The organism is Paenibacillus sp. BIC5C1, from assembly GCF_032399705.1.
GTDB classification, from domain to species: domain Bacteria; phylum Bacillota; class Bacilli; order Paenibacillales; family Paenibacillaceae; genus Paenibacillus; species Paenibacillus taichungensis_A.
In genome coordinates, this window is sequence record NZ_CP135922.1 from 2,479,878 (window position 1) to 2,537,548 (window position 57,671).

Genomic DNA, 57,671 nt, shown 5'->3' on the forward strand with positions numbered 1-57,671 from the left:
CAAATGATGCAATTGCGTAGCTCGCTTCAAGCTCAAGGCATTCAAGTTGAACGACTTGAAGTTACTCAGAACAGCTCACTTGGTTCACAAATGTACCAGGATGGGGGACGCCAGCCAGGAAGCAATTCTCAGCAGCAACGTCGCTCACGTGAACGTGAAGAACAATCTGATGATGCTGTAAGCACAGCAACACTCCAGGAAGAATTGCGCAACTGGCGCAGTGAACATGAGGAAGGTAACGACCTGCGCAGAGACACGTTTACAGCAGAAGCTTAAACAGAAATGAGGTGAAAATATGGCTAATGAAGCGATTTCTACCAATAATACCTGGCCTAACTATTCGGCAGCGAATAAAGCCACAACAAGCGCTGCAACAAAAGAGCTGGGCAAGGATCAGTTTCTTAAAATATTGATCACTCAGTTGCAAAATCAGGATCCGATGCAGCCAATGGAAGATAAGGAATTTATCGCTCAGATGGCTCAGTTCAGTTCGGTAGAACAACTGGTGAATATCTCTTCTCAGCTAAAGACTTTAAATCAGTCTCTTGGGACAGTTTCGGGCATGATTGGCCGCGAGATCAGTTGGCTTTCTTCTAATAAAGAGGATAACGGAACCCTCCGTCAGGGTATTGTGGATTCCATCATCGTACGAGATGGTGTTCAATACGCAAAAGTAGGCAATGACGAAATCAAGCTGGATGAAATTATTCAAGTAACTAATCCAACACAGGCTGAGGAAAATGAAACTCCAGTTAAGGACGCTGCAGATTCAGCTGTAACGAATGAAAACCAGCAACCAGAAGCATCAGCACAGCCTGAAGACAACGGAAACACGTTATGAGTGACCGCATAACAGTAGGCCAACTGTACACAGGTCCAATTACCCCCAATTTGCATAATCGCTCCAAAGCGGGAGAAGCATCCACTGTACCTGAGCGCCCTTTTGCACAGGTATTGGAAGATAACCTGCTGAAATTGAGTAATCATGCTGCAAAAAGGTTGGAACAGCGCGGTATTGAACTCAAGACGGAGCAGATGCAGCAGATTGGAACTGCTCTGGATAAGGCTGCTGCCAAAGGAGCCAAGGAATCCTTGATTTTGATGAAAGATATGGCTTTTATCGTTAATGTCAAAAATCGTACTGTCGTTACAGCCATGGATAGTGAAAGCATGAAGGATAATGTATTCACCCAGATTGATAGTGCTGTAATCATTTCTTGACCGGCTGGCCCTTCTCGGGAGCCGGAATGCCGCTGACCGACTGACGCGGTAACCAAACTAAGGCTGGGAGGATTTTTAAAAAATGTTGAAATCAATGTACTCAGGCGTTTCCGGGATGCGGGGTTTTCAAACGAAACTTGATGTAATCGGTAATAATATTGCGAACGTGAATACGGTTGGTTTTAAAGGTAGCCGTGTCATGTTCAAAGATATTATGAGCCAAACAACGGCGGGGGTAACAGCACCTGGAGATGAAAATGGTGGTGTAAATGCAAAGCAGATTGGTTTGGGTGTATCGGTAGGATCAATTGATACCCTGCATCTTGCAGGTAGCCCAATGACAACTAATAATCCAACCGACCTGCGTCTCAATGGTGATGGCTTCTTCCTGGTGACCCTTGGTGGTGAACAAGAAGTTCCTTTTTTAACCCGGGCAGGAGATTTCCATGTGGATGCTAACCGTAACCTTGTAACTTCCGATGGTCTGTTCGTTGTTGATAGTGGCGGAGAACCTATCACATTGGACGAAGCAGTCGTTTCTTTCACTATTGGTCAAGATGGAATTATCAACCAGACGATGGATGATGGAACAACTGAAGCCGGAGCACAACTCGGCATAGGGAAAGTGACAAATCCGGAAGGTTTGGAAAAAATCGGCGGAAACTTGTATCGCATTACTGCAAATGCCAATGCTGATGGGGAATTTGAAATTGTCACTGCCAATAGTACTGAATTTGGTACAGGATCCGTTATTGCAGGACAACTTGAAATGTCCAACGTGGATCTTACAGGTGAATTCACAGAGATGATCGTTGCTCAGCGTGGATTCCAGGCGAACTCACGTATTATTACAACGTCCGATGAAGTGCTTCAGGAAGTTGTTAACCTGAAACGTTAATAACTGATTAGTGATTTTAAATGCGGGGGGAGCTTGCTCCTCCACTCTGATCAAGGGGGCTTAGCATGATTTCGGTTACGCGGTTAAATGGTTCTCCCATGTGGTTAAATGCGCTGATGGTTGAAATTGTGGAAGAGACACCAGACACGTATATTACTCTGGTAACCGGAAAGAGACTTATTGTGCTTGAGAAAGCCGATGAGGTTATTTCCAAAATTAAAGATTACAACCGTGAAATCGGGGTTCAGGCAGCCACTATTAAAGTGCAGCAAACGGAGGAGTCCTGATGAAAAAGATGTTGCCTTGGCTTGCAACAAGCTTGCTAGCTATAACACTCATTGTGGTGGTTGTGTTTGTATTTATGCAAGGACAGAACGGGAATAAGATTGATACACATACGGCAGCCGCTGCAGAAAAGAAGATGACAGCGGATGAGATTGTTGCAGTTTCCTCAGAGCTTGGAGAAATTAAAACTAATTTGGCTGATATAGACCATATTGTAGTTGTAAGTTTTTCTTTCAAATTATCCGACAAAAAGGCTAAAGAAGATTTTGAGAAAATCAAGGAAATCACGGTGAAACCTATTATCATCCAGACTTTTGCGGATACCAAGTCTAATGAACTGGCTACAGCGAAAGGTCGCATTCAATTTAACAAAAAATTGACTGAGCTTATTAATGAAGCTTTACCAGAAGGTAAGCTGGCCACCACTAGTTTTTCTTCTTTTGTGATGGCGCCAATGTAATGAACAGGACACGCTGTAAATCTGTAAGGGGGTGAGAACATGGTGGATGTATTATCACAAAATGAGATTGACGCCCTATTAGCTGCCCTTTCCTCTGGTGAAATGGATGCCGAGGAATTGAAAAAGGAAGAAACTCAAAAGAAAATTAGATCGTACGATTTTAAGCGGGCGGTTCGTTTTTCCAAAGATCATATTCGAAGCTTGACCCGTATTCACGAAAATTTTGCACGCTTTCTCACCACTTATTTTTCAGCCCAACTGCGGACGTTCGTTCAGATCAATGTCGTTCAAGTTGAACAGTTGCCTTATGACGAGTTTATCCGTTCTATTCCGAAGATGACGATATTGAACATATTTGAGGCGGAGCCATTACAGGGACGGATGGTAATGGAGGTTCATCCCAACGTGGGTTATGCAATGCTGGATCGTCTGCTTGGCGGAACAGGAAATGCACCGACAAAGATCGCATCGATGACGGAAATTGAGACAACGATTATGGAGCGGATTTTCAGCCGTGCGTTTGAAAGTTTGCAGGAAGCATGGAAGACTGTGTTGGATATTTCTCCAAGGATGGAAGCGCTGGAGACCAATCCGCAATTTATGCAGATTGTTTCCCCCAATGAGACTATCGCTTTGATCTCACTGAGTACCAAAATCGGTGACACCACAGGCATGATCAATTTGTGTATTCCGCATGTCGTTCTTGAACCTATTATGTCCCGGTTGTCGACCCATCAGTGGTTTGTTTCGGAGAAAAAAACCAGAGCTCCGGAAGAATATGATGCTCTCAAAGAGCGTGTGAACAAAGCCAAATTGCCCGTCGTTGCGGAGTTGGGAGAATCCAGGATTTCGATTGCTGAATTTTTGGGTCTGTCTGTTGGCGATGTCATTACGTTGAACAAACCTGTTGATGAGGGACTGTCCATTAAAGTTGGAGATAGGCTGAAGTATATGGGTAGCCCGGGAACGATCAAGGATCGTGTGGCTGTGCAAATAGACAAGATTGTCACCGAAGGAGTTGAAGAATTTGACGAGTAAGGATTATTTATCCCAAGAAGAAATCGATGCTTTGCTCAGACAATCGGAATCGATGAACAGTTCGGAACCGGCTGAGAAAACAGTTGATGATTTTTTGACCGAGCTGGAACAGGATGCCTTGGGGGAGATTGGTAACATTACATTTGGTAGTGCGGCGACAGCTTTGTCTACGCTATTGGGCCTAAAAGTAGATATTACAACACCTAAGGTGTCCATCATCAGTCGGACACAGTTTGATGAAGCCTTTCCTAAGCCTCACGTTGCAGTTCATGTGAATTATGTGGATGGATTTGAAGGGATCAACTCGCTAGTTATCAAAAAACGGGATGCTCAAGTCATTGCCGATTTGATGCTTGGTGGCGAAGGGAATCCGATTGATGAAGAACTGAATGAAATCCATATCAGTGCAGTACAGGAAGCGATGAATCAGATGATGGGTTCCTCTGCTACTTCCATGTCCACAATCTTTAACCGTTTCGTGAATATTTCTCCTCCGGGAATTGATATTCTCAATATGGAAAGTGGTGAGGGAGTCAGCAATCTTCCAGAAGATGAGACATTGATTCAAGTATCGTTCCGTCTGTTGATTGGCGATCTGATTGATTCCAATCTCATGCAGCTGCTTCCAGTACATTTTGCCAAAGAAATGGTAGAGATGTTGATTGGAGGAGCTCAAGAGTCTACTGCTAGTGCACCAGTTGCGTCTACACCAGAGCCAGTACAGGCAGCAGTACCGGTTGTCCCTGAGCAACCTCCGGTTCAGCAACAGATACCGCCACAGGCGCAGCAACCGCCTGTTCAAGATTATAATGGGTATGGACAGGCTCCGATGGGGATACCGCAAGGAATGCCGCCACAGCAGCCATATGGCATGCCTCCGCAGCAACCTTATGGTGTACCGCAGCATTACGGCGGTGTGCCGAATAGGAATGTAAACGTACAACCGGTTCAATTCGCCAATTTGCAAAATGGGGCTTTCGGCCAGGTAGACGAAAACAATTTGAATTTATTGATGGACATTCCCCTTAAAGTCACCGTAGAATTAGGAAGGACCCAGAAGCAAATTAAGGATATTTTAGAACTGTCACAAGGTTCAATTGTCGAGCTGGACAAACTGGCCGGTGAACCTGTCGACATTTTGGTAAATAACAAGTTGATTGCCAAAGGTGAGGTTGTCGTAATCGACGAAAACTTTGGTGTTCGTGTTATAGATATCGTAAGCCAATGGGACCGAATTCAGAAATTACAATAAGCACAATTTAGGGAGGACTTGAATCAAGATGGCAAACCGAATTTTAGTCGTGGACGACGCTGCATTTATGAGAATGATGATCCGGGACATTTTGTCCAAAAACGGATACGAGGTCGTTGGCGAAGCACAGGATGGATCACAAGCAATTGAGAAGTTTAAGGAGCTTCGTCCTGATCTGATCACAATGGATATTACCATGCCTGAGATGGATGGTATTGCAGCTTTGAAAGAAATTAAAAAAATTGATGCGAACGCAAAAGTGATTATGTGCTCTGCTATGGGTCAACAAGCGATGGTTATTGATGCAATCCAAGCTGGAGCTAAAGATTTCATTGTGAAGCCGTTCCAATCTGACCGGGTTATCGAAGCAATCAGCAAAACGCTGGGCGTTTAAGAGACATGATGATGGCTCAGGATAAGATTCCAGATGATGTTGGCACGGGAGTCAATTATTATTTTCAGCTTGTATGGGTGATTGTTGTCCTGGCCGTCATTCTGGTTCTTATAGTCTATCTGATTCGTTTTCTAAACAAACGGAATCAGCGATGGTTCCGGAACGGCACAATTCGTATTTTGGGTGGAGTCGGGCTGGGACCAAACAAGTCGCTGCAAATTATAGAAATTGGCGGTAGCGTTTATCTACTCGGTGTGGGTGATGACATACAGCTGGTGGATAAGGTTTCGGATCTTGAAGAGGCACAGCGAATCATTGATTCATTTGAACGGGATGCTTCAGCACAACAGGGAAGCCTTTCGCCTCTCATTGCAAAGCTGGCAGCCCGATTACGCAAAGATGAACCGCCGCAGGAAATGGAACTCGAGGATACAACCTCTTTTCACGAACTGTTTGAATCTAAACTTCGGCAGATGCCTAACCGTAAAGAGAAGATGGAGAAGGTTCTGGAAGAAGACAATACTACAGATCGGTCGAGGGATTCATGAAGAAAAAGATTTGGTTAGCGTGTTTTTTCATAGGACTCATCAGTCTGGCATCCGTCACTGTTGCCTTTGCCGAACCGATTCCGAATATTGATATTCAAATTGGAAACGGGGATGGGGGCACTCCAAGCACGAGTTCACTGTCCATTATCCTGCTGATCACGGTACTTAGTATAGCACCAGCTTTGCTAGTACTAATGACTAGCTTTACCCGGATTGTTATCGTTCTCGGTTTTGTGCGGACATCCTTGGGTACGCAGCAAATGCCACCCAATCAGGTGCTGGTCGGTTTGGCACTTTTTCTAACACTGTTTATCATGTCACCGACATTGTCATCCATCAATCAGGTAGCGCTTCAGCCCTATCTCAAGGGTGACATAACACAAACCGAAGCGTTGGAAAAAGCTGCGGATCCCATGAAGAAGTTTATGTTCTCCCACACTAGGGAGAAAGACCTGCTGCTGTTTATGAAGTACAATCAAACCGAAAAGCCAAGCACATACCAGGATATACCGATTACTGTGATGGTACCGGCATATGCAATCAGTGAGTTGAAGACAGCATTCCAGATGGGATTCATGATATTTATTCCATTCTTGGTTATAGACATTGTAGTTGCGAGTACACTCATGGCTATGGGGATGATGATGCTTCCACCTGTCATGATCTCATTACCTTTCAAAATATTGCTATTTGTACTTGTCGATGGCTGGTATCTGGTCGTGAAGTCACTGTTGCTGAGTTTTAACACTTGAGCCGGCATATTAAAGGAGGACGGTCATGACTTCGGAGTTTATTATCGGTCTGGCCGGGAAAGCAGTTTATACTTCACTGCTGGCTAGCGCACCTATGCTTATTCTAGCTCTGGTTGTAGGACTCATTATCAGTGTGTTTCAGGCAACCACTCAAATTCAGGAGCAAACCCTTGCCTTTGTGCCTAAAATCATTGCTGTACTTCTGGCAGTACTTTTGTTTGGTCCTTGGATATTGAATATACTGGTCGATTTCACGTATAACATTCTCGACAATTTATACAGATACATAGGGTAGGCTGTTGCAGATGGAGACATTGTTGCAAAGTTTTCCTGTCGCTCTGCTTATGTTTTGTCGAATAGCATCATTTTTTGTAACTGCGCCGGTCTTCTCGGCTCGGAATGTGCCGAATTCTCTTAAAATTGGTTTGTCGGCATTTGTAACCTTTACTGTGTATATGGTATACGGCATAGATCAGGTTGTTCCTACAGATCTGAGTTATATCCTGTTGGTTATCCGAGAGATACTGATTGGCTTGCTCTTAGGCTTTGTTGCATACCTGTTAATGACGGCTGTACAGACAGCAGGAACCTTTATCGATCTTCAGATCGGTTTTGGTATGGCCAACGTATACGATCCAATGACAGGGGCATCTGCTCCGCTTACAGGTAACTTCAAATATGCTTTTGCGGTATTGCTCTTTCTGACAATGAACGGACATCATTATCTGCTTGATGCCATTGTTTACAGTTATCGCTGGATTCCGTTATCGAATGTATTCTTTCTACGATTGGCAGATGGAAGTATTGCTGAATTTTTGGTGCGTGCATTAGGTCAATCATTTATGTTGGCTTTTCAGATGTCTGCGCCGATTGTAGTTGCTCTGTTTTTGACAGATGTAGGATTGGGATTCTTGGCGAAGACGGCTCCTCAATTCAACGTATTTGCTGTCGGAATGCCACTTAAGGTACTCGTAGGACTTGCTATTTTGCTTTTGCTGGTTCCCAGTTTTGCCTTTGTGTTTAGTCAATTGTTCGAAGTAATGTTCAGATCCATGGAAAACTTGCTTGGGACCATTGGACAGAGGCCGGGCTGAGTGAAACGGAGGACAAGATTCGAATGAAATATCAACTCGACCTCCAGATGTTTGCGGGGGAAAAAACAGAGAAGGCTACCCCGAAAAAAAGACAGGATACGCGAAAAAAAGGACAGGTTGTCAAAAGTATGGAGCTGTCCGGCGCATCCATTCTCTTATTCACGTTTTTGATTATGATGATGTTCAGTAACTTTTATAAAGAACGAATAGTTCGCCTGTTTACGGACATCTTCATAAATCGACTGAATATGGAGATCACTGGGGAGAATGTTGTCGCTCTGATGATGAGATATGGTATCGAGGTAATGCTGTTGCTTGCTCCTGCTTTGCTAGGTGCGGTGCTTGTTGCGTTAATCGTTAATTACATGCAGGTTGGTTTTCTTCTTGTAGGGGAAGGTTTGAAGCCAAAACTTGAGAAGTTGGATCCGATAAAAGGGTTCAAAAATATTTTTTCTCTACGTTCTTTGGTGGAATTCGCTAAATCGATTCTGAAAATGTCAATTATCGGTTTTCTTGTTTACAGTACAATCACAAGTTACCAATCAGACATTGCTTCACTGTCACATTTTTCACTGGATGCGATTCTTCATTTTGCTGCTTCGATTACCTTAAGCTTAGGAATTAAAATTGCCGTAGCGCTTCTGGTACTTGCAGTATTCGATTACATGTATCAGAAGTACGATTATGAGAAGAACATACGTATGTCCAAGCAAGATATCAAGGACGAATACAAAAAAATGGAAGGTGACCCACTGATCAAGGGGAAAATCAGGGAGCGTCAGCGTCGTATGGCTGTTCAGCGCATGATGCAGGAAGTTCCCAAAGCGGATGTAATTATCACCAACCCGACTCACTTTGCCGTTGCGCTTAAGTATGAAGGCTCGGAGATGGAAGCGCCGCAGATAATAGCCAAAGGTCAGGATTACGTCGCCTTGCGTATTAAGGAAATTGCCAAGGAGCACGGTGTCATTACTATGGAAAACAAGCCGCTGGCACGGGCATTGTTCCAGAGAGCCGAGATTGGTGACGCCATACCGGCTGATTTGTTTCAAGCGGTAGCCGAAGTGCTGGCTTATGTATATAAATTAAAGGGCAGAACGAAATAACAAGGGATCGGAGGCCGTACATTCATTGAAAACAAAAGATATAGCTGTCCTTGCGGGTATCATCGGCATCGTGTTGATGATGATTCTCCCGATCCCAACCTGGTTGTTGGACATGTTGCTTGTCATCAATATCTCAATTGCACTGATGATACTGCTTGTTGCAATGAACAGCAAAGAGGCACTGCAATTTTCTATCTTTCCTGCATTGTTGCTAATCACGACGTTGTTTCGATTAGCACTCAATATATCGACAACGAAACTGATTCTGGGAGAAGGAGACGCAGGTTCGGTAGTTGCTACCTTTGGTAGCTGGATAGCTGGTGGACAGATTGCAATTGGATTCATTGTGTTTCTGATTCTCGTCGTTGTTCAATTTATCGTTATTACGAAGGGATCGGAGCGTGTAGCTGAAGTCGCAGCACGATTTACCCTCGATGCGATGCCTGGTAAACAGATGAGTATCGACGCAGATTTGAATGCTGGTCTGATCAACGAGCAGCAAGCACGTGAACGTCGTTCCAAAATTGAACGCGAAGCTGACTTCTATGGGGCCATGGATGGAGCGAGTAAATTTGTAAAAGGAGACGCTATAGCGAGTATCATTATTCTCCTGATTAATCTCATTGGTGGATTTATCATCGGAATGACGGTTCATGGTCTCGATTTTGCAGAATCGCTGTCTACCTATTCTGTGTTAACAATCGGGGATGGACTGGTAAGCCAGATTCCTGCACTCCTGATATCTACAGCAGCAGGTCTTATCGTAACAAGAGCATCATCGGAAGGGAATTTGGCCGATGACATTACGGGACAATTGTTTACATACCCGACGCTCCTTTATATTGTAGCTTTTGTAATAGCAATGCTCGGTTTTTTCACACCAATTCATGTTATTACAACGTTGCCGCTTGCAGGTTTGCTGGCTTTTGCCGGATGGAGGATGCAGAATAATCTGAATCAGAAGCAAGAGGCAGAGGAGCAAATGGAAGAGGAGCAGCAGATTGAAGAAGTTAGAAGTCCGGAGAGTGTAATCAACCTTCTTCAGGTTGACCCAATTGAGTTTGAATTTGGTTACGGTTTGATTCCTCTGGCTGACAATCAGCAGGGTGGAGACTTATTGGATCGGATTATTATGATTCGTAGGCAATGTGCTCTTGAACTGGGGTTAGTTGTTCCGGTTATTAGGATTCGGGATAATATCCAATTAAGACCGAATGAATATGTCATCAAAATTAAGGGTAATGTTGTTGGCGGCGGAGAACTGTTGTTGAATCATTATCTGGCCATGAGTCCGGGTTATGAAGAAGAATCTGTTACAGGAATCGAAACGACAGAACCAGCTTTTGGTCTTCCAGCGTTATGGATTGATGAAGTAACCAAAGACAGAGCTGAACTTGCAGGATATACGGTTGTAGATCCTCCTTCAGTTGTAGCTACACATCTGACTGAATTGATTAAGAAACATGCGCATGAGTTACTTGGCAGACAAGAAACGAAAGCACTCGTGGATAATCTCAGAGAGAATTATGCTGCGCTGGTGGATGAACTTATCCCATCCGTACTGTCCATCGGAGATGTACAGAAAGTGCTCGCCAAGTTGTTGCGTGAGAAAGTTTCCATTCGTGATATGGTTACAATTTTCGAGACACTGGCGGACTACGGAACGTACACCAAAGACCCGGATGTACTTACAGAATATGTTAGACAATCTCTTTCTCGTCAGATTACCCAGCAATTCTCCCAAAAAGGAGAGACGCTTAGAGTTATCACGGTTGGACCTGGTCTGGAGAAGAAGATTGCCGAGAGTGTGCAGCAATCCGATCAAGGCAGTTATCTTGCATTGGATCCGGCTTCAACACAAAGTGTATATCAAAAGTTGACTGAACAAGTCAATCGATTGATCCAGTCAGGCCAGCAGCCAGTTGTATTAACTTCTCCAACCATTCGTATGTATCTGCGCCAGGTGATTGAACGTACGATGCAGGATATACCAGTGCTTTCCTATAGTGAGTTGGAGCCGAATGTTGAAATCCAAAGTGTCGGGGTGGTGAACTTATGAGAGTAAAACAATACGTCGTTGAAACCATGCCCGAAGCTATGCTTCAAATTCGCAAAGACCTGGGAAGTGATGCCGTCATTCTGTCCACCAAGGAAATAAAGGTGGGAGGGGTGCTGGGGATGTTCCGTAAGAAAAGGATCGAAGTTGTAGCAGCTGTAGATAAGGAAGAAAAAAAACAGGCTACAAATCAAGTGCAAAATCAATTTCCACCCGTACCTCGCGCATTTGTACCTGAAGCATATCGACAAACGGCTCGTTCGTTTGTCGTTGCTTCTGACGAATCAGCCGCGAGTATTGCTGAAAAAAATGTGCAAGAGAAAACGACGGATGCCACAGCTGTGTCTGAATCGAGCAAACTCGGTTCAGACATGAGCAACGGCAGATCTTCTTTGAGTATCGAGCATAAACCGCGACCGCAAGGGGCGGATTTTTCGGGTTTAACATCCGCCAGTGGGCAGCAGGAGCAGGCGAACAATCCGCAGCAGGGCCAACTAATGTCTGAATTACAGGAGCTCAAACTGATGATGACCAAGTTGTCAAAGCAAGGAGCTTCGGCAGATCCGTTACCAGAGGAGTTTCATGCTCTTCGAGAAAGGTTGATGGAGCAAGACATTTGGCCAGAAGTATGGGAATCTTGGTTTGAGACTGTTCAGACGAAGCTCTCCGAAAAAACTTTAAATGAAGTAGAAGCAGTACAAGCGGTTCAATTGGAAATATCACATTTTTTGGAGAAGCGTATCGACGTGGGCATTTTGCCAACCACACGCATTGTATATGTAGCTGGGCCAACTGGTGTTGGTAAAACAACGACCATTGCCAAGCTGGCGGCTGAACAGATGTTCAACAAACAGCGAAAAGTAGGGTTCATTACTTCCGATACCTATCGTATCTCAGCGGTAGAACAACTTAGAACATACGCATCTATTTTAAATGTCCCGCTTGAGGTCGTACAATCCCCGGGTGATACACAACGCGCGATCTCCCGTCTTGAGGGATGTGATCTGATCTTCATGGATACAGCCGGAAGAAACTACAGAAATGAGCTGCTTGTTTCAGAACTGCAAAGCTTACTGGCGCCTGTGGAAAATAGTGAAACTTTTTTGGTGTTGAGCATGACTTCCAAAAGTGCTGATATGGTTCAAATAACGGAGCATTTCAGCAAATATGGGCTGGATAAGGTCATTTTTACGAAGATGGATGAGACCGGTAGCTGCGGACCGATGTTTAACCTGCTGCATCGTTTTCCACTTAAACTCGCTTATGTGGCGAACGGACAAAATGTGCCTGATGATCTACTCAAACCTGATGCGGATTCTCTGACCAAACAATTGTTAGGAGAGCTTGTACGATGAAGGACCAGGCAGCCTCACTCAGAAGTATGGTCTCCATGCCTAACGGAGTGGAGGGAAGAGATCGTGATTCACGCTCCTCCAAAATCATAACCGTTGCCAGTGGAAAAGGAGGGGTTGGTAAATCCAACTTCACACTTAATTTTGCACTGAGCTTACAGGCAATGGGGCAAAAGGTATTGGTGTTTGATGCAGATATAGGGATGGCTAATATCGATGTCCTAATGGGGACTTCATCTCCCTATAATTTGTACCATCTATTATACCGACAGAAATCCATACAGGAAATCATACAGCTTGGTGCAAGCGGGTTGCCTTATATCGCCGGAGGTTCGGGGATGAAAGAATTGTTCTCATTGTCAGATCGAGATCTGGAGTTTTTTGCTGGACAAGTTGAAGAGATTGCACAGGAGATGGACTATGTCATTTTTGATACCGGGGCAGGACTTTCCAGAGAAAACATGAAATTTATCGGTGCAGCCGATGAATGCCTGATCATCACCACACCTGAACCGACTTCAATAACCGATGCTTACGCATTAGTTAAAGTGATGCATGGCCAGGAAAATGCCACACCCTTTCGGATGATCGTTAACCGGGTTGAAGACCAGCAAGAGGCGGAACGGGTGGCGGATAAAATAGCTGGAGTGGCAAAGAGATTTTTACAGATCGATATCCCGTTGCTTGGATATATTTCTGAAGATGCCCAGGTTGTAAAGGCTGTTAAAAGGCAAGTGCCGTACAGTTTAGCATATCCAAATGCAAAAGCTTCCAGGGATATATTGAAACTCGCACATCACTATTTGGCTGCACCTGCTGGTCCGGGATCCGAAACCTTGACAGGAATCAGAGGATTTATGAAAAAGTGGCTAAAGAGAACAACATGATTTCTGAATAAAGGAAACAGGGGTGGAAACAACATGGCGGTGTATCAAGTATTGGTTGTCGATGATTCCGCTTTTATGCGTAAAATTGTTTCAGACTTAATTGAAGCAGATTCGGAGTTTAAGGTTACGGCAACAGCATCAAATGGTAAGGAAGCTATTCAAAAAGCAAAAGATTTGAAGCCCGATGTTATCACAATGGACGTTGAGATGCCTGAAATGAATGGGTTGGATGCATTAAAATCGATCATGAAGCAATCTTTCGTCCCGGTGATTATGCTTTCGGGTATCAATGAACAAGGCATGAAAGAGACCATCATGGCGCTCGAAGCCGGTGCGTTTGACTTCATTCGTAAGCCATCCATTGTGCATGATCAGGATATTGCCCAAGTAGGTAAAGCACTGGTTGAGCGGATGCGAGCAGCTATGGATGAAATCAAGCGAAAAGCCGATCGTGAAGCATCCATGAAGAAACAGGATGAAGCACAGAGCAAACTGCTGCAACAGTCACAGCGAGTTCAAGTTGATCCTTCTTTACCAGATCGTAAAGGTCTTTTGAAGAAAACGATAGAACCTGCCCAGCCAGGAACACGACTTGGCAGTGGACAAACTGAATCCTTACGAGCAAAACCGAAGCATCCCACTATTCCACTGACGAAGCAGAATACAGGACGCCTGGACAAAAAGCTGGAGCCTTTGCGAGATTCAAATCGAGCTTCGAATGCCAGCAATGACAAATTAGCAAAGCCAAATAAGCCAACGCAATCTCCCAAGGAAAACCGTTTGTCCAATGTATCTCGATTGGCAGAACAGGAAACTGCTGCAGCTTCAGCTGAACCATCCAAAGATAGTGCGAAGGTAATTCCTTCTCATAAGGGAGCAGGACCGGAAGGATCATTTAACAAACTTGTGGCTATTGGTTGTTCAACTGGTGGACCGAGAGCCCTCAAGACTTTGCTGGAGCAACTGCCAGGTGATTTACCTGCTCCAGTTATTATTGTACAGCATATGCCCCCTAACTTTACTCGATCCCTTGCCCAGCGATTGAATACGTTCAGTGAACTGCATGTGGTTGAAGCTAAGGAAGGCATGGTTCTACGAAAAGGGACGGCCTATATTGCTCCTGGCGGCTTTCATGTCAAAGTCAACAAAACTGCTGATGGAAGGTTCACCGTAAAGCTGACAGAGGAAGAACCAGTCAATGGACACCGTCCTTCAGTAGATACGATGTTTGAGTCGCTGCTGCCGTACACGTCATTGCAACGACATTTGGTTTTGCTGACAGGGATGGGCAGTGATGGTGCTCGTATGATGAAAAAATTGTATGAGGCGGGTGTCACATCAACCTTTGCAGAGAATGAAGAAACTTGTGTTGTTTATGGTATGCCGCGTTCTGCTGTAGAGCTGAAATGCGTGCGTCATCTTCTACCATTGCAGGAGATTGCGCCTAAACTTGTTCAAGCTGTGAAATAAACGGAGTTAACTCATGGAGGAGGTGCCTCACAATGGACATGAATCAATATTTATCTATGTTTATTGATGAGTCTAATGATCATCTGCAGTCCCTTAACGAAAATATGCTTCAACTCGAAGGCAGTCCGGAGGATCTGGGAATTGTTCAAGTCATATTCCGCTCTGCTCATACGTTGAAGGGTATGGCTGCTACAATGGGTTTTGAGGATTTGGCATCATTGACGCACAAAATGGAAAATGTGCTGGATCTGGTGCGTAACGAAAAGTTGAAAATGCAGGATTTCATTTTTGATACCCTGTTCAAGAGTTTGGATGCTTTGGAGAATATGGTTCAGGATATTACCGGTGGTGGAGAGGGGAAAGCAGATGTCTCCTCAATCGTAGCTTCTCTCCAAGCAATTGAGAGTGGTGAATGGACAGGAGGTACTGCTCCAGTAACCGAAGTAAATCAATCATCAAGTACAGTAACACCAAGTGCGGTTGAACTGGACGAATTCCAGTACTCTGTATTGGATCAGTCCATAGCTGAAGGTCACCGTGTGCTCTATATTGAAGTTCTTGTCAGCGAGCAGAGCCAGCTGAAGGGCGTACGTGCATATATGGTCTTCGATATGTTAGAACGCTCGGGTGAAATTGTTAAATCGTTCCCAACCGTTCAGGATATTGAGCAAGAGAAGTTTGAGCGCAGTTTTTCGTTGTATTACATAACGACCAAAGAGGCGCAGGAACTTGAAAAAGGCATTATGAGCATCTCTGAAATTGAGAGTGCCAAGGTCATTCAGCTGGATCAAGAGACTCTTCAGCAAATGACCAATCAGGCAGCGGCAACAGCTGAAGTGGAAGCTGCACCTGTTCCTGCTCCAGTAGATGCACCCCCGGAACCGAGTTCTTCATCGAAAGAAGAACCAAAGAAGCCGGTAGTTACCAAAACAGCTGCACCTAAACAAGCTGCTGCACCTTCACGTACCATCCGTGTGGATATAGAACGTCTGGATGTACTGATGAACTTGTTCAGTGAGTTATTGATTGACCGTTCACGCCTGGAGCAGTTGGCCAGTGAGACGGGTAATAATGACTTATCGGATACGGTAGCTCATCTGAGCAGAGTCAGTACAGATTTGCAAAATATTGTACTGAAATTGCGGATGGTTCCTGTAGACACGGTATTCAACCGTTTCCCGCGTATGATTCGTGACCTTGCCAAAACACTCGACAAAAAAATCGATCTGGTCATTACGGGTGCCGAAACGGAACTTGATCGGACGGTAATCGATGAGATCGGCGATCCGCTGGTGCATTTGCTGCGTAACGCAGTTGACCATGGTGTTGAATCGATCGCAGAGCGTGTAGCAGCAGGTAAACCCGAATTGGGAACAGTTAACCTTCGGGCCTTCCACAGCGGGAATCATGTATTTATTGAGATTGAAGATGATGGTAAAGGCATTTACCGGGATAATCTTTTGAGAACAGCAGTCAAGCGTGGAGTTGTTACCGAAGAACAAGGTGCCAAGATGAGCGATGATGAAGTGAACCAGCTGTTGTTTGCACCAGGCTTCAGTACCGCTGATAAAATTTCGGATATTTCCGGCCGTGGAGTAGGTTTGGATGTTGTAAAATCCAAAATCACTTCTCTTGGTGGTAATGTAACCATTCATTCGACACCGGGTAAAGGGACCAACTTCTCTGTTCAGTTACCATTGACCCTGTCCATTATCGCTGCGATGCTTGTTCGACTGGGATCCGAGAAATATGCCGTTCCTTTGTCTTCCATTGTGGAGACAGCCATTGTACAGCGTGAACAGGTTCGCAACATTCATGGTAATAAAATGATCACATTCCGTGAGTCTCTAATTCCGTACCTGTCGTTGAGCGAAGTTTTTGGAGTGCCTGATTTCAATGATGCGGACGAACAAGAAACTGAAATCGTGGTCATTCGCAAAGGAGAGCGTCTTGCAGCCGTAGCCGTTGAAGAATTTATTGGACAGAGTGAGATTGTTCTTAAATCGATGGGTACTTATCTTCCTGCCATTGAAGGGATCTCTGGTGCAACGATTCTGGGAGATGGACAAGTAGCTCTGATTCTTGACCCTAATGCATTTATTAAATAAGCACACAAGATAAGTCTTACATTTAATAGGGAGGTTTTTTCCATGGAAGAAGAGTTGAAAGTCATTGTCTTTAAATTAGGATCCGAAGAGTATGGTATTGAGGTAGACAAGGTTCAGACGATAGAGCGCATGATGCCTATTACCCGTGTTCCGAAAACTTTCTCTTTTGTAAAAGGAGTTATTAACTTACGCGGTGTCGTTATTCCCGTCATTGATCTACGTGGTCGCTTTTCTTTGCGAGAAACAGAATATACTGATCAAACACGTATTGTCATTGTAGGTGTAGACGACATGCAAGTTGGCTTTATCGTTGACTCTGCCAATGATGTTATTGACATCAAGCGTGATGCTATTGATAGTCCGCCTGAAGTGGTTGGTGGAGTTAAAGCAAGATACCTGCGTGGTGTAGCCAAGTTGGAGGATGCTCGATTGTTGATTATGCTTAATCTTAACGAAGTATTAAATAAAAGCGAGGTTGTACAGCTGGAAAGTATTGAGGGCTAACACCGTGGAACTGTTCAACCGATTTGAGGGTTTCCAAATGGATGTGCTCAAAGAGGTCGGTAACATTGGAGCAGGCAACGCCGCAACGGCGTTGTCTCAGCTTCTTAATAGACCGATTGACATGGGTGTACCTACAGTACAGATGCTTCCTTTTGAAGAAGTTGCTGAAAAAGTGGGCGGAGATGAACGTATTGTTGTTACCGTATTTCTTCGTGTTGAAGGTGAAGCACCAGGGAATCTGTTCTTTATGATGGCACCTGAGGCTGCTAAAATGCTGCTGAACCGGCTTGCTGGTTTTGATCTGAAGGAAGGTCTTGCATTCACAGAAATGGAACAATCGGCTCTATCCGAAATCGGGAATATTTTGGCGGGGTCATACCTTTCTTCTTTGGCAGATTTCACGAAATTATCTATGTATCCGACCGTTCCTGGACTTGCTATTGATATGGCAGGAGCCATTTTGAGTTATGGTTTGTTGCAATTTGGTGAAATGGGCGACGATGCATTATTGATTGACACTTCTTTCTTTGAAGGCGAAGATCAGGTAGAGGGTCAATTTTTCCTGATTCCAGATCCGCCATCATTTGCTAAGATATTTGAATCTCTAGGGGTGCCACTGAATCATGATTGAGGACAAAAGCGTCGTTAAAGTCGGTATGGCGGATTTGAACATTGCTCATCTTCCCGGCGTAATCCGTACGACTGGCTTGGGCTCTTGTGTTGGATTAACAATGTATGATCCGCATTTGAAGCTTGCCGGAATGGCGCATGTCATGCTCCCCACTTCAGAGATTGCTCGTGAAGGAACTTTGAACAAAGCCAAATATGCGGATACGGCATTGCCGGAATTGTTACAAAGAATGATACAACTCGGTGCATCTCGTTCACGTATTGTGTCCAAAATGGCTGGTGGGTCTCAGATGTTTGCCTTTGCGGGGGCAGGGGATACGATGCGTATCGGACCGAGGAATGCGGATTCTTGTCGGGAATGGTTAGAAAAGCTTGGGATTCCACTTCTTGCCGAAGATACCGGTGGGAATTACGGACGAACGATTGAAATGGACTGTGAAACTGGACTTTTGACTATTCGAAGTGTCCAAATGGGTGTAAAGGAACTATAAGACATGATAGGAAACTACCGTATTAATCTTGGAGCAGGCATAGTCGGATTTATTCTGACTTTTTTTGTAGCATACAGCAGCAATGTGTTGATGACCAGCTTAATACGCGGGTTGATCGGCTTTGTAGCCTGGTTTGTCCTTGCTTATGGTTTACGCTGGGGACTGGGATTGCTGCTGAACCCTTCAGTAGAGGGGAATGGGTATGGTTATGATTCACCGGGCGCTCAAGAACTAAGAGGTTCACAGGTGGACATTAAACTCGAAGACGATGGACAAGAGCTGAACGACTTGCTCAAACATGGACAGAACGCCTCCTCTGGGGAAAACCTTCCACCATCTGAGACGCAAGCTCCAACGGGATTTGCCCCTTTGGATCCGCCTAAACTTGTCCGGACCAAAGATCCGGAGGAGTTGGCGCAGGCCGTTCGTCACCTGACAGACAAATAAGGAGGGTGAAAGCAATTGAACGAGCGTAAAGCTTCACATTTGAACCACGCTGACTTGTGGGAAAAGTGGAAAGAACAAGGCGATCTTGAAGCCAAGAAAAGTTTGATCGAAAAGTATCTTCATATTGTAAACTATGTATCCGGGCGTTTGGCTGTTGGTCTGCCCAAAAATGTCCCGAAAGATGATCTGGAGAGCAATGGAGTTATGGGATTGATTGATGCGTTGGAGAAATTTGACTATGAACGTGGTCTTCAATTTGAGACGTACGCATCCTGGCGAGTGCGCGGTGCAATTCTTGATGGTTTGCGTCAAGGAGATTGGGTTCCTCGTTCCGTGCGGGAGAAAGCAAAGCGGATTGAAGATGCTTACCAGCAGCTAGAGCAGACATACTTGCGTTCTGTTAGTGACGAAGAAATGAGCCAGTATCTCGACGTGTCTACGAAAGACTTTCAACATATGCTTCAAGAAGTTGCAGTTATGTCGCTTTGCTCTCTGGAAGACCCAATACGGGAAGAAGAGTCCGAGACTCGACTTTCATTAATGGTCGATGAAAAAGCAAAAAACCCGGATTACAAAGTAAATGAATTCTACTTAAAAGAAGCTTTAGTGCAAGGGCTTGAAAAATTGACGGTCAAAGAGAGAACGGTTGTTTCACTTTTATACTATGAAGATCTCTCTCTTAGTGAGATTGCTGAAGTAATGTCTCTTTCTCCGTCACGTATCTCACAACTGCACTCAAAGGCCATTTTACGGTTACGTGGAACACTGGATAAACAGAAAGACTTGCTTATGCGTAAAGATTAATATAGTAATATATGAATAGAGAGCATTAACATTGGATATTGGGGAGTGGAAAGCCTAAAAGGGGGAAGAAATGCATTGACACAGCAGACTGTTTTGGAACAGTGTTTGAGCATTGTTTTATCAGATGATAAAAGTACGGCCTACCTTGAATTTTCCAAACAGGAAGAAGGTTTTGCCTGTACACCGGATGAGCTCGAAAAATTTATAGCGAGTCAGGGTATTAAGTATGGTGTGCTGAGCGAAGCGTTGCTTGTTTTTGCGAGTCATCCTGAGATGTACGTGAAGGATCGATACAAGATTGCCGAAGGTATTAAACCAGTACCTGGAACGAATGGCTTTATTAAAGTGCTGGTGGGCATGGACGATTCCAATGAACGGCGACCTTTGGAAGCAGAGAATGGAACAGTCGATTACAAAGAAGTGACTCGCTTAAACAATGTTCGAACAGGTCAAATCATTGCCGAACGAATTCCTCCTGTGGATGGGATGATGGGAAGGGCTGTAACAGGTGAAGAAATACCGTTTCGTCCAGGGAAAGAAGCACGCTTCAAAGTGGGGAAAAATGTTGTGGTTAACCCTGATGGATCCGCAATGTATGCCGCTCTGGATGGATTGGTTACCAAAACAGAGGGCAATAAATTAAATGTGTTTCCGGTGTACGAGATCAATGGCGATGTGGATTATAACATCGGTAACATCGATTTTGTGGGTACAGTTGTCATCCGCGGCAATGTGCTTACCGGATTTAAAGTAAGAGCGGCGGGGGATATACGTGTCGTCGGAGGTGTCGAAGGAGCGGAGTTGGAAGCAGGTGGCTCTGTCGAAATTACTGGCGGTATTATTGGCTATAACAAAGGGCTTATACAAGCAGGACATAACGTGAAATGTACCTTTATTCAAGAAGGCAATGTCGATGCGGCTGAAAATGTCATGGTATCCCAAAGCATTATGCATTCCACGATTCGTGCAGGTCATGCGGTAATCTGTGAAGGTACCAAAGGACTTATCGTTGGCGGGTCGATCCAGGCTGGAGAAAAGGTGTCAGCACGCGTCGTCGGCAACAGTATGTCTACTGTGACTTCCATTGAAGTAGGGGTATTGCCTAAGCTCCGTAATGAGTTGAGTGACTTGCGTAAGGAAGTCAAAGAGCAGATGGATGCTTTGGATAAAACGAAAAAAGCTTTGACTTTATTGGATCAGTTAGCTGCTGCAGGCCAACTGACCCCGGATAGAATGTCCATGCGAATCAAACTAAGTGCTACTCAAAAATCTGCCCTTCGTCTTAGCGAGGAGACGAAAACACGTATCTTTGAAATTGAGAAGGTTCTTGAAGATACAAGTCGGGCTCGCGTCGATATTCATAAGATGATTTATGGAGGCTCTAGAATAGTTATCGGCAGATACACCAAATTTATTAAAGATCCGGTAAGTCGAATATCTTTTTATTATCATGATGGGGATATAACGATGGTTCCATTCGTTTAAGTACAGCATTCAAGCACATGAAGAAATCCATTCGATACCGTGAGGTGAGCGTATGAGTTTCAAAGCGGTTGAATTGCAGATTGCCGTACCTAGAACAAGTGAGGCGGGGCGTTATCAGAATGAAGCCCAGCAGAGACCGATCATTGACCAGAACCTGCTAGCGGAACAAACGGCCAAAGAAGCAAATGAAGCAAGGCAACGAAGCGAGGCGCTGGATGAAACAGCGCACACAGATGTACGCGATGGTCAATCTAGAAACAAAGAGCAGCAGAGCGGCTCCAACGAATCTGAAGTTACTTCAGCGCTGGAAACTGTCAAACCTGCTGAGCATCCCTACAAAGGAAAACATATTGACCTGTCGTTGTAATGGATGACATGTGACTCACATGTAGTCTTAAACACCGATGGCTGCATTAAAAGGAGAGAACCCAATTTGTCACCATGGATCATTATTGTCATATTAGGAGCCTGCGCAATTGCATATGCGCTTGTCATGCCCAAGAAAAACAAAGTGCAGGAGCCTGGGCATCACCTGGTGCAAGAGATGGAATCTACGCTTGAACATTATATGACTGAGATAGAGAACGATAATGATGCTCTCATTCAGCGTGTTGCTGAAATGAAGGGTGAGGCGACGGCGGCAGATCAGCGTATGCAATCACAGCTTCAGGAATTACAGCGGAGGCTGGATCAACTGGAAGAAAGTAAAATGACAGAAACAGACATATCCTCCAATATAATTCCGGTACATAGCACAAGCGGATTGCAAGCACAGGCGCTTGTAGACAGTGTGCGAGCAGATTCGGCCCAACAGGTGTCAGAAGCAGAACAGCAGGCCGCTGTACAAGAACCTAAGCCTGTACGTGAATCCATTAAGGACCGATATGCAGAGCTGTTTAATCTATATGCTGAAGGAAAGTCAGTGGATGCCATTGCCAAGCAGACAGGCATACAACGTGGAGAAGTACAGTTGATTTTACAGCTGGCAGAACGGGAGGAGAGCTAACAGATGGACAAGCGCTCCTTATGGATTGGACTTGGAAGTGGCATGATTGTTGGTGCAGTATTGCTGCAGCTTGCAACGGTTGGACAAAATGCACTGTCTGAGAGTAATCTCGACCCTGAGTTGGCTACAGCCAATCTGACAATGGAACAGCTTGAAGCAGCTGCAAAGAGCATGGACATGAAGCTTGTAGCTTCTGATGATGAGCTGTTTACAGAAGCTGAGTGGGTAGCGAAGAAGAAACAAGAAAGCAGTGAACTACAGGGGAAAACTGCAACGGCACCTGAAGTTGCAGAATCAGCTGTGAAACCGGAGCAACCTGATGATCCAAAGCAACCTGCCACTAATGAAAGCGACAAACAGGACGAAGTCGATCAGCCAAAGAAGACCGAACCGCCAACTCCTAACAGTCCCGAAGCTGCGGCTACCGTAACGTTCAAAGTGCGTTCAGGCAACAGTCTAGCCATCGTGGCCGGGAATCTGGAGAAAGCCGGGATTGTCGATAGTGCAGAAGCTTTCATAAAGGCGGGCAGAGCAGAGCGAATTAATACCAAAATACAAGTCGGTACCTATGACTTGGAAAAAGGCGAAAGCTTCAAATCCATTATTGCCAAGATTACAAAAGAACCGTCAAACTGAGTGCGCTCAGGCAGGACGGTTTTTATGTATAAATAATGACAAGTTCTGTATCGCTATGAAGGTTCGGAAATTTGCTTTGAAAGACTGTTGCATCAGGCAATCAGTTATGCTATATTAAATAACGGTGTTAAAACACACGCATGTGCTAATTTTGTTGAGGGTGCTTTCCTGATGGAGAGTCTTGGCGAAAAATGATGCCGGCGGAGGACACAATAAAACCATATTAGGAGGTGTGTGAAGATGGCAGTAATCTCCATGAAGCAGCTTCTCGAAGCTGGGGTACACTTCGGTCACCAAACTCGTCGTTGGAACCCAAAAATGGATCGTTATATCTTCACTGAAAGAAACGGAATTTATATCATTGACTTGCAAAAGACAGTGAAAAAAGTCGAAGAGGCTTACAACTTCGTTAAAGGAATCGCAGGAGAGAATGGTACAATTCTTTTTGTGGGTACTAAGAAACAAGCTCAAGATTCCGTTAAAGAAGAAGCTGAACGCGCTGGTCAATTCTACATTAACCAACGTTGGCTCGGCGGTACCCTGACTAACTTCTCAACTATTCAAAAACGTATTGATCGTTTGAAACAGTTGGAAGCTTGGGAAGAAGACGGTACTTTCGCTGTATTGCCTAAAAAAGAAGTAATCTTGCTTCGCAAAGAGAAAGATCGCCTGGAGAAATTCCTCGGCGGTATTAAAAATATGAAAGGCCTGCCAAGCGCCCTGTTCATCATCGATCCACGCAAAGAGCGTATCGCTGTTGCGGAAGCTCGCAAATTGGGTATCCCAATTGTAGGTATCGTTGATACTAACTGCGATCCGGATGAGATCGATTATGTTATCCCGGGTAACGACGACGCAATCCGCGCCGTTAAGCTGTTGACAGGTAAAATGGCTGATGCCGTTATCGAAGCTAACCAAGGCGAAGAAACTTCCGCTTAATAGATTCGAACATATCTAATGAATTAAATGAAAAGGGTGGTTGGTAGGTGGATAACCTCTCACTGCCCTTTTTTTAGAGTGTACGTACAATTACTTATTTTTGGAGGGAATTAATAATGGCAGTTAATGCGAGTGCAGTAAAAGAACTCCGTGAAAAAACGGGCGCAGGTATGCTCGATTGCAAAAAAGCACTGGAAGAAGCAAACGGTGACATCACGAAAGCAGCTGAATTGCTTCGTGAAAAAGGTCTGTCAGCAGCAGCAAGCAAAGCTGGCCGTGCAGCAACTGAAGGCGTTGTAGAATCTTATATCCACGCTGGTGGTCGTATTGGTGTACTGGTAGAAGTGAACTGCGAAACTGACTTCGTAGGTAAAACAGATCAATTCAAAGATTTCGTTAAGGACATCGCTATGCAAATCGCAGCAGCGAGCCCGAAATTTGTTACTCGTGAAGAAGTTCCTACAGAAGAGCTGGAAAAAGAGAAAGAAATCTTGAAAGCTCAAGCTCTGAACGAAGGCAAACCAGAAAAAATCGTTGAAAAAATGGTTGAAGGCCGCATCGGTAAATATTACGAAGAATTCTGCCTGTTGGAGCAAACCTTTGTTAAAGATCCTGACAAAACAATCTCCCAACTGTTGAATGAAAAAATCAGCCAAATCGGTGAAAACATCTCCATCCGTCGTTTCGTTCGTTACGAATTGGGTGAAGGTCTTGAGAAAAAAGTAGACAACTTCGTAGAAGAAGTTATGTCCCAAGTAAACAAATAAGACGGTTTTCTAACCGGCAAGCAGGAATGATTTTCGAAGATATAAGAATGATGAAACTTCGAAGCGCTACTCCCTTATATCCCAGGAAAACAATGCCTTACCGGTTGAACGTTTTTCCTAAAAGAGCGGAACACAACTGTGTTCCTTTCTTTTTAAGCAGGAGGCCATGCGCGAGAAGTTTTGTTGGTTGAACACCGAGGGTGTTCAATTCAAAGTGGAGGGTGAATAATTGGAACAGCCAGTATTTAAACGTGTTGTCTTAAAGGTCAGCGGAGAGTCTCTTTCCGGTCAAAATGGCTACGGTATTGATGCAGAGACGATCTCGTCGATTGCCCAGCAAGTAAAAGAAGTAGTTGAACTAGGTGTACAGGTTGCTATCGTGTGCGGCGGCGGAAACATCTGGCGCGGAATTGCCGGTAGCGAGAACGGCATCGACAGAGCAACTGCCGATTATATGGGGATGCTGGCGACGGTTATGAACTCGCTCGCCCTGCAAGATGCACTGGAACAGATTGAAGTGCCTACTCGCGTACAGACATCGATTGCCATGCAACAAATTGCGGAGCCTTATATTCGTCGTAGAGCTATTCGTCATCTGGAGAAAGGCCGGGTCGTTATTTTTGCAGCAGGTACAGGTAACCCGTTCTTCTCCACCGATACAACAGCAGCACTGCGTGCAGCAGAGATCGAAGCAGAAGTCATCTTGATGGCCAAAAATAAAGTTGATGGTGTATACTCAGCAGATCCGTTTAAAGACAGCACAGCTGTCAAGTTTGATCAGTTGACTTACATGGATATACTTAACAAAGATCTTGGTGTAATGGATTCAACGGCGTCCTCGCTGTGTAAGGACAACAACATTCCGTTGATCGTATTTGCCATTACGGAACAAGGTAACATCAAACGTGTTGTTCTTGGTGAACGCATCGGGACAATCGTTAAAGGGAGTGTAGATTAATGCCACAAGCGGTTAAAAAACATGCCGAAGAACGTATGGATAAAGCGATTCAAGCGTTACGACGTGATCTTGCCACTTTGCGTGCAGGTCGTGCAACTCCGGCTCTTCTAGACCGGATTCAAGTAGAGTATTACGGTGCAATGACTCCGCTCAACCAATTGGCTAATATCAGTACACCGGATTCCCGCACACTGATGATCCAGCCGTGGGATAAATCCTCCATGGGGGATATTGAGCGTGCAATTATGAAATCCGATCTTGGCCTTACGCCAGCGAACGACGGAACGATGATTCGTCTGTCCATTCCGGCTCTTACGGAAGAACGCAGACAAGAACTTGTGAAGTTGACGAAAAAGTTCGGTGAAGAAGGCAAAGTAGCCATTCGTAATATTCGCCGTGATGCGAATGATGATATTAAAAAAATGGAGAAGTCAGACATTTCCGAGGATGAGTCCCGGAGACATCAAGACGACATCCAAAAATCGACCGACAAGTTTATTGCTGAAGTCGATAAGGTACTCGCTGCCAAAGAAAAAGAAATCATGGAAGTGTAAGACAAGCGCAGCCCCTCCAATACGGTGGGGTTTTGTCTCTTTTTCCAAGCTTCAGGTGAAGAAACTTCAGGGATTTTGGAGGAACAGGAATGATCAAACGGGTTCGGTCGTGGTGGAATGGGGCTGACAAGCAGGAAACGCTGACTATATCCGAGGATAATATCCCGCAGCACGTCGCCATCATTATGGACGGCAATGGACGATGGGCGAAACGTTTGGGTCTCCCACGAATAGCTGGCCACCAGAATGGGATGAAGGCGGTCAAACGTGCGACCATCGCGGCGGATGAACTGGGCATCAAATATCTGACGATGTACGCTTTTTCGACAGAAAACTGGACGCGTCCAAAAGAAGAAGTGGATTTTCTGATGCGGCTTCCGCAAGAATTTTTGGCGATAGAGCTGGATGAGCTTATAGAAAAAAATGTACGCATCCGTATGATGGGCCAGGAGGAGCACTTACCTTCCCATACCATTAATGCTTTGCGTGAAGCTATTCGTCTTACGGAACATAACACAGGGCTTGTTTTGAATTTTGCAATGAACTACGGAAGTCGTCGCGAAATGACGGACTGTGTCAAACAGATCGCTCTGCAGGTAAAGTCGGGGGAACTATCGGCAGACGATATTACGCCTGAACTCATTGACAGACATATGCTCACTGGGGATATGCCTGATCCGGATTTGCTAATCCGGACGAGCGGAGAGTTGAGATTAAGCAATTTCATGCTTTGGCAGCTCGCATATAGCGAATTATGGTTTACGGATATATACTGGCCCGAATTTGGCAAAAAGCATTTGCTTGAAGCAGTAGCCGAATATCAGCGCAGAACAAGGCGTTACGGCGGTTTGAAATAGATGGAGGATGAAGCCGTTGAAACAGCGACTAACGACAGGAATCATAGCAGGTGTGTTATTTTTGGGTTTTTGCATGCTGGGCGGACCCTGGTACCATGGCTTGGTACTGCTTATGGCTCTCATCGGTTACTATGAATTTGTGAAAATGACCGGGGTACAGCCTTTTTCAGGTGTAGCCCTAATCGGTTATGCAGGTATCTTTGCGATTGTGTTTCCTTGGGAAATGGTTTGGGAAGCCAGACCACTAACGTTATTCCAGATCGGATGGCTTGTGATGCTTGTATTAATGACGGCCTCTGTGGTAACTAAAAACAAAATTCCTGTAAACACTGTTGCCATGCTCTTTTTGGGAGTAATGTATATTGGAATCGGTTTTTATTACATCGCGGAATCCAGACATTTGCATCATGGGTTGTTCTGGACGTTTCTGCTTCTGGGCTCCATATGGGCAAGTGATGCAGGTGCCTACTTTGTAGGGAAACTTATCGGGAAGAACAAACTTTGGCCGTCGATCAGTCCTAATAAAACGGTGGAAGGTGCACTGGGTGGTATTGTGATCGCGGTAGTCACTTCTGTTGTTTTTGCATTGGTGTCAGACGGCTTGTTGTCTTGGCAAAGAGCGGTATGGATTGGGATTGCATGCGCGGTTGTAGGACAAATGGGAGATCTGATTCAATCTGCTTACAAACGTGTGTATAACATCAAAGATTCCGGCACTTTGCTCCCGGGGCATGGCGGTATTCTGGATCGGTGCGACAGCTGGATTGTCGTTTTTCCATTCGTACATATACTAATGCTTCTGCCCTATTAAAAATGAGCACAAGCCATATGACGAACTATTCGTCATAGGCATTGGATAAATAAAGATGAGGTGCAGCATGAAAAAAATTGCGATTCTCGGGTCAACCGGTTCCATTGGAACTCAGACACTGGATGTAGTCGATATGCATCCCGAACGCTTTCAAGTAGAGGGACTGGCTGCTGGGAGCAATATAGAGCTGCTGATTGAGCAAGCGAAGCGTTATCGACCCAAAAAGGTATCAGTTGGCTCAAAAGAGCTGGCAGAGGCCGTGGCACCGCACCTACCTGTCGAAACACAGCTTTTTTATGGCAAAGAAGGATTGGTAGAAGTTGCTGCCGGAACGGATGCAGATACGGTTGTTACTGCTGTAATGGGGAGTGTAGGGCTTGAGTCAACCCTGGCTGCTATTGATGCAGGCAAAAAGATCGGGCTGGCTAACAAAGAGACGCTAATTACAGCGGGTCACATTGTTACTGCAAGAGCGACTGCGAAAGGGGTACCGATTCTGCCTGTGGATAGTGAGCACTCGGCTATCTTCCAATGCTTGAATGGAGAACCTCGTGAACGCGTGATGGGAATTACACTTACGGCCTCTGGAGGATCGTTCCGTGATTTGACTCGTGAACAGCTCAAGGAAGTTACCGTAGAAGATGCACTGAAACATCCTAACTGGTCGATGGGGTCGAAGATTACGATAGACTCGGCGACGATGGTGAATAAAGGTCTGGAAGTTATTGAAGCGCATTGGCTGTTTGGACTAAGTTATGATCAGATTGATGTATTGCTTCACCCAGAGAGCATCATTCATTCCTACGTGGAGTTTAATGATACAAGCATTATTGCCCAGCTTGGCAATCCGGACATGCGTGTTCCCATTCAGTATGCACTGACCTATCCTGACCGCTTACCATCACCTTCACAACGTCTATCCCTAACGCAAGTGGGCAAACTGCATTTCCGTGAGATGGATATGGAACGGTTCCCTTGTTTAAGAATGGCATACGAATGTGGTAAAATGGGAGGAACCGCAGCAACGGCGTTTAATGCAGCCAACGAGGTTGCTGTAGCACGTTTCTTGCGTAAAGAGATTTCGTTCCTTAAAATAGAGGATATTATTGCTTCTGTGCTGGAAGCACACCGCAATGTGGACGAGCCTGATCTGGAGGAAATCGCAAGATGTGATCAGGAGAGCCGTCAACTTGCGTTCAGTCTGTAATCTCTTTTTTCAAGATAAAATGGAAGAAGTGATTCTCTTGTGCAGCATCAGAGAATAATGATAATCTAAAGGGACAGACTGCGGTTCGTGCCGTGAAGGAGGATGGATAGGGATTGGAAACCATACAAGTGGTATTTCTAACGGTGCTCATGTTCTTTGTCATCGTGACGGTTCATGAATGGGGACATTATTATTTTGCCAAACGCGCCGGTATTCTTGTACGGGAATTTGCGATCGGTTTTGGTCCCAAATTGTTCTCATATAAAAGAAACGAGACCCAGTTCACATTGCGTCTACTGCCTTTTGGCGGGTATGCACGTATGGCTGGGGAAGACCCGGAACTGGTAGAAATTCAAGAAGGTCAGACAATTGCAGTAAGGTCGGCTGATGACCAAGTCAAAATGATCTACCTCGATCAATTGGATAATCGAAAAAATGTAATTCGTGGTGAAGTGATCTCCATTGATATGGAGAATGCATTGAAATTGCAACTCGATGTGGATGGCGAAATTCAGCAGTACCGGATACATCCGCAAGCGATGCTCGTGAGTCGTGGAAAACAAACGCAGATTGCACCGAAAGATCGCCAATTCGGCAGTAAAACGGTGGGTCAGCGGGCAATGGCGATTTTTGCCGGACCCCTCATGAATTTCATCCTGGCATTTGTTTTATTTGCAGTCTACGCACAGATGGCTGGGGTTCCAGTTGAGAATCCGAAAAATCTGGAAATTGGTGAAGTGCTTGAAGGTGGAGCTGCCTACCAAGCGAACCTGCAAAAGGGGGATATCATTGAGACAATCAATGGTACGGCCATCGGCACGGATTCGCAAAAAATGGTCAGCATGATTGCTGATTCCAAAGACAAGCCGATGGAGTGGACGCTGCGCCGGGGGAATGAAACGTTTAATATCACGATTACTCCTCGAGCGGTAGAAGGCCAGGAAGGCGGTAAAGTTGGTATTGTACCTACGCTACCAACCCGTTCTGTTGGATTTGTAGAAACATTTAAAGTGTCCGGCGTAGCCATGGTGGATACAACCAGAGTGATTTTTGAAGGATTCAGACATCTCATTAATCAATTTAACATGGACGATATCGGTGGTCCGGTGCGTACATTTGAGGTTACGGGCCAAATTGCAAAACAGGGTATTGAGCAATTAACCAGATGGGCTGCCATTTTGAGCCTTTATCTTGGTATCTTCAACTTGTTGCCTATTCCTGCGCTTGACGGAAGCCGTTTGGTTTTCCTGGGGATTGAGGCGCTTCGTGGCAGACCCGTTGACCCGAACCGGGAAGGTATGGTTCATTTTGTCGGCTTCGCCATGTTGTTTGTACTGATGCTGGCAGTAACATACAATGATATATTACGATTAATTAACGGATAATTATGGTTTGACTACGCTCTGACTTTTCAGAGAGAGTCGTTATGGGAGGACGCTGGAGTCTTATGTCAAAGGAAAATGATAAACAGTTCGTGACTGAAATTACACCTCAGGGCGAGGATTTCTCACGCTGGTACATTGATGTTATTAAAAAAGCTGATCTCATGGACTATTCGCCCGTACGCGGTTGTATTGTTTTCAAACCAGACGGGTTCGAAATCTGGGAGCACATTAAGGATGAGATGGACCGCCGTTTCCGTGAAACCGGCCATCGTAATGCTTACTTCCCGATGTTCATTCCGGAGAGCTTTTTCCAAAAAGAAAAAGAACATGTTGAAGGCTTCAATCCCGAATTGCCATGGGTAACGGAAGCAGGCGGAGAAAAGCTGGAAGAACGTCTGGCGATTCGCCCAACCTCGGAAACCATTATTGGCCACATGTACTCCAAGTGGATTCAGTCGTATCGTGACTTGCCAGTACTGATCAACCAATGGGCTAACGTGGTTCGCTGGGAGAAGAGAACACTGCCTTTCCTTCGCACAAGTGAATTCTTATGGCAAGAGGGCCATACGGCTCATGAGACGGAAGAAGAAGCACGTGAAGAGACGATGAAAATGCTTGAAATTTACCGTGAAGTTGTGGAAGAATATCTGGCGATCCCCGTTATTACGGGTCAGAAAACAAAATCCGAGAAATTTGCAGGTGCTGTAGACACCTTCTCCATCGAAGCGATGATGAAGGATGGGCGTGCGGTACAAGCCGGAACTTCTCATTATATGGGTACGAATTTTGCAAAAGCATTTGAGATTCAGTATCTTAGCCGTAACAACGTGCTGGAACTGGCTCACACCACTTCATGGGGAACAAGTACACGTTTGATCGGTGCGTTAATCATGGTTCATGGAGATGACCGTGGTCTGGTTCTTCCTCCTAAAGTTGCACCAACACAAGTCGTCATGATTCCAATTGGACCGCCAAAAACACGTGATGCTGTTGTAGGCCGTGCGGACGAGTTGTTTGCTGAGCTGAAACAGGCGGGGATTCGTGTGAAAATGGATGATCGCAGTGATGTTCGTCCAGGCTGGAAATTCAATGAATACGAGATGCGTGGTGTTCCTATTCGTCTCGAAATTGGTCCGCGTGATATGGAGAACGGTGTATGTGTTCTCGTTTCTCGGATTACTGGAGAGAAGAAAGTTGTTGAACAAGCCAATCTGGTAGAAGAAATCCAGACGATGCTGACTCAGGTGCAAGCCGATATGCTGCAACGTGCCCGCACGTTTATGTCGGACAACTTCTACTCTGTAGATACGCTTGATGAGATGAAGGAATTGATGGAAAACAAACGCGGGTTCACACTGGCTGGATGGTGCGGTTCAGAAGCTTGCGAAGATAAAGTAAGAGAAGTAACAGGTGCAACAAGCCGGAATATTCCGTTCCAGCCTGCGGAAGAAAAGCATACGTGCCTGGCTTGTGGTGAACAAGCGAAACACACGGTAGTGTTTGCAAGAGCGTACTAAGTCAGGAAGACTTGACTAACAGCACTTATTCACCGTAAGAGTAAGGAATGGAGAGCTTCTGTCGGATAAAATGAGTCGGTGCGGGTTCGGATCGGGGACATTTTTGAATGCAGAGGCTTTTCCTGTTTTAAGGGGGTACAAGGAGGAACACGATGAGTGGATTCGAGGAGAAGAGAAAACGGTTTGAGTTGTTGATGAAACAGACGGAGCTTCCAGCAGGCCTGATAGAGCCCTACTTTTTGGATGGATGGATTGAACGGGTGGAGACAAGCCGTAGCAATCGCGACTGGACTATTGTGATTGCAAAGGATACCTTGGTTCCTGCTCCAATCTATCGTACATTTTGCCTGCATATCCAAGAGAAAATGAATCATATTTCCAAGATTACGTTTGGCTTCAAATATAGTGAGCAGGTCGCGATTGGTGATATTGTCAGTGAGTATTGGAATCTGTTTCTTGAATGGGTTACACGAGAGATCCCATCGGTTAATGGTTGGATGAATCGTACCAAGTTTGAATGTGAAGCGGATCTGCTGCAATTGACCATGAGTGATGCCATGTCGATGGAGCTTGCGAAGAAGAAGCAGATCGATCAGGCTATAACCACTTTTTATGATAAGTATTTTCAATTGCCTTTGCGGGTCAAATTGCTGGTTGGTGAGGTTGAAAGCAATAAAGAGGCGATGGAACAATTCCAGCTCAAGAAGCGGGAAGAAGAGCTTCAAGTCATTGAGCAGATGATGAGTGAAGTGGACTCGGAAATGCCTGAAGAGGAAGAACAAGGCGATGTTCGCTTACAAATGGGATATGAAATCAAGGAACCAGCTGTACCTATGCAGGAAATTCAAGATGAAGAGAAAAAGGTTACGTTGCAGGGGACGGTCTTCGGTCTGGATCGCAAGGAATTGCGGAACGGGAATACCCTGTTTACTTTTTATCTGACGGATTTCACGGATTCCATGCAAATGAAGATGTTTGCCAAAACAAAAGAGGATGTCAAAATCCTCAGCTTGCTGGCTAATGGAAAATGGGTAAAAGTCCGTGGGCGCGTTGAATACGACCGGTTTATGCAAATTCCGGAACTGGCCATGATTCCTTCAGATTTGATGGAAGTAAAGGCACCGCCATCCCGTAAGGATAATGCAGCTGAGAAACGGGTTGAGTTCCACCTGCACTCCACAATGAGTACAATGGATGCCGTAACTTCAATCGACAAATACGTAAAGACTGCAGCGGAATGGGGACACAAAGCAATCGCGGTCAGTGATCATGGCGGTGTGCAGGTGTATCCGGAGGCGTCCAAAGCGGCCAAGAAAAACGGAATCAAAATGATCTACGGCCTCGAGGCCAATGTGGTGAACGATTCGGTTGCTGTTGTTATGGCACCGCAGCCTTTGGAACTCAAATCAGCAACATATATCGTTTTTGATATTGAGACCACAGGTCTGTCTGTAACCCAGAACAAGATCATCGAGATTGCGGCAGTGAAGGTAGAGGATGGTAAAGAAATTGACCGCTTTGCTACGTTTGTAAATCCGCATGAGCGCATCCCATATAACATTCAGCAGTTGACTAACATTAACGATGAAATGGTAAAGGATGCACCTGAGCTAGAACCGGTTATCCATGATTTTGTGAAGTTTGCCGGAGATGGCGTATTGGTTGCGCATAATGCGCGATTCGATATGGGCTTTATTCAGGCTTCGCTGAAACAGCTTGGCATGCCTGAGCTTCAGAACCCTGTACTCGATACGTTGGAACTGGCACGGTTGTTATATCCAAAAATGAAGAACCACCGTCTGAATACGCTGGCGGATAAATATAAAGTAGCACTGGAAAGTCATCACCGGGCGATTGATGATACGATTGCGCTTGCAGGTATACTGAATGGATTGGTTAATGATGCCGCCCAGATGAAAGGTCTGACCATGCTTGATCGTCTTAATGATTATGTCGGAGTTGACCTTTCAAATACGCGTCCATTCCATTGCGGAATCTATGCTTTGAACGATGTCGGTAAAAAGAATCTTTATAAACTGGTATCACTTTCCCATACGGAGCATTTCAAACGGGTGCCTTGTATTCCAAAATCGAAGCTGATCAATTTGCGTGAAGGTCTCATTATTTTATCTGGTTGTGAAAAAGGCGAATTTTTCGAGGCTGTGCTGAACAAATCTCTTGAAGAAGCGGAAGAGATAGCGCATTTCTATGACATTCTGGAGATCCAGCCTTTGACGATGTACATGCATTTGGTGGATAAAGGGCTGGTAGCTACACCTGAGGAACTAAAGCTCGCGGTTCGTAAAGTTGTTGACATCGGTCAAAAATTGGGGAAACCGGTCATAGCCACAGGTAACGTTCATTACCTGGAGCCGCGCGACAAACTATATCGGGATATCACCATTCATGGAATTACAGGCTTCAGCCCGCTTAAAGATCAACGCAAACCGGACGCTCACTTAAGAACGACAGATGAAATGCTGGAAGAGTTCCAGTACCTGGGCCAAGATAAAGCCTACGAAGTCGTTGTTACGAATACGGTTGAATTGGCGGATCGGTTCGAGGAAATCAAGCTGTTCCCGGATAAGCTGTTCACTCCGATTCTGGAAGGTGCAGACGATGAAATCCGTAATACCTGCTATAATACCGCCAAGTCGATTTATGGTGAGGAACTACCGGAAGTCATTGTGGCACGACTGGAGAAAGAACTGAATCCCATCATCAAATATGGTTTTTCTGCCAACTATCTGATCTCGGAACGTTTGGTTAAAAAATCGAATCAGGACGGTTATCTTGTTGGCTCGAGGGGATCAGTTGGTTCGTCTGTAGTTGCTACTTTCTTGGGGATTTCCGAGGTTAATCCGTTGCCAGCACACTATATTTGTGTGAATCCGGAGTGTAAGCACAGTGAGTGGTTCCTCGACGGAAGCGTGCCGAGTGGATTTGACCTTCCTGAGAAAGAATGCCCTGATTGTGGAGGCCGATTAAAAGGCGAAGGGCAGGATATTCCGTTTGAGACTTTCCTAGGTTTTAAAGGGGACAAAGTTCCCGATATTGACTTGAACTTCTCGGGTGATTATCAGCCGCATGCCCATAACTATACGAAGGTGCTTTTCAGCGAAAAGAGTGTGTTCCGTGCGGGCACAATTGGTACAGTAGCTGAGAAAACAGCATTTGGTTTTGCCAAGAAATATGAGGAAGAACATCATAAGAAATGGCGCGGAGCAGAATTGAACCGTTTGGCCTCAGGTTGTACCGGGGTTAAACGTAGTACAGGGCAGCATCCCGGTGGTATTGTTGTTGTACCGGATTATATTGAAGTGGAAGATGTAACGCCTGTACAATTCCCGGCGGATGACGTTAATGCGGAGTGGAAAACAACACACTTTGACTATCACGCCTTCGAAGAGAACTTGCTAAAACTCGATATTCTGGGGCACGATGATCCAACTATGATGCGGATGCTGCAGGATTTGACGGGTATTGATCCAACGACCATTCCGATGAATGATCCTAAGGTCATGAGCATGTTCAACTCTACAGAGGCACTCGGCGTTACGCCAGAGCAGATTCGTTCACCAGTTGCCACTTTTGGTGTACCAGAGATGGGGACGAAGTTTGTACGTCAGATGCTTATCGAATCTCAGCCTTCGTCTTTTGCCGATCTACTCCAGATTTCCGGATTGTCTCATGGTACGGGGGTATGGCTTGGTAATGCACAAGATTTAATTAAAAATGGAACTTGTAATATCAAAACGGTGATTGGTTGCCGGGATGATATCATGTTGTTCCTGATCTATAAAGCGGGCATGGACGCCAGTCTTGCCTTTAAAATCACGGAGAGTGTGCGTAAGGGACGTGGTTTGCCGCAAGAATGGATTGATGAGATGAAAAATTGCAAGGTGCCGCAATGGTACATTGATTCCTGTCTTAAAATCCAGTACATGTTTCCAAAGGCCCACGCGGCCGCCTATGTTATCTCGGCAGTGCGCACAGCCTTCTTTAAGCTGTATCACCCAATTGAATACTACGCGACATACTTCACAGTTCGTGCGGATGAGTTTGACATTGAACTGGTATGTCAGGGCTATGAGCCCATCTATCGGAAGATCGTAGAGATTGAACAATTAGGTTTCCAGGCACCGCCAAAAGAAAAAAATATGCTGCCTGTCCTTGAGATGGCATTGGAAATGGCAGCACGCGGATTCTCGCTCAAGCCGATTGATCTGTATCGTTCGGAAGCGACGAAGTTTATCGTTGACGGAAATTCACTTATTCCTCCGTTTTCGGCACTGGGAGGAATCGGGGATAATGCTGCACGCAATATCGCTGCGGCAAGAGAACATGGAGAATTCCTATCGATTGAAGATTTCCAGCAGAAGTCCAAAGCAAGTAAAACAATTGTTGAATTGCTGACGGGCATGGGATGCTTCCGTGGTTTGCCGGAAAGCAATCAATTATCCTTGTTCTAAAATGACATTTTGAGTATCTATTTATGGTCTGTAATGTGATTACGTAAATTTTTCTTCATTAGTAGTTAAAATGGCTGAGTGATCGCTTACTTGTCACTATTACCAGACTATGTTATAATTTTTGAAGTGAACGAGATAGTACGAATTTCTAAAGAGTGGGGAAACCCACTCTTTAGTCTTTGGTATACAAGAATCTTGGGTAATGAAGAAATTGCCAGCCAATATTTGCTGGTGTAACCTAAGTTGGAGGTTATCGGTTTTGAGCACAACGAACATTAAATCTACCGTGGAAGAAATGATCCAACCCTACTTGAACGAACAAGGCTTCGAGCTGGTTGACATCGAATACGTCAAAGAAGGCAGCAACTGGTTTTTACGGGTGTATGTCGACAAAGAGGGTGGCATCGACATCGATGATTGTGTCTTGATCAGTGAAAAGCTAAGCGCCAAGCTGGATGAGAACGATCCGATTCCGACCATCTATTTCCTTGAAGTGTCTTCTCCCGGTGCGGAGCGTCCACTGAAAAAACCGGAGGACGTTGCCAAATCCGTAGGTAAAAACGTATTTGTTACAACCTACGAGCCGGTAAATGGTATAAAGGAATTTGAAGGCAAGCTGCTTTCCTTTGATGACGGGGAACTTGTGATCGAAGCAGGCAAGAAACAGCATGCCATTCTTTATGACAAGGTTGCGAGTGCGCGCCTGGCCATTCTGTTTTAAGTGCCTTGTTCACTTATTAATGAAAAAAGACACATCTCACGATAACGGCAAGGTGCTCATGAGTTTAGAGCCTTTCGCCGTTTTACGTATGAGATGCCATGTTTGAAAGGGGGATCAACATTCATGAGTATGGATTTTATTGAAGCAATGAATGAATTGGAGCGGGAAAAAGGGATCAGCAAGGATGTGCTGTTTGAAGCGATCGAGGCAGCACTCATCTCCAGCTACAAGCGTAATTTCAACACCGCCCAGAATGTGCGTGTTGACATGAACCGCAATACGGGTGTTATCCGGGTGTATGCCCGCAAATTGATCGTGGAAGAAGTCCTGGATTCACGTACCGAAATTTCATTGCCTGCTGCACGAGAGATCAACCCACACTTCCAGCTGGAAGATATTGCGGAGATTGAAGTTACGCCGCGTGATTTCGGACGTATCGCCGCACAAACTGCCAAACAGGTAGTGACCCAGCGGATTCGTGAAGCCGAACGCGGCCTGATCTACAACGCTTTCGTTGATAAGGAAGAAGATATCGTTACGGGAGTGGTGCAGCGTCAGGATTTGCGCAATATCTACATCGATCTGGGCAAAATCGAAGCGGCATTGCCGCTGACCGAATTGATGCCGAACGAGAAGTTTGTTCATGGTGACCGTATTAAAGCGTACATCACCAAGGTCGAGAATACGACCAAAGGGCCGCAAATCATTTTGTCCCGTACACATCCGGGCTTGTTGAAACGTCTCTTTGAACTGGAAGTACCTGAAATTTTTGACGGTGTAGTCGAGATCCGCTCCGTCGCACGTGAAGCGGGCTTCCGCTCCAAGATTGCTGTTCATTCCCGCAATGAGGAAGTTGATCCAGTTGGATCATGCGTAGGTCCTAAGGGAATGCGCGTGCAGACCATTGTGGGTGAGCTGCGCGGTGAAAAAATTGACATCGTTCGTTTCTCCGACCAGGTAGACGAATATGTGGCTAATGCACTTAGTCCTTCCAAAGTATTGGAAGTTCAAGTATTCGAGGAAGAAAAGATGGCTCGGGTTATTGTTCCTGACTATCAGCTGTCCCTCGCCATTGGGATCAAAGGTCAAAATGCCCGATTGGCAGCCAAACTGACCGGCTGGAAAATCGACATTAAGAGCGAGAGCCAGGCGGAACAGGAATTCGGCAGAGAGAAAGATTCTTCTTCGGAAATGCACCAAGATTCCGTCTCCGTCGACTAAAGTAAAGCACGGGGGGCGCTAACGTATGAAAACTAAAAAAGTACCGTTACGCAAATGTGTGGCGTGTCAGGAAATGATGCCCAAAAAGCAGCTGATCCGTATCGTTAAAACGCCAGAGGATGAAGTGCTGATCGATTTGACTGGCAAAAAGTCCGGACGTGGTGCTTATTTATGCGGCAAAGAGTCCTGTTTTAAGCTTGCACTCAAAAACCGGTCTTTGGATCGGGCGCTAAAGGGCAAAGTCTCACCGGAAATTTATGAGCAATTGGCAGCTGATTTCGTTGCGGTAGAGGACGAATTCATAGCAGCACAGGAGCGTGAACATGATGAATAATAAAACATTGTCTTATCTGGGACTCTCCATGCGTGCAGGCAAACTTGTAACAGGTGAAGAAATTGTACTTAAAGCGATCCGTTCTTCCGAAGCTAAAATGGTTATTGTTGCGGGTGACGCCTCGGCCAATACACAAAAGAAATTTCGCGACAAATGCGGGACATATAAAGTTCCACTGGTGATCGGATTTGACCGGGATAGTCTGGGTTCAAGTATCGGTAAAGAAACGCGGGTTGTTCTTGCAGTAACGGATCGAGGGTTTGCAAAAATGATCTCCAAGCAAGTCGGTATAATGTCGGAGGTGGAGTATATTGAGTAAACAAGAAAACAAGGATAAATTGCGAGTTTATGAATATGCGAAGTCCCTTAATATGAGTAGTAAAGAAATTATAACCATTCTTAAAAAGCTGGATATTCCCGTAAACAATCATATGAGTGTCATGGAGAATGGTTCAGTCGGTAAGGTGGAACAATTTTTTAAAGATATAAAATCCACTGCCGCTTCCAAACAGAGCAATGAAGCAAAATCCGTTGCTACTTCGTCAGTGCGCAGTGACAAAACAGTGGACAGCAACAAGCCGGCCGGCGGAGTGAACACGCCGAATAGCAGCAACCCATCCGGTAGTCCCGTACAAACAAAAATACAACAGGAAAAGCAGGTAGGTATGAACAATAGACCAAATTCCAACAATAACAATGGCTCCCAAAGACCTAGCGGCCAAGACAGCCGCAACAGAACGAACTCTTCCCAAGGCTCAAGCCAAGGAGGACAATCAAGTAATCGTCCAAGACCAGCTCAAGGTGGACAAAGCAGTACAGCATCCCGTCCGCAAAGTACGGGTCAACGTCCATCGAATAGCGGTGGAGGTCAAACAAGAAGCGCAGGACCGAACAGCGGTGGCAACACTGGCACTGGCGGCAACCGTACTGGTGGCCAAGGACAGAGCTCAGGCCAAGGCCAACGCAGAGGCGGCCAAGGTAATTCCGGCAATAACAACAATAGCGGCAACCGTTCAAACAGCGGTGGCGGTGGACGTCGTTATGACGACAACCGTGGAGGCAACTACCGCGGTAATCGTGGCGGCAAGAACAATCGCAACAGAAATCAACAACAGTACCAACAACGTGAGAAAATTGATAACACACCTAAGAAAATCATCGTACGTGGTGACATGACTGTTGGTGAAACAGCGAAATTGCTCCATAAAGATGCTTCTGAAGTTATCAAAAAACTCATCGCAATGGGTGTAATGGCAACGATTAACCAAGAGCTTGATATCGAAACAATCCTGCTGCTTGCTGGAGAGTTCGGTGTTGAGGTAGAAGTGAAAATTGTCCTTGAAGATGATCGCTTCGAAACACTGGAAGAGAATGATGATCCTGCTGACTTGCAGTCTCGTCCACCAGTAGTTACGATCATGGGTCACGTTGACCATGGTAAAACAACATTGCTTGATGCAATTCGTTCAACGAATGTAACGGGTGGAGAAGCAGGCGGTATCACGCAGCATATCGGTGCTTATCAAGTTGAAATTAACAACAAAAAAATCACGTTCCTAGATACACCAGGTCACGAAGCATTTACTGCTATGCGTGCACGTGGAGCACAGGTTACGGATATTACAATTATTGTTGTAGCAGCAGATGACGGTGTTATGCCACAAACGGTTGAGGCGATTAATCATGCTAAAGCTGCTGGGCTGCCAATTATCGTAGCTGTCAACAAAATTGACAAGCCGGGTGCAGATGCAGATAAAGTAAAACAAGAATTGACCAACTATGAACTCGTTCCGGAAGAGTGGGGCGGCGACACCATCTTTGTTAACGTTTCAGCGAAACAAAGAATTGGCTTAGAAGGTCTGCTTGAAATGATTCTGCTCGTTGCAGAAGTGAACGAGTACAAAGCAAACCCTGACAAACGGGCCCGTGGTACAGTGATCGAAGCCGAGCTGGATAAAGGACGTGGCCCAGTTGCCCGTATTCTCGTACAGCACGGTACATTGAAAGTCGGAGATGCTTTTGTTGCAGGTAACTGCTTCGGTCGTGTACGTGCGATGGTGAATGACAAAGGTCGCCGCTTAAAAGAAGCTGGACCTTCAACACCTGTAGAAATTACTGGTCTGACTGAAGTTCCAGGTGCGGGAGATCCGTTCATGGTGTTTGAAGATGAGCGTAAAGCACGTTCTATCGCCGACAAACGTGCCATTACACAACGTGAATCCGATCTGGGTACAAACACACGTGTGACATTGGATGATCTGTTCCAACACATCAAAGACGGTGAAATCAAAGACCTGAACGTAATCATCAAAGGTGACGTACAAGGTTCGGTTGAAGCATTGAAAGGTTCCCTTGCGAAGATCGAAGTTGAAGGTGTACGCGTGAAAATTATTCATAGCGGCGCTGGTGCAATCACAGAGTCTGACATCATTTTGGCTGCAGCATCCAATGCCATCGTGATTGGTTTCAACGTTCGTCCTGATAATCAGGCGAAAGCGACTGCAGATCAAGAGCAAGTAGACATTCGTCTGCATCGCGTAATCTACAGCGTTATCGAGGAAATTGAACAAGCAATGAAAGGTATGCTTGATCCGATTTACAAAGAAAAAGTAATCGGTCATGCTGAAGTTCGGAGCACGTTCTCCATCAGTAAAGTCGGCACCATTGCTGGATGTATGGTTACCTCGGGTAAAATTACGCGTTCCGCGGAAGCACGCTTGATTCGTGATGGCATCGTCCTTTACGAAGGCAAGCTGGATTCCCTCAAACGTTACAAAGATGATGCCAAAGAAGTAGCCCAAGGTTACGAGTGCGGTATCACGCTGGATAAATACAATGATCTCAAAGAAGGCGACGTTATCGAAGCCTTCATTATGGAGACAGTACAACGATAAGCAAGGAAGCATGAGGTGAACAACAATGGCTAAGATTCGTACAGGTAGAGTGGGCGAGCAGATCAAGAAAGAATTAAGTCTGCTCATCCAGTCTGAACTGAAAGATCCTCGTATCGGCTTTATTACCGTAACGGGAGTCGAAGTTACAGGCGACTTGTCGCAAGCCAAAGTTTATCTGAGTGTCTTCGGTGAACAGGAACAAAAGGATAACTCGCTTAAAGCGCTGGCAAAAGCAAATGGATTTTTGCGTTCAGAACTGGGCAAGCGTATCCGTTTTCGACATGTTCCCGAGTTGATATTCAAGATTGACGAATCTATTGCATATGGCAGCCGAATTGAGAAGCTGCTTGGTGATATCGGTACCGACAAGAACGAATCCGAGTAACAGAATAAAGGAGACGGCAATGCACACTTATGAACAGGCGCTTCAGGACGGAAAGCAATTTCTGCTGGAGCATGATGATTACCTGGTCGTGTCGCATGTACAGCCGGACGGTGACGCAGTCAGCTCTACGGTAACGGTGGGCTGGCTGCTGTCATGTCTGGGCAAGACATTCACGATGATTAATGAAGGTGAAATTCCACAACGCATGAATTTTTTGTGGGAAGCTGGCAAGATCGTGAACATGACCGAACAACCACCGGTGCGGAAATATAAAGCGATTATCTGTGTGGATTGTGCAGACTTTTCCAGAGTAGGCTTGACTCGTCATTATTTCGAAGAAGATGCTGTCATTTTAAATATTGATCATCATCCGACCAATGATGGGTATGGAACAGTAAATATCATTAAGCCAGACGCAGCAGCCACGGCTGAAATTCTGTTTGATTTCCTCAATCTTTTCCCAGTGAAGTGGGATAAAGATGTGGCTACAGCAGTCTATACAGGATTGCTAACAGATACAGGTGGATTCCGCTATGCGAATACGAGTCCTAATGTGATGACCACTGCATCCAAATTGCTTGAACATGGTGTGGATGGACCTTATCTTGCACAAATTCTGCTTGAGCAGGTTACGCTCCCACAAGTCCGTATATTGAATCAGGCACTCTCAAGCCTGCAAATGACTGACGATGGCAAGATTGCCTGGGTGGTCATTACACCCGAAGACATGATTGCTTGTGGTGCGGCTAATGAAGATCTTGAAGGGGTAGTCAATTACCCCCGTAACATTCAAGGTGTGGAAGTGGGCATCTTTTTTAAAGTAATCAATGAAAATGCGGTGAAAGTGTCTCTCCGGTCAGCTGGCAAAGTTGATGTTGCCGCTCTTGCACAGAACTTTGGTGGAGGCGGACATGTACTCGCAGCTGGATGTCGCGTAGAAGGAAAGTTGGAAGATATCGTCGCGCTAGTGCTAAAGCAGGTGAATACTCAATGGTAAAACCATTCGAAGGTATACTTCCGGTGTACAAACCAGCGGGTTTTACTTCTCATGATGTTGTGGCCAAAATGCGTCGCATTCTCAAAATGAAACGTATTGGTCATACAGGTACATTGGACCCGCAAGTTACTGGTGTACTTCCGCTCTGTCTTGGACGGGCAACCCGTGTGGTGGAGTACATGCAGGAGCTTCCCAAGGAATACCTGGCAACGCTTCGACTGGGTCTGTCTACTGACACGGAGGATATGACAGGTGAAGTCATTGAGCGGTCGGAGACGGCTGTTGAGGTGACACAGGAGCAGGTTCAGCAGGTGCTGGAGCAATTCGTAGGCACCATCTCACAGGTTCCTCCTATGTATTCTGCGGTCAAAGTGGACGGGAAACGTCTCTACGAACTTGCTCGTGAAGGCAAAACGGTAGAGCGTAAGAGTCGTGAAGTTACGATCTATGAGCTGGAATTGACAGGAATTGAGAATCAAGGCGAGACAACGGATATATCGTTCCGCGCTTTATGTTCCAAAGGGACATATATTCGAACGTTATGCGTGGATATCGGTAAAAAATTGGGATATCCGTCCACCATGCTACACCTGGAGCGCACGATATCGGCTGGGATTTCCGCTGATCATTGCCTTCATTTTGAAGAAGTGGAACAACGTATGATCGATGGAACGTTAGCCGAGGTGTTGATTCCGGTTGATGAAGCCATCTCTTCCATTCCGGCACATACGGTGGGTGCGGATCAGGCCAAGGGGGCCCTTCAGGGCCAGAAATTATCGGCGCGTTTGCTCGAACCGCCTGCAGAGCAACCTGGTCTACTGCGGTTATATGATCAGGATGGGACGTTTCTGGGGATATTTGAGCGGGATGAGTTGAAAGCAACGGTGAGAGCTGTTAAAGTCTTTTTACCGGAATAAAGAGGTTCCTGGTTTGAGTGGTGGTACTCAAGCCTGGCCTATCTAGTGAAATGCAGGTGAATGATTGTGAAAACCGTAATGCTAACCTATCCGCAGACGTTACAATCGGCTGTTCAGGGCACACATCCCCAAGTGCTTGCGATCGGTCAATTTGACGGGCTGCATCTCGGACATGCAAGTGTCATTTTGTCAGCTGTCCGCATTGCACGCGAAACGGGCATGCAGGCAGCGGTGATGACCTTTCATCCTCATCCGAAGGAAGTTATGCGCAAAGGGGATTACGAGGGTTATCTAACTCCCTTGAGAGATAAAGAAGACATCCTGGCAGGGATGGGTGTAGATGTACTCTATGTGGTCGAATTCAATGAGGAGTTCTCCAGATTGACGCCGCAGCAATTTGCACATGATCTGCTGATTCCGCTTCAGACTCGAACAGCGGTAGTTGGTTTTGACTTCCGCTTCGGTCACAAGGGAGCAGGGGATGAGCAGCTTCTTCGCACATTGGGAGAAGGCGAAATGACGGTGGAAACTGTACCTCCATTCCTGTTAAATGGTGAGAAGGTAAGCAGTTCTCTCATTCGTGTCCTGTTGAAACGTGGAGAAATGGACGAAGCCAGCCAATGGCTCGGACGACCATATAGCATCAGGGGAATTGTAATTCATGGAGAGAAACGTGGGCGGACAATTGGTTTTCCTACCGCTAACCTTGAACTTACGGATCATTATGTTACGCCGGCGAAAGGCGTATACGCTGTTCGTGTGCAGTATGGGGAGCAGGAACTGCGCGGCGTCATGAACCTTGGTGTGAAACCTACCTTTCACGAAAACGGGATGAAACCTACGTTTGAGGTGCACTTGCTTGATTTTGATGGGCAGATATATGACCAGGAATTAAAGGTTGATCTCGTTCACTACATTCGTGCAGAGCGGAAATTTGACTCGATTGATGCCTTGATCAGTCAGATTCGTGAAGATGCATTAACCGCCGCCCGCCTGTTATCCTAAGGTTCAGGACAAAATACATGTTTACATTTACTTTGTCTGGGCAACTATGATATAATGTACTACGTTGTCATTTGAGACAACACATAACCTTGGCTTGGTTACTTGCTCTCACCGGCGGTGACGAGGCTAATGGCGATTATAATGAAGGAGGTGAATAGGATGGCATTGACTCAAGAACGTAAACAACAACTGATCGACGAGCACAAAACTCATGAGTCCGATACTGGATCACCTGAGGTGCAAGTTGCTATCCTTACGGAAAACATCAGAAGTTTGACAGACCACTTGCGTACGCACAAGAAAGACCACCACTCACGTCGTGGACTTTTGAAAATGGTAGGTCAACGTCGTAAGCTTTTGGCTTACGTGAAAAACAAAGATGTTAAACGTTACAGCGCACTGATCGAAAAACTCGGATTGCGTCGTTAATTATCGTACATGTTTTCAAAATCAACCTGGCTGTTATCCGTCATTCCTTTGTCTAAAAGGACAAGCGGAGCTTACAGCCGGGTTGTTTTGTAGATGAACATGTTGCCATATATTTGTAGCTGAATGGCTCCGCAAGGAGCTTTTGTTTTGCAAGTGAGCATGTTGCTGTGGAGTTAATGAATGCAGGACAAGCAGGAAATACTGTGAAAATGCAGAATCCATTGTGTTAGGAACGAATAAAAGGAGGGATTTCATGGAACAGCGTGTTGAAATGCAGCTTGGTGGAAGAACGCTTACGCTTGAAACAGGGCGTTTGGCCAAGCAGGCTAATGCTGCCGTTAAGGTAACGTACGGGGATACCGTTGTATTGTGTACCGTGACAGCATCAAGTGAGCCTAAAGATCTGGATTTTTTCCCATTGACGGTAAACTATGAAGAAAGATTGTATGCCGTAGGTAAAATCCCAGGTGGATTTATTAAACGTGAAGGCAGACCAAGTGAGAAAGCAATTCTTTCGAGCCGTTTGACAGACCGTCCGATTCGTCCTTTGTTCCCGGAAGGTTTCCGGAATGATGTACAAGTTCTGAATATCGTTATGAGTGTGGACCAGGACTGCGAACCGCAAATTGCTGCCATGATCGGTACTTCGGCTGCACTGAGCATTTCGGATGTTCCATTTAGCGGACCAATTGGTGGCGTAAAAGTTGGACGTATTAATGGTGAATTCATCATCAACCCAACGATTGCACAGCTAGAGGTAAGTGAGATTGAACTCGTTGTTGCAGGAACCAAAGATGCCATCATGATGGTTGAAGCGGAAGCGAACGAAGTTCCGGAAGAAGTAATGTTGGAAGCAATCATGTTCGGACATGACGAGATCAAGAACATTGTTGCAGTCATCGAACAACTCGTACAAGTAGCTGGTAAAGAAAAAATGGCTGTGAAATTGCATGCCGTTAATGCTGAAGTTAACAGCAGTGTACGTGAGTTTGCCAGTGCGCGTCTGGTTGAGGCTGTTAAAATTGCTGAGAAACATGCGCGTCAGGATGCAATCGATGTCGTGAATGACGAAACTGTTGCTCACTTCGAAGAGAAGTATATTGAGTCTCCTGAACTGCTTAAAGATGTGAAAGAAGTGCTGCACGATATCGTCAAAGAAGAAGTGCGCCGCCTGATTACACATGATAAAGTTCGTCCGGATGGACGTGGACTTGCTGAGATTCGTCCAATTGAATGTGATACTTCCCTGCTGCCACGTACTCACGGTTCAGGTCTGTTCACTCGTGGTCAAACGCAAGCGCTCAGCATTTGTACACTTGGTGCACTGGGTGATGTTCAGATTTTGGACGGAATCAGTCTTGAAGAAACGAAACGTTTCATGCATCACTACAACTTCCCGCCGTTCAGCGTAGGTGAAGCTCGTCCATTGCGTGCTCCGGGCCGTCGCGAAATCGGACATGGTGCTCTGGGTGAGCGTGCTCTTTCCAAAGTAATTCCTTCCGAAACGGACTTCCCATACACGATTCGTCTCGTATCCGAAGTATTGGAATCCAACGGTTCAACTTCCCAGGCAAGTATCTGTGCCAGCACATTGGCTATGATGGATGCAGGTGTACCAATCAAAGCTCCAGTTGCGGGTGTAGCTATGGGTCTGATTAAAGACGGAGATCACGTATCCATCCTTAGTGATATTCAAGGTATGGAAGATCACCTCGGTGACATGGACTTCAAAGTAGCAGGAACACCTGATGGTGTAACAGCAATTCAGATGGATATCAAAATTGATGGTATTGATCGTCAAATTTTGTCCGAAGCATTGGCTCAAGCCAAAGAAGGTCGTATGCACATCTTGAGCAAAATGACCGAAGTGATGAAAACGCCACGTGAGCAGTTGTCACAATATGCCCCTAAAATTACAACCATGCATATCAATCCGGACAAAATCCGTGATGTTATCGGTGCAGGTGGTAAAATTATCAATAAAATCATCGAGGAAACCGGTGTTAAAATTGATATTGAACAGGATGGACGTGTCTTTATTGCCTCTTCTAACCAAGAGATGAATGATAAAGCCAAATCGATCATCGAAGGCATTGTACGTGAAGTACTGGTCGGCGAAATTTATGTAGGTAAAGTAAAACGTGTTGAAAAGTTTGGTGCATTCGTTGAAGTGCTGCCGAACAAAGAAGGTCTGGTCCACATCTCACAATTGTCCACAGAGCGTGTTGCTAAAGTGGAAGATGTTGTTGCCATTGGTGATTCCATTACAGTAAAAGTAACGGAAATTGACCCACAAGGCCGTATCAACTTGTCCCGCAAAGCCGTATTGACTGCTGAAGCTCCAGCTCAATCATAGGCTACGTGCCATCGTTTTTTGAAAAGATAGATTGAATGAAGAGACAGAATGTGAATTTCTGGCTCTTTTTTTAACGTTTAAATACCTATATGAAATACATTGTTTACCCATAAGGCCTCTGAATCCAGCTTTGAAGATACTTTACATGAACAGCTTGTTTTATTCATATTCTTGCACTTGTCCTCATATGATGGGGACAAAGACGGCGGGAGGATGGAGCTGTGGGAAACCAATCCAAAAAGCTGGCGGCTGTTCTGGTAGGTATGGCAGCTGTCATACTGGTCGGACAAGTGGGCAGTGTACGTACATACATTACGGAAATCCGTGATGGGCCAGGCACGCAAAATGCATTTGATATGTTCAAAGAGGCAACCGGAGAAGAGCAGCTGTTATCGGCGATCCGGGATAAAGCGGCCGAAACGAAAATCGCTCCGGTAAATGCCAGAGTGGATCGGGTCTGGAAAGCAATACCCGGGTATAACGGACTAGAGATTGATGTGGAAGCCACGTATCGCAAAGCACTCGGTGGCACGCTGAACACCAAGATAGCGTATGTCTATCGGCAGACTGTACCTGAAATCCAGCTTAAAGATTTGGGTGCACACCCGATTTACCGTGGGAATGCCGAAAAACCAATGGTGTCTTTCATGATTAATGTTGCGTGGGGCAATGAATTCATTATTCCGATGCTAGATACGCTTGATGCCGAAAAAGTCAAAGCTACTTTTTTTCTGGATGGAAGCTGGTTGAGCAAAAATGAGGAACTGGCTAAAGAAATTCAAAAGCGTGGACATGAGTTATCAAACCATGCATACTCACATCCGAATATGAGTCGGTTGAGTACGGAGCGGGCGAAGCTGGAAATCAGTAAAACACAGGACCTGCTCAAAGAAAAATTGGGTGTGGAGAACCATTGGTTTGCTCCACCTTCCGGTGATTTTAATCAACAGACGGTCGACATTGCTTCCGGCATGGGACTTCAAACGGTACTTTGGACACTGGATACGGTGGATTGGCGTAAACCAACTTCTGAATCTGTTGTAGCCAAGATCTCCAGTAAAGTAGAAGCCGGCACATTAATTCTGATGCACCCTACAGCTGCTTCTTCAGGAGCTTTAAAAGGAATGATTGATTCCATACGGGCCAAGGGTTTGACGCTTGGAACCGTTAGCGAAACGTTGTCATCCGAGCGCGTGAAGGGATCAGCGGTTGAGTGAATGATGTTTTTTTGTTACTATCAAACAGTTGGAACCAAATGTCGATTTCAATTTTGCGTTGAAATCCAGGCAATTATAGAGATGTAGGAGGGCCAACCGTGAAAAAAATTCAGCTGGGCAATGGCCTCAGAGTTGTCATGGAACAAATTCCGACCTGTCGTTCCGTGTCATTTGGAATATGGGTCAAGACAGGTTCTCGCAATGAGCAGCCTGCAAGCAACGGAGTGTCCCATTTTATTGAGCACATGCTGTTCAAAGGAACGGATCGTTATGATGCCAAAGCGATTGCAGAGCAATTTGATGCCATTGGTGGTAACGTGAATGCGTTCACTTCAAAAGAATACACTTGTTATTACGCCAAAGTATTGGATGAACATCTGCCAATAGCTGTTGATGTGTTGTCCGATATGTTCTTCCGCTCTAAAATGGATGATGGTGAACTGCTCAAGGAGAAAAACGTTATTCTGGAAGAAATATCGATGTATGAGGATACGCCGGATGACATGGTCCATGATCTTATGGCTTTGGCAGCCTATGGTGAGCATCCCCTCGCTTATCCGATTTTGGGTACAGAAGAGCGCCTCAAGGCGATGGACTCCAGCCATTTGCGTGCATATATGAAGGAGCACTACACGATTGAGAATACCGTTATTAGTATTGCAGGTAACATTGATGACAGTGTGATTGATTTGATGGAAAAGCATTTTGGTGCTTTTGATGTCAACGGTGTAGCTGAACAAGTCACGCTGCCTGCATTCCAGAGCGGACAACTCTTTCACAAAAAGAAAACGGAACAGAATCATATCTGTATCTCGTTCCCGGGATGCAAGATCGGAGATCCGCTTCAGTTCGCCATGGTCGTGTTGAATAATGCGATTGGTGGAGGCATGAGCTCTAGACTGTTCCAGGAAATTCGGGAGAAACGCGGCCTTGCTTATTCCGTTTATTCTTATCATAGTTCCCATGCGGATAGTGGACTCTTCACCATCTATGCAGGTACAGCGCCGAAGCAGACGAAAGAAGTTCTGGATCTGACCAAAGAGGTCCTGCACGATCTGGCTGTAAATGGATTGTCCGAAGATGAGCTGCGCAAAGGAAAAGAACAGCTGAAAGGAAGTCTGATCCTCAGTTTGGAAAGCACGGGCAGCCGGATGAACCGACTGGGCAAAAACGAGCTGATGCTGGGTAGACACCACACGCTGGACGAAATGATTACCAAAATAGAAGAAGTAACGATGGACGATGTTGATGCTGTGCTGGACCTGATGTTTGCGGAGCCATTTGCGCTCGCTATGGTCGGTACTTCGGATCGTACGATCGCTGGATTAAGAAGGGATGATTTTGTTGCATTACGTTCAAATTCAAAAGTTACCGGGCAATGAAGATATTAAGTTGCCTCAAAAAATGTCAGAGTTGGCCTCCGGCTTTGATGTAGTTGCAGCATTACAGGAAGAGGTTGTATTGCAGCCGGGACAACGTACGTTGATTCCTACGGGACTCGCGATGGCTATGCCAGCTGGATTGGAGGCACAAGTTCGTCCTCGCAGCGGTCTGGCTTTCAAACACGGAATTACTTGTCTGAACACACCGGGAACCATTGATGCCGATTATCGCGGTGAGGTTAAGGTTCTTTTGATTAATCTGGGTCAGGAGCCATTTACCATTGTACGTGGGGAGCGGATTGCCCAAATTGTCTTTCAAACCGTTCCAGCAGTTGAATTAACCGAGGTAGCTGAACTGTCGGAAACTGTACGTGGAGAAGGCGGATTCGGTCATACCGGAAAATAAATGCTCCTCAACCAAGCTGTAAAAGGAGTCTCTTCTGTAATTAGAGCTTCACGGTTTGATTTACTTACTGAGCATGTTCTCCAAGAGTCGTCCCCGAGGGGGCGGCTCTTTTTTCTTTTTTTTGAACGATAGGGACAATCTTTTCTTTGCATGCTTCGATTTTAATGTTTCACCCCCCTGTGGGCCACTGCATACGATAAGGCATACATGTGGTGAAAGGAGTGACGTCCCGATGCTGACCGGTGTCCGGATTATAGTCTTGGGCGGAGATGCGCGGCAGCTTGAAGTCATTCAAAAATGCGCAGAGCTGGATGCTACGGTAAGTGTGGTGGGTTTCGACAAGCTGGAGTGCTCCATTCCTGGTATCGAACACCAGGAATTGGAAGACGATGTACTCGCTTCGGCAGATGTGCTGGTGCTTCCTGTGGTCGGGTGTGATGATCAGGGGAAAGTGAGCACTTCGTTCAGTGATACACCGATTTTTCTGAAAAAGGAACATGTTGCGGCATTGCCGGAGCATTGTATTGTGTTCACGGGTATGGCGAAGCCTTTTTTACGTGATTTGTGCCGGGAAAATGGTCTACGGCTTGTTGAAGTACTCGATCGTGATGACATCGCGCTCTACAACTCCATTCCGACAGCTGAAGGTGCCATTGCCATGGCGATTCGGGAGACGGACTTCACGATCCACGGCTCGGAATGCATTGTACTTGGCTTGGGTCGAACAGGTTTCACAATGGCCAAAACGCTCCAGGGACTTGGGGCAAATGTACGGGTGGGAATCAGGCGCGAAGAGGATGCTGCTCGAGCATCCATAATGGGATGGAAGCCTTTCATGACAACGGATTTGGCCGCTCAGACCGGGGAAGTTGACTTGCTTTTTAATACGATACCGACTATGATAATCACAGCACAAATCCTGTCCAAAATGCCGCAAAAAGCAGTCATTATCGACCTCGCATCCGCTCCTGGCGGCTGTGATTTCAGGTATGCCGAAAAACGTGGTATCAAAGCGCTACTTGCGCCTGGCCTCCCCGGCATTGTTGCTCCCAAAACGGCTGGCGGCATTATTGCCAACGTGTTAATCCGTTTGCTTTTGGAAGAACAAAACGCACGGGAGGTTGAACAATGAACTGGCAGGGAAAAACGGTAGGTTACGCAATTACAGGTTCTCATTGTACGTTTGAAGAGGTTATGCCGGTGATTAGCCGCTTTGTGGCCGAAGGTGCCAATGTTGTCCCGATTATTTCCAATTCGGTTCTGACTACGGATACACGCTTTGGGACCGCGCAAAATTGGCAAAAACAGTTGAAAGATATAACGGGGAATGATATCATTTCTACAATTGTTGAGGCAGAGCCGTTAGGCCCTTCCAAGCTGCTCGATGTGCTCGTAATTGCTCCATGCACAGGCAACACGACGAGCAAGCTGGCTAACGCGATGACGGACAGTCCGGTTTTAATGGCAGCCAAAGCGCAGATGAGAAATCAGCGTCCGCTGGTACTCGCCATTTCAACCAATGATGGACTTGGGTTGAATGCTGCGAACATCGCCAAACTGCTCGTGGCCAAATATTTGTATTTTGTGCCATTTGGGCAGGATGATCCGGTAAAAAAACCGAACTCGCTAGTGGCCAAAATGGAGCTGATACCGGAGGCATGCTGGAGTGCGCTTGAAGGCAAACAGTTGCAGCCAATGATTGTGCAGCGCGCTGCACAGGCTTGATAGTTCTTGGGTCCGCCGTAACATCAGTTTGTTAATAGGCAGGGTTCTGAACAGACTTAGTTTCGGGGATAACGGTTATTCGCTTGAAGAAGTGATGATGGTTCGAAAGACAAAGAAAATCATGAGGGACGTTATGCTGGGATAAACAGCTACCTGTGTCCACGTTCCTTTCATAAAAAGGGAATTCCTGCTTGCAATGATTAGTCAGGCAAGCGGGATCAGTGCACGGGGAACGTGTGCGTCATGATCTCGATAACAACCGCGGCCTTCATCCTGGATTGGTAAAATAATCTTTGATGAGGAGCGGCATGAATTGCCGTATAAAATGCTGAAATTATCGCATCGGAACGCTCCCTAGGGTGATCCATTTGTTGATTTGACCCGTGTCCAGTCTTCTTGCGTACACAAATGGAGGAATAAAGATGCGCATCATGGTACAGAAATTCGGAGGTACGTCTCTCTCTACCGTTCAGGCGAGAGAGCATGTGCTCCGTCATGTTAAACGTGAACTTGAAGCAGGATTGAGTCTGGTCATTGTTGTATCAGCAATGGGTCGTCGTGGTGAGCCTTACGCTACGGATACGTTACTGGACTGGGCTGCACAGAACGGAAATGCACTCTCCGCACGCGAAAAGGATTTACTGCTGTGCTGTGGTGAAATTATATCTGCGACGACTTTGAGTAGTCTGCTCGAACATGAAGGCATTCCAACTACAGTGCTGACCGGTGCACAAGCAGGTTTTGTGACGGACGACAATTTCGGGAATGCCCGAATTTTGGATGTCCGTCCTGTTCGTGTGCTGGAGCAGCTACAGATTGGGCGTGTTGTCATTGTTACAGGGTTCCAGGGGCAGACCGAGAATGGTGACTTTACTACCCTGGGTCGTGGAGGAAGTGATACGTCAGCCACAGCACTTGGTGCAGCATTACATGCAGAGATGGTGGATATATATACGGATGTAAATGGGATACTGACAGCAGATCCACGTATCGTGGAGGACGCTCGTCCGTTGACTGTTGTAAGTTATGCCGAGATATGTAATATGGCCCATCAAGGAGCTAAGGTAATTCATCCACGTGCAGTCGAGATTGCGATGCAATCCCAGATTCCAGTGCGTGTACGGTCTACCTTTGCAGATAGTGAAGGGACGCTGGTAACACATCCAGAAGGATTCCAGGATGTGCAGACAGGCATTGTTGACCGATATGTAACAGGGATTGCCTATGTAAGTAATGTTACGCAAATAACCGTGGAAGTACCGGGCGGTGCAGATCGTTTGCAGCTGAAAGTGTTCAAAACGATGGCTGAAAATTCGATCAGCGTAGATTTTATTAATGTTACCCCTCTGGGGGTTGTCTATACCGTTTTCGATAGTGATTCCGAGAAAGCCATACAGGTACTGCAGGAAATTGGTCTTAAACCGCAAAGTCTCTCCGGATGTGCCAAAGTTTCCGTCATCGGCGGAGGTATCAACGGAGTGCCAGGCATTATGGCGCGGATCGTGGAATCCTTGACACTTGCGGACATCCAGATCCTGCAATCTGCAGATTCCAATACAACGATTTGGGTACTTGTGAAAAAAGAAGATATGGTTCAAGCTCTGAGGGCACTTCACGCCTCATTCGAACTTCACTTGTAGTACTTTGAAGTCAGCGGAGCCGGACCTGTTTTGAAGGAGGAATCGAATTGGACTTTGGAAGATTGATTACAGCAATGGTCACTCCGTTCAATGAACAAGGGGAGATCCATTGGGAGGAAACTGCACGTCTGATTGACTATTTGATTGATGATCAAAAGTCAGAGACGCTCGTTATTTCAGGAACAACTGGAGAATCTCCCACGCTTAGCGACAAAGAAAAAGTAGAACTATTCGAATTCGCGGTAAAACATGCGGCTGGACGGTGCAAAATCATTGCTGGAACGGGTAGCAATAACACCGCTCATTCAATCCATCTGACTCAGGACGCTGAACGTGTTGGGGTAGATGGTGTTTTGCTGGTTGTTCCTTATTACAACAAACCAAGTCAAGAGGGAATGTTCAGACACTTTGAAGCGATCGCGAACGCGACGAAACTGCCGATTATGTTGTATAACGTTCCTGGACGTACAGCAGCCAGCCTTTCGGCTGCGACAACGCTTCGTTTGGCACAGATTCCTAACATAGTAGCTACGAAGGAATGTGTATCGTTGGAGCAAGTCACGCAGATTGCTGCGGGTGCACCCGAGCATTTCAGGGTGTATTCCGGTGACGATGCTTCTGGCTTGCCGGCCATTGCTGTAGGTGCTTACGGGATCGTAAGTGTTGCCAGCCATGTGGTAGGCGCTGAGATGAAACAAATGGTTGATTCCTACTTCGGTGGCGCCCCTGTACAGGCAGCTCAGATACATCAGAAGCTGTTTCCGGTATTCAAAGGTCTATTCGAGTGCCCGCAGCCTTTACCGAACCCTGTAGCGGTGAAATACGCTCTGACATTGCGAGGTCTGAACGTAGGATCTGTACGCCTTCCGCTTATAGCCGCAACAGAGGATGAGCAAGGCTTTATTCGTGGCTTGTTTAATTAGCAATAATACGTTATTAAACGGATTTTTTAACTTTTATAACCTATAAAAATTGCAGAAGAACCGTTCCTCAATTATGAGGAGGCGGTTCTTTTTTTGACGATGATTGTTAGGTTTCTTTTCACAACTGAAGACAAACCTAGAGGTTAACGAGAGAGTGACTTGTTTTTTTTGTTTTTAATCATGTATAATGATGTCAAGTGACTGGGTGCGGTATTTTTTTGAAATTGAAAGCGACATCGTTTCTTGGTGTAGCTTTGTGGTGAAAAAGGAAGGAACGGCTAAGAAGGATCATTTCAAAATCCATCTTGTTGGTGAAGGGGAATAACTTCGAAGAACTTCTTCCAAATATCGTGAATAAAGGTGCTCTTTTGCATTCATCCCTATTTACGGGAATGGGTGTGATGGACTGCTTTTCTTAACTTACAATAAAATAATAAGGTACGACGTCCAACTACCATAGGAGGTTTAGATTCATTTGTCTAAGAAAAATAACAACGATAAACTGATGATTTTTGCTTTGGGCGGCGTAGGCGAGATTGGTAAAAATATGTACGTCATCCAATACGCTAACGACATTGTAGTCGTAGATGCTGGTCTTAAATTCCCGGAAGAAGATATGCTTGGAATCGACATTGTCATTCCTGACATCTCATATCTAACTGAAAACCGTGACAAAGTAAGAGGGATTATTTTGACTCACGGACATGAAGATCATATTGGTGGTCTGCCATATGTTCTGAAACACTTGAATGTTCCTGTATACGGAACAAAGCTTACTCTCGGACTTGTTGAGAACAAGCTGAAAGAAGCCAATTTGCTGGGTGAAACAAAACGCATTCTGATTGATGCGGATTCCGAGATTCAACTCGGCTCTGTATTGAAAGCAACGTTCTTCGCTACTAACCATAGTATTCCGGATTCCGTCGGCGTATGTGTCGAAACACCGGAAGGCGCTGTTGTTCATACAGGTGACTTCAAATTTGATCACACTCCAGTCAATGGTCAATATGCAGATCTCCAGCGTATGGCACAGATCGGAACCAATGGTGTACTTGCCCTCTTGTCCGATAGTACCAACGCAGAGAAACCTGGATTTACACCTTCGGAGAAAAATGTGGGTATCGTTCTGGAAGATATCTTCCGCAAAGCAAGCCAACGTGTCGTTGTAGCAACATTTGCTTCCAACGTACACCGGATTCAACAGGTTATCAATGCAGCTGAAGTAACTGGACGTAAAGTCGCAGTTATTGGACGCAGTATGGTAAATGTGGTGGGTATTGCTTCTGAACTGGGTTACCTTGAGATTCCAGATGGCATGATCATTGAGCCGGAAGAAGTAGGCAAAATGGCTGCTGACCGTGTAGTAATTCTCTGCACAGGTAGCCAAGGCGAGCCGATGTCAGCATTGACACGTATGGCTCGTTCTACTCATCGTAAAGTAGATATTTTGCCTGGTGATACAGTAATTATTGCTGCAACTCCAGTTCCAGGTAATGAGAAATATGTAGGCCGTACGATTGACGAACTGTTCCGTCTGGGTGCCAACGTGCATTACAGCGGTGCAAACAGTGGCGTCCACGTATCCGGTCACGGTAGCCAGGAAGAGCTGAAACTGATGCTTAACCTGATGAAACCGAAATATTTCTTGCCGATTCACGGTGAATTCCGCATGCAGCGCCGCCACGCAGTACTGGCTGAATCTGTAGGTATTGATCCAGACAACATCTTCATTACGGATATCGGTGAAGTGGTTGAAATTCAAGGCGGAGCAGCACGCAAGGCAGGTAAAGTTACTGCAGGTAACGTGTTGATCGACGGCTTGGGTGTAGGCGATGTAGGTAACATCGTATTGCGTGACCGTAAATTGCTGTCACAGGATGGCATTCTGGTTGTCGTGGTAACACTGAGCAAACAGGATGGCAAAATTGTTTCCGGTCCGGACATCATCTCCCGTGGATTTGTCTATGTACGCGAATCGGAAGGACTGCTTGATGAAGCCAATCGCATCGTCAGCAGCACACTGCAAAAGTTGATGAGTGAGAACGTTAACGAATGGGCTTCACTCAAAACGAATGTTAAAGATGCACTCGGACGCTTCTTGTATGAGCAAACTCGTCGTAGACCGATGATTTTGCCAATCATTATGGAAGTTTAAAATAAATCAAACAAAAACATAAATTCAGGCACACAGTCGCCCCATCTCTACGAGAAATATTGGACGGTTCCTCGTAGAGAAGGGGCTTTTTTTGTTGTTTTCTGGCCCTGCACCAGATTATGGAGAAATTGATGAGTGATCGGGTATAAGTCAGCTGGAACATTCCCCATACTAAGGAAATACATTACATGTTTCTGGAGAAGGGGAGTAATCGAATGAGCGAATACATGAAAAACAAGCAAACACCGAAATCGGAACAACCGGGTACCGAGATACCGGAAGTGCCTGCACAAGAGGAGAAGGCGATGTCACCTGTAACGGAGTCTATTCAGCAGTTTGGGCAGACGCAGTCACCTGCAGCTGAATCGAACATTTTCTGTATGACCATTATCGGTCAGGTGGAAGGGCATTTAATTTTACCTCCGCAAAACAAAACAACAAAGTATGAACATCTCATTCCTCAGCTGGTTGCTGCAGAGCAGAATCAGCGAATCGAAGGTATCTTGATCATTTTAAATACGGTAGGAGGCGATGTGGAGGCGGGCCTCGCTATTGCCGAAATGATTGCTTCAC

General features: G+C 45.7%; 58 protein-coding genes (2 of these 58 cut by a window edge). All 58 read left to right on the forward strand.

From position 1 onward, the window contains the following. Positions 1-276, forward strand: the final stretch of a protein-coding gene (locus RS891_RS11340) for a flagellar hook-length control protein FliK (RefSeq protein ID WP_315795326.1). The gene continues 1,101 nt to the left of window position 1, outside the view; only the last 276 of its 1,377 coding nucleotides appear in the window; the start codon falls outside the window, past its left edge; its stop codon occupies positions 274-276. A gap of 19 nt (positions 277-295) precedes the next feature. Further along, entirely contained in the window at positions 296-841 is a 546-nt protein-coding gene (locus RS891_RS11345) for a flagellar hook capping FlgD N-terminal domain-containing protein (protein WP_113052628.1), read from the forward strand. Beyond that, positions 838-1,221, forward strand: a complete 384-nt coding sequence (locus RS891_RS11350) for a TIGR02530 family flagellar biosynthesis protein (RefSeq protein WP_113052627.1) — start codon at positions 838-840, stop codon at positions 1,219-1,221. Before RS891_RS11345 ends, RS891_RS11350 begins: the two co-directional genes overlap by 4 nt. Before the next feature lie 82 nt (positions 1,222-1,303). Beyond that, a complete protein-coding gene (flgG, locus tag RS891_RS11355; protein ID WP_315795327.1) occupies positions 1,304-2,119 on the forward strand; it encodes a flagellar basal body rod protein FlgG in 816 nt (271 codons plus the stop codon). A 65-nt stretch (positions 2,120-2,184) separates the two neighbouring features. Beyond that, positions 2,185-2,406 carry a flagellar FlbD family protein gene (locus RS891_RS11360; RefSeq protein ID WP_024630220.1) on the forward strand — a complete coding sequence of 74 codons (222 nt, stop codon included), beginning with the start codon at positions 2,185-2,187 and terminating at the stop codon, positions 2,404-2,406. Then, positions 2,406-2,864 (forward strand): flagellar basal body-associated FliL family protein, encoded by a 459-nt coding sequence (locus RS891_RS11365; protein ID WP_113052626.1) that lies wholly within the window; start codon positions 2,406-2,408, stop codon positions 2,862-2,864. The genes RS891_RS11360 and RS891_RS11365 overlap by 1 nt, the downstream gene beginning before the upstream one ends. A 39-nt stretch (positions 2,865-2,903) precedes the next feature. Next, on the forward strand, positions 2,904-3,902 hold the full coding sequence (fliM, locus tag RS891_RS11370; RefSeq protein ID WP_024630222.1) for a flagellar motor switch protein FliM: 999 nt from the start codon (positions 2,904-2,906) through the stop codon (positions 3,900-3,902). After that, entirely contained in the window at positions 3,892-5,154 is a 1,263-nt protein-coding gene (fliY, locus tag RS891_RS11375; RefSeq protein WP_113052625.1) for a flagellar motor switch phosphatase FliY, read from the forward strand. Before fliM ends, fliY begins: the two co-directional genes overlap by 11 nt. A 28-nt stretch (positions 5,155-5,182) precedes the next feature. Further along, positions 5,183-5,548, forward strand: a complete 366-nt coding sequence (locus RS891_RS11380; RefSeq protein WP_017689175.1) for a response regulator — start codon at positions 5,183-5,185, stop codon at positions 5,546-5,548. Positions 5,549-5,556: 8 nt separating this feature from the next. Further along, a complete protein-coding gene (locus RS891_RS11385; RefSeq protein ID WP_397386944.1) occupies positions 5,557-6,096 on the forward strand; it encodes a flagellar biosynthetic protein FliO in 540 nt (179 codons plus the stop codon). Continuing rightward, on the forward strand, positions 6,093-6,848 hold the full coding sequence (gene fliP, locus RS891_RS11390; protein ID WP_063566400.1) for a flagellar type III secretion system pore protein FliP: 756 nt from the start codon (positions 6,093-6,095) through the stop codon (positions 6,846-6,848). The genes RS891_RS11385 and fliP overlap by 4 nt, the downstream gene beginning before the upstream one ends. A gap of 25 nt (positions 6,849-6,873) precedes the next feature. Beyond that, positions 6,874-7,143: a flagellar biosynthesis protein FliQ gene (gene fliQ / locus RS891_RS11395; RefSeq protein WP_024630226.1), complete on the forward strand. Its 270-nt coding sequence runs from the start codon at positions 6,874-6,876 to the stop codon at positions 7,141-7,143. Positions 7,144-7,153: 10 nt separating this feature from the next. Further along, the gene (gene fliR / locus RS891_RS11400) at positions 7,154-7,942 is read left to right on the forward strand and encodes a flagellar biosynthetic protein FliR (RefSeq protein ID WP_113052623.1); all 789 of its coding nucleotides are present in this window, start codon (positions 7,154-7,156) and stop codon (positions 7,940-7,942) included. 23 nt (positions 7,943-7,965) lie between these two features. Beyond that, entirely contained in the window at positions 7,966-9,048 is a 1,083-nt protein-coding gene (gene flhB, locus RS891_RS11405) for a flagellar biosynthesis protein FlhB (protein WP_113052622.1), read from the forward strand. A gap of 25 nt (positions 9,049-9,073) precedes the next feature. Further along, entirely contained in the window at positions 9,074-11,107 is a 2,034-nt protein-coding gene (gene flhA, locus RS891_RS11410) for a flagellar biosynthesis protein FlhA (protein WP_076289514.1), read from the forward strand. Beyond that, positions 11,104-12,459: a flagellar biosynthesis GTPase FlhF gene (gene flhF / locus RS891_RS11415; RefSeq protein ID WP_315795328.1), complete on the forward strand. Its 1,356-nt coding sequence runs from the start codon at positions 11,104-11,106 to the stop codon at positions 12,457-12,459. Before flhA ends, flhF begins: the two co-directional genes overlap by 4 nt. Then, positions 12,456-13,343, forward strand: coding sequence for a MinD/ParA family protein (locus RS891_RS11420; RefSeq protein WP_315795329.1), 888 nt, complete (start codon positions 12,456-12,458; stop codon positions 13,341-13,343). Before flhF ends, RS891_RS11420 begins: the two co-directional genes overlap by 4 nt. Before the next feature lie 33 nt (positions 13,344-13,376). Continuing rightward, complete coding sequence (locus tag RS891_RS11425) at positions 13,377-14,813, forward strand: protein-glutamate methylesterase/protein-glutamine glutaminase (RefSeq protein ID WP_315795330.1); 1,437 nt, start codon at positions 13,377-13,379, stop codon at positions 14,811-14,813. Between the two features lie 32 nt (positions 14,814-14,845). Beyond that, entirely contained in the window at positions 14,846-16,921 is a 2,076-nt protein-coding gene (locus RS891_RS11430) for a chemotaxis protein CheA (RefSeq protein ID WP_315795331.1), read from the forward strand. Between the two features lie 42 nt (positions 16,922-16,963). After that, positions 16,964-17,425 carry a chemotaxis protein CheW gene (locus RS891_RS11435; protein ID WP_315795332.1) on the forward strand — a complete coding sequence of 154 codons (462 nt, stop codon included), beginning with the start codon at positions 16,964-16,966 and terminating at the stop codon, positions 17,423-17,425. 37 nt (positions 17,426-17,462) lie between these two features. Continuing rightward, positions 17,463-18,056: a chemotaxis protein CheC gene (locus tag RS891_RS11440; RefSeq protein WP_113052864.1), complete on the forward strand. Its 594-nt coding sequence runs from the start codon at positions 17,463-17,465 to the stop codon at positions 18,054-18,056. Then, positions 18,049-18,546: a chemotaxis protein CheD gene (locus tag RS891_RS11445; RefSeq protein WP_063566391.1), complete on the forward strand. Its 498-nt coding sequence runs from the start codon at positions 18,049-18,051 to the stop codon at positions 18,544-18,546. Before RS891_RS11440 ends, RS891_RS11445 begins: the two co-directional genes overlap by 8 nt. Before the next feature lie 3 nt (positions 18,547-18,549). Beyond that, entirely contained in the window at positions 18,550-18,993 is a 444-nt protein-coding gene (locus RS891_RS11450) for a hypothetical protein (protein ID WP_315795333.1), read from the forward strand. A 15-nt stretch (positions 18,994-19,008) separates the two neighbouring features. Further along, the gene (locus tag RS891_RS11455; RefSeq protein WP_072732409.1) at positions 19,009-19,797 is read left to right on the forward strand and encodes a FliA/WhiG family RNA polymerase sigma factor; all 789 of its coding nucleotides are present in this window, start codon (positions 19,009-19,011) and stop codon (positions 19,795-19,797) included. 75 nt (positions 19,798-19,872) lie between these two features. Then, entirely contained in the window at positions 19,873-21,282 is a 1,410-nt protein-coding gene (locus tag RS891_RS11460) for a flagellar assembly protein A (protein WP_315795334.1), read from the forward strand. 52 nt (positions 21,283-21,334) lie between these two features. Next, a complete protein-coding gene (locus RS891_RS11465; protein WP_113052615.1) occupies positions 21,335-21,649 on the forward strand; it encodes a hypothetical protein in 315 nt (104 codons plus the stop codon). 66 nt (positions 21,650-21,715) lie between these two features. After that, positions 21,716-22,288, forward strand: a complete 573-nt coding sequence (locus RS891_RS11470) for a DUF6115 domain-containing protein (protein ID WP_315795335.1) — start codon at positions 21,716-21,718, stop codon at positions 22,286-22,288. Positions 22,289-22,291: 3 nt separating this feature from the next. Continuing rightward, complete coding sequence (locus RS891_RS11475) at positions 22,292-22,924, forward strand: hypothetical protein (protein WP_315795336.1); 633 nt, start codon at positions 22,292-22,294, stop codon at positions 22,922-22,924. Between the two features lie 240 nt (positions 22,925-23,164). Beyond that, entirely contained in the window at positions 23,165-23,863 is a 699-nt protein-coding gene (rpsB, locus tag RS891_RS11480; RefSeq protein ID WP_024630243.1) for a 30S ribosomal protein S2, read from the forward strand. Between the two features lie 116 nt (positions 23,864-23,979). Then, positions 23,980-24,630 (forward strand): translation elongation factor Ts, encoded by a 651-nt coding sequence (gene tsf, locus RS891_RS11485; protein WP_062326078.1) that lies wholly within the window; start codon positions 23,980-23,982, stop codon positions 24,628-24,630. 229 nt (positions 24,631-24,859) lie between these two features. Further along, on the forward strand, positions 24,860-25,588 hold the full coding sequence (pyrH, locus tag RS891_RS11490) for a UMP kinase (protein WP_024630245.1): 729 nt from the start codon (positions 24,860-24,862) through the stop codon (positions 25,586-25,588). Beyond that, positions 25,588-26,142, forward strand: a complete 555-nt coding sequence (gene frr / locus RS891_RS11495) for a ribosome recycling factor (protein ID WP_024630246.1) — start codon at positions 25,588-25,590, stop codon at positions 26,140-26,142. Before pyrH ends, frr begins: the two co-directional genes overlap by 1 nt. A gap of 89 nt (positions 26,143-26,231) precedes the next feature. Then, positions 26,232-26,999 carry an undecaprenyl pyrophosphate synthase gene (locus RS891_RS11500; protein ID WP_063566384.1) on the forward strand — a complete coding sequence of 256 codons (768 nt, stop codon included), beginning with the start codon at positions 26,232-26,234 and terminating at the stop codon, positions 26,997-26,999. 16 nt (positions 27,000-27,015) lie between these two features. Continuing rightward, positions 27,016-27,810: a phosphatidate cytidylyltransferase gene (locus RS891_RS11505; protein WP_163760910.1), complete on the forward strand. Its 795-nt coding sequence runs from the start codon at positions 27,016-27,018 to the stop codon at positions 27,808-27,810. A 67-nt stretch (positions 27,811-27,877) separates the two neighbouring features. Then, a complete protein-coding gene (locus tag RS891_RS11510; protein ID WP_315795337.1) occupies positions 27,878-29,017 on the forward strand; it encodes a 1-deoxy-D-xylulose-5-phosphate reductoisomerase in 1,140 nt (379 codons plus the stop codon). A 113-nt stretch (positions 29,018-29,130) separates the two neighbouring features. Beyond that, the gene (gene rseP, locus RS891_RS11515) at positions 29,131-30,402 is read left to right on the forward strand and encodes an RIP metalloprotease RseP (protein WP_076289526.1); all 1,272 of its coding nucleotides are present in this window, start codon (positions 29,131-29,133) and stop codon (positions 30,400-30,402) included. Positions 30,403-30,464: 62 nt separating this feature from the next. Beyond that, entirely contained in the window at positions 30,465-31,919 is a 1,455-nt protein-coding gene (proS, locus tag RS891_RS11520) for a proline--tRNA ligase (RefSeq protein WP_113052610.1), read from the forward strand. Positions 31,920-32,071: 152 nt separating this feature from the next. Further along, entirely contained in the window at positions 32,072-36,391 is a 4,320-nt protein-coding gene (locus RS891_RS11525; protein WP_113052609.1) for a PolC-type DNA polymerase III, read from the forward strand. A 259-nt stretch (positions 36,392-36,650) separates the two neighbouring features. Then, the gene (gene rimP / locus RS891_RS11530; protein WP_062326086.1) at positions 36,651-37,112 is read left to right on the forward strand and encodes a ribosome maturation factor RimP; all 462 of its coding nucleotides are present in this window, start codon (positions 36,651-36,653) and stop codon (positions 37,110-37,112) included. A 123-nt stretch (positions 37,113-37,235) separates the two neighbouring features. Beyond that, positions 37,236-38,333, forward strand: coding sequence for a transcription termination factor NusA (nusA, locus tag RS891_RS11535; protein WP_062326087.1), 1,098 nt, complete (start codon positions 37,236-37,238; stop codon positions 38,331-38,333). Between the two features lie 25 nt (positions 38,334-38,358). Next, positions 38,359-38,667, forward strand: coding sequence for an RNase P modulator RnpM (gene rnpM / locus RS891_RS11540; protein WP_053783828.1), 309 nt, complete (start codon positions 38,359-38,361; stop codon positions 38,665-38,667). Next, positions 38,657-38,986, forward strand: coding sequence for a YlxQ family RNA-binding protein (locus RS891_RS11545; protein WP_029880929.1), 330 nt, complete (start codon positions 38,657-38,659; stop codon positions 38,984-38,986). The genes rnpM and RS891_RS11545 overlap by 11 nt, the downstream gene beginning before the upstream one ends. Beyond that, on the forward strand, positions 38,979-41,561 hold the full coding sequence (infB, locus tag RS891_RS11550; protein WP_113052608.1) for a translation initiation factor IF-2: 2,583 nt from the start codon (positions 38,979-38,981) through the stop codon (positions 41,559-41,561). The genes RS891_RS11545 and infB overlap by 8 nt, the downstream gene beginning before the upstream one ends. Positions 41,562-41,586: 25 nt before the next feature. After that, positions 41,587-41,946, forward strand: a complete 360-nt coding sequence (gene rbfA / locus RS891_RS11555) for a 30S ribosome-binding factor RbfA (protein ID WP_062326091.1) — start codon at positions 41,587-41,589, stop codon at positions 41,944-41,946. A gap of 19 nt (positions 41,947-41,965) precedes the next feature. After that, the gene (locus RS891_RS11560) at positions 41,966-42,943 is read left to right on the forward strand and encodes a DHH family phosphoesterase (RefSeq protein WP_113052607.1); all 978 of its coding nucleotides are present in this window, start codon (positions 41,966-41,968) and stop codon (positions 42,941-42,943) included. Beyond that, positions 42,937-43,860, forward strand: coding sequence for a tRNA pseudouridine(55) synthase TruB (gene truB / locus RS891_RS11565; protein ID WP_113052606.1), 924 nt, complete (start codon positions 42,937-42,939; stop codon positions 43,858-43,860). Before RS891_RS11560 ends, truB begins: the two co-directional genes overlap by 7 nt. 66 nt (positions 43,861-43,926) lie before the next feature. Beyond that, complete coding sequence (locus tag RS891_RS11570) at positions 43,927-44,865, forward strand: bifunctional riboflavin kinase/FAD synthetase (RefSeq protein ID WP_397386909.1); 939 nt, start codon at positions 43,927-43,929, stop codon at positions 44,863-44,865. A gap of 159 nt (positions 44,866-45,024) precedes the next feature. Beyond that, positions 45,025-45,294 carry a 30S ribosomal protein S15 gene (gene rpsO / locus RS891_RS11575; RefSeq protein WP_056700672.1) on the forward strand — a complete coding sequence of 90 codons (270 nt, stop codon included), beginning with the start codon at positions 45,025-45,027 and terminating at the stop codon, positions 45,292-45,294. Positions 45,295-45,547: 253 nt separating this feature from the next. Further along, positions 45,548-47,650: a polyribonucleotide nucleotidyltransferase gene (pnp, locus tag RS891_RS11580; RefSeq protein WP_113052605.1), complete on the forward strand. Its 2,103-nt coding sequence runs from the start codon at positions 45,548-45,550 to the stop codon at positions 47,648-47,650. Positions 47,651-47,913: 263 nt separating this feature from the next. After that, positions 47,914-48,867 (forward strand): polysaccharide deacetylase family protein, encoded by a 954-nt coding sequence (locus RS891_RS11585; protein WP_397386945.1) that lies wholly within the window; start codon positions 47,914-47,916, stop codon positions 48,865-48,867. Positions 48,868-48,965: 98 nt separating this feature from the next. Beyond that, positions 48,966-50,249, forward strand: a complete 1,284-nt coding sequence (locus tag RS891_RS11590) for a M16 family metallopeptidase (RefSeq protein ID WP_315795339.1) — start codon at positions 48,966-48,968, stop codon at positions 50,247-50,249. Next, positions 50,209-50,655 carry a dUTP diphosphatase gene (dut, locus tag RS891_RS11595; protein ID WP_170867769.1) on the forward strand — a complete coding sequence of 149 codons (447 nt, stop codon included), beginning with the start codon at positions 50,209-50,211 and terminating at the stop codon, positions 50,653-50,655. Before RS891_RS11590 ends, dut begins: the two co-directional genes overlap by 41 nt. Before the next feature lie 232 nt (positions 50,656-50,887). Then, positions 50,888-51,787, forward strand: coding sequence for a dipicolinate synthase subunit DpsA (gene dpsA / locus RS891_RS11600; protein ID WP_315795340.1), 900 nt, complete (start codon positions 50,888-50,890; stop codon positions 51,785-51,787). After that, complete coding sequence (locus tag RS891_RS11605) at positions 51,784-52,380, forward strand: dipicolinate synthase subunit B (protein WP_113052602.1); 597 nt, start codon at positions 51,784-51,786, stop codon at positions 52,378-52,380. The genes dpsA and RS891_RS11605 overlap by 4 nt, the downstream gene beginning before the upstream one ends. 422 nt (positions 52,381-52,802) lie before the next feature. Next, complete coding sequence (gene dapG, locus RS891_RS11610) at positions 52,803-54,020, forward strand: aspartate kinase (RefSeq protein ID WP_113052601.1); 1,218 nt, start codon at positions 52,803-52,805, stop codon at positions 54,018-54,020. A gap of 47 nt (positions 54,021-54,067) precedes the next feature. Beyond that, on the forward strand, positions 54,068-54,943 hold the full coding sequence (gene dapA / locus RS891_RS11615) for a 4-hydroxy-tetrahydrodipicolinate synthase (protein WP_113052600.1): 876 nt from the start codon (positions 54,068-54,070) through the stop codon (positions 54,941-54,943). A 475-nt stretch (positions 54,944-55,418) separates the two neighbouring features. Beyond that, entirely contained in the window at positions 55,419-57,098 is a 1,680-nt protein-coding gene (locus RS891_RS11620; protein WP_053783840.1) for a ribonuclease J, read from the forward strand. A 215-nt stretch (positions 57,099-57,313) separates the two neighbouring features. Continuing rightward, positions 57,314-57,671 carry the 5' portion of a ClpP family protease gene (locus RS891_RS11625; RefSeq protein WP_397386910.1) on the forward strand. It continues 416 nt past the right edge of the window, so 358 of the gene's 774 nt are visible here — the first part of the coding sequence; it begins with the start codon at positions 57,314-57,316; the stop codon falls past the right edge of the window.

What these genes read in the sequence shown, in the direction of transcription:
- RS891_RS11345 (WP_113052628.1), top strand. Translation starts at nt 296, where the DNA reads ATGGCTAATGAAGCGATTTCTACCAATAATACCTGGCCTAACTATTCG.
- RS891_RS11350 (WP_113052627.1), top strand. Translation starts at nt 838, where the DNA reads ATGAGTGACCGCATAACAGTAGGCCAACTGTACACAGGTCCAATTACC.
- flgG (WP_315795327.1), top strand. Translation starts at nt 1,304, where the DNA reads ATGTTGAAATCAATGTACTCAGGCGTTTCCGGGATGCGGGGTTTTCAA.
- RS891_RS11360 (WP_024630220.1), top strand. Translation starts at nt 2,185, where the DNA reads ATGATTTCGGTTACGCGGTTAAATGGTTCTCCCATGTGGTTAAATGCG.
- RS891_RS11365 (WP_113052626.1), top strand. Translation starts at nt 2,406, where the DNA reads ATGAAAAAGATGTTGCCTTGGCTTGCAACAAGCTTGCTAGCTATAACA.
- fliM (WP_024630222.1), top strand. Translation starts at nt 2,904, where the DNA reads ATGGTGGATGTATTATCACAAAATGAGATTGACGCCCTATTAGCTGCC.
- RS891_RS11380 (WP_017689175.1), top strand. Translation starts at nt 5,183, where the DNA reads ATGGCAAACCGAATTTTAGTCGTGGACGACGCTGCATTTATGAGAATG.
- RS891_RS11385 (WP_397386944.1), top strand. Translation starts at nt 5,557, where the DNA reads ATGATGGCTCAGGATAAGATTCCAGATGATGTTGGCACGGGAGTCAAT.
- fliP (WP_063566400.1), top strand. Translation starts at nt 6,093, where the DNA reads ATGAAGAAAAAGATTTGGTTAGCGTGTTTTTTCATAGGACTCATCAGT.
- fliQ (WP_024630226.1), top strand. Translation starts at nt 6,874, where the DNA reads ATGACTTCGGAGTTTATTATCGGTCTGGCCGGGAAAGCAGTTTATACT.
- fliR (WP_113052623.1), top strand. Translation starts at nt 7,154, where the DNA reads ATGGAGACATTGTTGCAAAGTTTTCCTGTCGCTCTGCTTATGTTTTGT.
- flhB (WP_113052622.1), top strand. Translation starts at nt 7,966, where the DNA reads ATGAAATATCAACTCGACCTCCAGATGTTTGCGGGGGAAAAAACAGAG.
- flhF (WP_315795328.1), top strand. Translation starts at nt 11,104, where the DNA reads ATGAGAGTAAAACAATACGTCGTTGAAACCATGCCCGAAGCTATGCTT.
- RS891_RS11420 (WP_315795329.1), top strand. Translation starts at nt 12,456, where the DNA reads ATGAAGGACCAGGCAGCCTCACTCAGAAGTATGGTCTCCATGCCTAAC.
- RS891_RS11425 (WP_315795330.1), top strand. Translation starts at nt 13,377, where the DNA reads ATGGCGGTGTATCAAGTATTGGTTGTCGATGATTCCGCTTTTATGCGT.
- RS891_RS11430 (WP_315795331.1), top strand. Translation starts at nt 14,846, where the DNA reads ATGGACATGAATCAATATTTATCTATGTTTATTGATGAGTCTAATGAT.
- RS891_RS11435 (WP_315795332.1), top strand. Translation starts at nt 16,964, where the DNA reads ATGGAAGAAGAGTTGAAAGTCATTGTCTTTAAATTAGGATCCGAAGAG.
- RS891_RS11440 (WP_113052864.1), top strand. Translation starts at nt 17,463, where the DNA reads ATGGATGTGCTCAAAGAGGTCGGTAACATTGGAGCAGGCAACGCCGCA.
- RS891_RS11445 (WP_063566391.1), top strand. Translation starts at nt 18,049, where the DNA reads ATGATTGAGGACAAAAGCGTCGTTAAAGTCGGTATGGCGGATTTGAAC.
- RS891_RS11450 (WP_315795333.1), top strand. Translation starts at nt 18,550, where the DNA reads ATGATAGGAAACTACCGTATTAATCTTGGAGCAGGCATAGTCGGATTT.
- RS891_RS11465 (WP_113052615.1), top strand. Translation starts at nt 21,335, where the DNA reads ATGAGTTTCAAAGCGGTTGAATTGCAGATTGCCGTACCTAGAACAAGT.
- RS891_RS11475 (WP_315795336.1), top strand. Translation starts at nt 22,292, where the DNA reads ATGGACAAGCGCTCCTTATGGATTGGACTTGGAAGTGGCATGATTGTT.
- rpsB (WP_024630243.1), top strand. Translation starts at nt 23,165, where the DNA reads ATGGCAGTAATCTCCATGAAGCAGCTTCTCGAAGCTGGGGTACACTTC.
- tsf (WP_062326078.1), top strand. Translation starts at nt 23,980, where the DNA reads ATGGCAGTTAATGCGAGTGCAGTAAAAGAACTCCGTGAAAAAACGGGC.
- frr (WP_024630246.1), top strand. Translation starts at nt 25,588, where the DNA reads ATGCCACAAGCGGTTAAAAAACATGCCGAAGAACGTATGGATAAAGCG.
- RS891_RS11500 (WP_063566384.1), top strand. Translation starts at nt 26,232, where the DNA reads ATGATCAAACGGGTTCGGTCGTGGTGGAATGGGGCTGACAAGCAGGAA.
- RS891_RS11510 (WP_315795337.1), top strand. Translation starts at nt 27,878, where the DNA reads ATGAAAAAAATTGCGATTCTCGGGTCAACCGGTTCCATTGGAACTCAG.
- proS (WP_113052610.1), top strand. Translation starts at nt 30,465, where the DNA reads ATGTCAAAGGAAAATGATAAACAGTTCGTGACTGAAATTACACCTCAG.
- RS891_RS11525 (WP_113052609.1), top strand. Translation starts at nt 32,072, where the DNA reads ATGAGTGGATTCGAGGAGAAGAGAAAACGGTTTGAGTTGTTGATGAAA.
- nusA (WP_062326087.1), top strand. Translation starts at nt 37,236, where the DNA reads ATGAGTATGGATTTTATTGAAGCAATGAATGAATTGGAGCGGGAAAAA.
- rnpM (WP_053783828.1), top strand. Translation starts at nt 38,359, where the DNA reads ATGAAAACTAAAAAAGTACCGTTACGCAAATGTGTGGCGTGTCAGGAA.
- RS891_RS11545 (WP_029880929.1), top strand. Translation starts at nt 38,657, where the DNA reads ATGATGAATAATAAAACATTGTCTTATCTGGGACTCTCCATGCGTGCA.
- rbfA (WP_062326091.1), top strand. Translation starts at nt 41,587, where the DNA reads ATGGCTAAGATTCGTACAGGTAGAGTGGGCGAGCAGATCAAGAAAGAA.
- RS891_RS11560 (WP_113052607.1), top strand. Translation starts at nt 41,966, where the DNA reads ATGCACACTTATGAACAGGCGCTTCAGGACGGAAAGCAATTTCTGCTG.
- truB (WP_113052606.1), top strand. Translation starts at nt 42,937, where the DNA reads ATGGTAAAACCATTCGAAGGTATACTTCCGGTGTACAAACCAGCGGGT.
- rpsO (WP_056700672.1), top strand. Translation starts at nt 45,025, where the DNA reads ATGGCATTGACTCAAGAACGTAAACAACAACTGATCGACGAGCACAAA.
- pnp (WP_113052605.1), top strand. Translation starts at nt 45,548, where the DNA reads ATGGAACAGCGTGTTGAAATGCAGCTTGGTGGAAGAACGCTTACGCTT.
- RS891_RS11585 (WP_397386945.1), top strand. Translation starts at nt 47,914, where the DNA reads ATGGCAGCTGTCATACTGGTCGGACAAGTGGGCAGTGTACGTACATAC.
- dpsA (WP_315795340.1), top strand. Translation starts at nt 50,888, where the DNA reads ATGCTGACCGGTGTCCGGATTATAGTCTTGGGCGGAGATGCGCGGCAG.
- RS891_RS11605 (WP_113052602.1), top strand. Translation starts at nt 51,784, where the DNA reads ATGAACTGGCAGGGAAAAACGGTAGGTTACGCAATTACAGGTTCTCAT.
- dapG (WP_113052601.1), top strand. Translation starts at nt 52,803, where the DNA reads ATGCGCATCATGGTACAGAAATTCGGAGGTACGTCTCTCTCTACCGTT.